General features: G+C 41.8%; 43 protein-coding genes, 1 tRNA gene and 2 pseudogenes. 15 read left to right on the top strand and 31 right to left on the bottom strand.

What is annotated here, in order from left to right; translation table 11 throughout:
• Positions 1 to 223 precede the first annotated feature (223 nt).
• Positions 224 to 1,429, top strand: a complete 1,206-nt coding sequence (gene mdtH, locus AC4IFO_RS19780; protein WP_353241840.1) for a multidrug efflux MFS transporter MdtH — start codon at positions 224 to 226, stop codon at positions 1,427 to 1,429.
• A 38-nt stretch (positions 1,430 to 1,467) separates the two neighbouring features.
• The gene (locus AC4IFO_RS19775; RefSeq protein ID WP_206084148.1) at positions 1,468 to 2,028 is read left to right on the top strand and encodes a lipoprotein; all 561 of its coding nucleotides are present in this window, start codon (positions 1,468 to 1,470) and stop codon (positions 2,026 to 2,028) included.
• A gap of 134 nt (positions 2,029 to 2,162) precedes the next feature.
• Here AC4IFO_RS19775 and AC4IFO_RS19770 read toward each other — a convergent pair whose 3' ends face one another.
• Together AC4IFO_RS19770 and ghrA are read right to left on the bottom strand one after the other, a co-directional pair.
• On the bottom strand, positions 2,163 to 2,714 hold the full coding sequence (locus AC4IFO_RS19770; RefSeq protein ID WP_490737014.1) for a TorD/DmsD family molecular chaperone: 552 nt from the start codon (positions 2,712 to 2,714) through the stop codon (positions 2,163 to 2,165).
• 143 nt (positions 2,715 to 2,857) lie between these two features.
• On the bottom strand, positions 2,858 to 3,799 hold the full coding sequence (ghrA, locus tag AC4IFO_RS19765; protein ID WP_490737012.1) for a glyoxylate/hydroxypyruvate reductase GhrA: 942 nt from the start codon (positions 3,797 to 3,799) through the stop codon (positions 2,858 to 2,860).
• 337 nt (positions 3,800 to 4,136) lie between these two features.
• Between ghrA and AC4IFO_RS19760 the strand changes: the two genes are divergently transcribed.
• Positions 4,137 to 4,224 (top strand) — tRNA-Ser (locus tag AC4IFO_RS19760).
• 9 nt (positions 4,225 to 4,233) lie between these two features.
• On the opposite strand, the gene AC4IFO_RS19755 is transcribed toward AC4IFO_RS19760, so the two are convergent.
• The 5 genes from AC4IFO_RS19755 to AC4IFO_RS19735 form a co-directional block, all read right to left on the bottom strand.
• Positions 4,234 to 5,751: an alanine/glycine:cation symporter family protein gene (locus tag AC4IFO_RS19755; RefSeq protein ID WP_490737010.1), complete on the bottom strand. Its 1,518-nt coding sequence runs from the start codon at positions 5,749 to 5,751 to the stop codon at positions 4,234 to 4,236.
• 86 nt (positions 5,752 to 5,837) lie between these two features.
• Entirely contained in the window at positions 5,838 to 7,322 is a 1,485-nt protein-coding gene (locus tag AC4IFO_RS19750) for an aldehyde dehydrogenase (RefSeq protein WP_490737008.1), read from the bottom strand.
• 10 nt (positions 7,323 to 7,332) lie between these two features.
• A complete protein-coding gene (gene dapA, locus AC4IFO_RS19745) occupies positions 7,333 to 8,199 on the bottom strand; it encodes a 4-hydroxy-tetrahydrodipicolinate synthase (protein WP_490737006.1) in 867 nt (288 codons plus the stop codon).
• 17 nt (positions 8,200 to 8,216) lie between these two features.
• Complete coding sequence (locus tag AC4IFO_RS19740; protein WP_490737004.1) at positions 8,217 to 9,464, bottom strand: NAD(P)/FAD-dependent oxidoreductase; 1,248 nt, start codon at positions 9,462 to 9,464, stop codon at positions 8,217 to 8,219.
• A 10-nt stretch (positions 9,465 to 9,474) separates the two neighbouring features.
• The gene (locus AC4IFO_RS19735; RefSeq protein WP_490737002.1) at positions 9,475 to 10,425 is read right to left on the bottom strand and encodes a 4-hydroxyproline epimerase; all 951 of its coding nucleotides are present in this window, start codon (positions 10,423 to 10,425) and stop codon (positions 9,475 to 9,477) included.
• A gap of 154 nt (positions 10,426 to 10,579) precedes the next feature.
• On the opposite strand from AC4IFO_RS19735, the gene AC4IFO_RS19730 reads away from it, so the two are divergent.
• The 6 genes from AC4IFO_RS19730 (at position 10,580) to dauA (ending at position 17,973) form a co-directional block, all read left to right on the top strand.
• Positions 10,580 to 11,383 (top strand): helix-turn-helix domain-containing protein, encoded by an 804-nt coding sequence (locus AC4IFO_RS19730; RefSeq protein WP_490737000.1) that lies wholly within the window; start codon positions 10,580 to 10,582, stop codon positions 11,381 to 11,383.
• 246 nt (positions 11,384 to 11,629) lie between these two features.
• The gene (locus AC4IFO_RS19725; RefSeq protein WP_490736998.1) at positions 11,630 to 12,253 is read left to right on the top strand and encodes a CDP-alcohol phosphatidyltransferase family protein; all 624 of its coding nucleotides are present in this window, start codon (positions 11,630 to 11,632) and stop codon (positions 12,251 to 12,253) included.
• A gap of 9 nt (positions 12,254 to 12,262) precedes the next feature.
• Positions 12,263 to 14,029, top strand: coding sequence for a bifunctional alpha/beta hydrolase/class I SAM-dependent methyltransferase (locus AC4IFO_RS19720; protein WP_490736996.1), 1,767 nt, complete (start codon positions 12,263 to 12,265; stop codon positions 14,027 to 14,029).
• Between the two features lie 203 nt (positions 14,030 to 14,232).
• Positions 14,233 to 15,573 carry a phosphatase PAP2/dual specificity phosphatase family protein gene (locus AC4IFO_RS19715; RefSeq protein WP_490736994.1) on the top strand — a complete coding sequence of 447 codons (1,341 nt, stop codon included), beginning with the start codon at positions 14,233 to 14,235 and terminating at the stop codon, positions 15,571 to 15,573.
• Positions 15,570 to 15,971: a hypothetical protein gene (locus tag AC4IFO_RS19710; protein ID WP_490736992.1), complete on the top strand. Its 402-nt coding sequence runs from the start codon at positions 15,570 to 15,572 to the stop codon at positions 15,969 to 15,971. The genes AC4IFO_RS19715 and AC4IFO_RS19710 overlap by 4 nt, the downstream gene beginning before the upstream one ends.
• A gap of 286 nt (positions 15,972 to 16,257) precedes the next feature.
• A complete protein-coding gene (gene dauA, locus AC4IFO_RS19705) occupies positions 16,258 to 17,973 on the top strand; it encodes a C4-dicarboxylic acid transporter DauA (RefSeq protein WP_490736990.1) in 1,716 nt (571 codons plus the stop codon).
• 79 nt (positions 17,974 to 18,052) lie between these two features.
• Here the strand turns inward: dauA and mnmL are convergent, their stop codons facing one another.
• Genes mnmL through hemA form a run of 6 tightly spaced genes read right to left on the bottom strand, consistent with a single transcriptional unit; the run spans position 18,053 to position 23,912 of the window.
• Positions 18,053 to 18,958, bottom strand: a complete 906-nt coding sequence (mnmL, locus tag AC4IFO_RS19700) for a tRNA modification radical SAM protein MnmL/YtqA (protein ID WP_490736988.1) — start codon at positions 18,956 to 18,958, stop codon at positions 18,053 to 18,055.
• Positions 18,959 to 18,969: 11 nt separating this feature from the next.
• On the bottom strand, positions 18,970 to 19,824 hold the full coding sequence (kdsA, locus tag AC4IFO_RS19695) for a 3-deoxy-8-phosphooctulonate synthase (RefSeq protein WP_219248439.1): 855 nt from the start codon (positions 19,822 to 19,824) through the stop codon (positions 18,970 to 18,972).
• A gap of 45 nt (positions 19,825 to 19,869) precedes the next feature.
• A complete protein-coding gene (sirB1, locus tag AC4IFO_RS19690) occupies positions 19,870 to 20,679 on the bottom strand; it encodes an invasion regulator SirB1 (protein WP_490736986.1) in 810 nt (269 codons plus the stop codon).
• 23 nt (positions 20,680 to 20,702) lie between these two features.
• Positions 20,703 to 21,536 carry a peptide chain release factor N(5)-glutamine methyltransferase gene (gene prmC, locus AC4IFO_RS19685; RefSeq protein ID WP_490736984.1) on the bottom strand — a complete coding sequence of 278 codons (834 nt, stop codon included), beginning with the start codon at positions 21,534 to 21,536 and terminating at the stop codon, positions 20,703 to 20,705.
• The gene (gene prfA / locus AC4IFO_RS19680; protein WP_219248445.1) at positions 21,536 to 22,618 is read right to left on the bottom strand and encodes a peptide chain release factor 1; all 1,083 of its coding nucleotides are present in this window, start codon (positions 22,616 to 22,618) and stop codon (positions 21,536 to 21,538) included. Before prfA ends, prmC begins: the two co-directional genes overlap by 1 nt.
• Positions 22,619 to 22,649: 31 nt before the next feature.
• A complete protein-coding gene (gene hemA, locus AC4IFO_RS19675; RefSeq protein ID WP_490736981.1) occupies positions 22,650 to 23,912 on the bottom strand; it encodes a glutamyl-tRNA reductase in 1,263 nt (420 codons plus the stop codon).
• Positions 23,913 to 24,410: 498 nt separating this feature from the next.
• On the opposite strand from hemA, the gene lolB reads away from it, so the two are divergent.
• From lolB to prs, 3 genes are all read left to right on the top strand, one after another.
• On the top strand, positions 24,411 to 25,067 hold the full coding sequence (gene lolB / locus AC4IFO_RS19670) for a lipoprotein insertase outer membrane protein LolB (protein ID WP_275076760.1): 657 nt from the start codon (positions 24,411 to 24,413) through the stop codon (positions 25,065 to 25,067).
• Positions 25,064 to 25,939, top strand: a complete 876-nt coding sequence (gene ispE, locus AC4IFO_RS19665) for a 4-(cytidine 5'-diphospho)-2-C-methyl-D-erythritol kinase (protein ID WP_490736979.1) — start codon at positions 25,064 to 25,066, stop codon at positions 25,937 to 25,939. The genes lolB and ispE overlap by 4 nt, the downstream gene beginning before the upstream one ends.
• Before the next feature lie 68 nt (positions 25,940 to 26,007).
• Entirely contained in the window at positions 26,008 to 26,955 is a 948-nt protein-coding gene (gene prs, locus AC4IFO_RS19660) for a ribose-phosphate diphosphokinase (protein WP_219248451.1), read from the top strand.
• Between the two features lie 304 nt (positions 26,956 to 27,259).
• Here prs and ychH read toward each other — a convergent pair whose 3' ends face one another.
• Positions 27,260 to 27,526: a stress-induced protein YchH gene (gene ychH, locus AC4IFO_RS19655; RefSeq protein WP_490736976.1), complete on the bottom strand. Its 267-nt coding sequence runs from the start codon at positions 27,524 to 27,526 to the stop codon at positions 27,260 to 27,262.
• A 299-nt stretch (positions 27,527 to 27,825) separates the two neighbouring features.
• Here ychH and pth point away from each other — a divergent pair, with 299 nt between their 5' ends.
• The 3 genes and pseudogenes from pth to AC4IFO_RS19640 form a co-directional block, all read left to right on the top strand.
• On the top strand, positions 27,826 to 28,416 hold the full coding sequence (gene pth, locus AC4IFO_RS19650) for an aminoacyl-tRNA hydrolase (protein ID WP_273827808.1): 591 nt from the start codon (positions 27,826 to 27,828) through the stop codon (positions 28,414 to 28,416).
• A 103-nt stretch (positions 28,417 to 28,519) separates the two neighbouring features.
• Positions 28,520 to 29,611 (top strand): redox-regulated ATPase YchF, encoded by a 1,092-nt coding sequence (gene ychF / locus AC4IFO_RS19645; RefSeq protein ID WP_219248458.1) that lies wholly within the window; start codon positions 28,520 to 28,522, stop codon positions 29,609 to 29,611.
• Between the two features lie 215 nt (positions 29,612 to 29,826).
• Positions 29,827 to 29,973 (top strand): annotated as a pseudogene (locus tag AC4IFO_RS19640) (Arm DNA-binding domain-containing protein); the annotation flags it as partial.
• Positions 29,974 to 30,167: 194 nt separating this feature from the next.
• Here the strand turns inward: AC4IFO_RS19640 and AC4IFO_RS19635 are convergent.
• The 17 genes and pseudogenes from AC4IFO_RS19635 to AC4IFO_RS19555 all read right to left on the bottom strand — a co-directional run.
• The gene (locus tag AC4IFO_RS19635) at positions 30,168 to 30,437 is read right to left on the bottom strand and encodes a PAAR domain-containing protein (protein WP_490736973.1); all 270 of its coding nucleotides are present in this window, start codon (positions 30,435 to 30,437) and stop codon (positions 30,168 to 30,170) included.
• 14 nt (positions 30,438 to 30,451) lie between these two features.
• A complete protein-coding gene (locus tag AC4IFO_RS19630; protein WP_490736971.1) occupies positions 30,452 to 30,751 on the bottom strand; it encodes a hypothetical protein in 300 nt (99 codons plus the stop codon).
• The gene (locus AC4IFO_RS19625; RefSeq protein WP_490736969.1) at positions 30,735 to 31,415 is read right to left on the bottom strand and encodes a hypothetical protein; all 681 of its coding nucleotides are present in this window, start codon (positions 31,413 to 31,415) and stop codon (positions 30,735 to 30,737) included. Before AC4IFO_RS19625 ends, AC4IFO_RS19630 begins: the two co-directional genes overlap by 17 nt.
• A gap of 144 nt (positions 31,416 to 31,559) precedes the next feature.
• On the bottom strand, positions 31,560 to 31,697 hold the full coding sequence (locus AC4IFO_RS19620; RefSeq protein WP_490736967.1) for a hypothetical protein: 138 nt from the start codon (positions 31,695 to 31,697) through the stop codon (positions 31,560 to 31,562).
• 16 nt (positions 31,698 to 31,713) lie between these two features.
• Positions 31,714 to 31,923 (bottom strand): hypothetical protein, encoded by a 210-nt coding sequence (locus AC4IFO_RS19615; RefSeq protein ID WP_490736965.1) that lies wholly within the window; start codon positions 31,921 to 31,923, stop codon positions 31,714 to 31,716.
• Between the two features lie 54 nt (positions 31,924 to 31,977).
• The gene (locus tag AC4IFO_RS19610; RefSeq protein WP_490736963.1) at positions 31,978 to 32,247 is read right to left on the bottom strand and encodes a PAAR domain-containing protein; all 270 of its coding nucleotides are present in this window, start codon (positions 32,245 to 32,247) and stop codon (positions 31,978 to 31,980) included.
• A complete protein-coding gene (locus AC4IFO_RS19605) occupies positions 32,240 to 33,166 on the bottom strand; it encodes a hypothetical protein (protein ID WP_490736961.1) in 927 nt (308 codons plus the stop codon). Before AC4IFO_RS19605 ends, AC4IFO_RS19610 begins: the two co-directional genes overlap by 8 nt.
• A gap of 73 nt (positions 33,167 to 33,239) precedes the next feature.
• Positions 33,240 to 33,510, bottom strand: a pseudogene (locus AC4IFO_RS19600) (PAAR domain-containing protein).
• Positions 33,511 to 33,854: 344 nt separating this feature from the next.
• Positions 33,855 to 34,490 (bottom strand): tetratricopeptide repeat protein, encoded by a 636-nt coding sequence (locus AC4IFO_RS19595; RefSeq protein ID WP_490736959.1) that lies wholly within the window; start codon positions 34,488 to 34,490, stop codon positions 33,855 to 33,857.
• A gap of 151 nt (positions 34,491 to 34,641) precedes the next feature.
• Entirely contained in the window at positions 34,642 to 35,124 is a 483-nt protein-coding gene (locus AC4IFO_RS19590) for a hypothetical protein (RefSeq protein ID WP_490736957.1), read from the bottom strand.
• A 384-nt stretch (positions 35,125 to 35,508) separates the two neighbouring features.
• Positions 35,509 to 36,693 carry a TPM domain-containing protein gene (locus tag AC4IFO_RS19585; protein WP_490736955.1) on the bottom strand — a complete coding sequence of 395 codons (1,185 nt, stop codon included), beginning with the start codon at positions 36,691 to 36,693 and terminating at the stop codon, positions 35,509 to 35,511.
• The gene (locus tag AC4IFO_RS19580; protein WP_136135427.1) at positions 36,690 to 37,286 is read right to left on the bottom strand and encodes a LemA family protein; all 597 of its coding nucleotides are present in this window, start codon (positions 37,284 to 37,286) and stop codon (positions 36,690 to 36,692) included. Before AC4IFO_RS19580 ends, AC4IFO_RS19585 begins: the two co-directional genes overlap by 4 nt.
• A gap of 117 nt (positions 37,287 to 37,403) precedes the next feature.
• Entirely contained in the window at positions 37,404 to 37,673 is a 270-nt protein-coding gene (locus AC4IFO_RS19575) for a PAAR domain-containing protein (RefSeq protein WP_490736952.1), read from the bottom strand.
• Positions 37,674 to 37,685: 12 nt separating this feature from the next.
• Positions 37,686 to 38,648: a hypothetical protein gene (locus AC4IFO_RS19570; protein ID WP_490736950.1), complete on the bottom strand. Its 963-nt coding sequence runs from the start codon at positions 38,646 to 38,648 to the stop codon at positions 37,686 to 37,688.
• 69 nt (positions 38,649 to 38,717) lie between these two features.
• Positions 38,718 to 40,367, bottom strand: coding sequence for a hypothetical protein (locus AC4IFO_RS19565; protein WP_490736948.1), 1,650 nt, complete (start codon positions 40,365 to 40,367; stop codon positions 38,718 to 38,720).
• The gene (locus AC4IFO_RS19560) at positions 40,364 to 41,305 is read right to left on the bottom strand and encodes a DUF4123 domain-containing protein (RefSeq protein ID WP_490736946.1); all 942 of its coding nucleotides are present in this window, start codon (positions 41,303 to 41,305) and stop codon (positions 40,364 to 40,366) included. The genes AC4IFO_RS19565 and AC4IFO_RS19560 overlap by 4 nt, the downstream gene beginning before the upstream one ends.
• A partial coding sequence (locus tag AC4IFO_RS19555) for a type VI secretion system Vgr family protein (RefSeq protein ID WP_490736944.1) occupies positions 41,298 to 42,266 on the bottom strand: 969 nt, incomplete at its 5' end. The genes AC4IFO_RS19555 and AC4IFO_RS19560, both read right to left, overlap by 8 nt.

Genomic DNA, 42,266 nt, shown 5'->3' with positions numbered 1-42,266 from the left:
TATCCCTATGAGCATACAAAAGTATGTGATTAGGGTAGCTAAGTGTCGCCAACAACGCTGCGGTGCAAAATATGACGGCTATTGCATCGATAAAAATAAATCATCGATCATAGAGCATACCCTCGATAAAAAAATATCATCTATTGACCGCTATTATACTGATATTATTGATAAGTAACATTATGGAACATTCCCCCCTTAGCTATTTTTTTAATGGTGTGTCATGGCGCAGGTGTCACGGGCAAGAAGCCTTGGTAAATATTTTCTTTTGCTCGACAACATGTTGGTTGTCCTCGGCTTTTTTGTCGTTTTTCCTTTGATTTCAATCCGATTTGTTGACCAACTTGGTTGGGCCGCCGTCGTGGTAGGTTTCGCATTGGGCCTACGGCAATTTGTTCAACAGGGTTTAGGCATTTTTGGTGGTGCCATTGCTGACCGATTTGGCGCTAAGCCTATGATTGTTATCGGGATGCTTTTGCGTGCAAGTGGTTTTGCTGTGATGGCTGTTGCTTACGACCCTTGGGTGCTATGGCTATCTTGCGTGCTTTCTGCCCTTGGTGGCACGCTATTTGACCCTCCCAGAACGGCGCTAGTTATCAAACTCACTCGCCCCTACGAACGTGGTCGTTTCTACTCACTTTTATTGATGCAAGACAGCGCTGGTGCTGTTATTGGTGCCCTAATTGGTAGCTGGCTGCTGCAATATGATTTCCACTATGTCTGCTGGGCTGGTGCCGCCGTGTTTATCATTGCCGCTATCTGCAATGCATGGCTACTCCCCGCTTATCGGATCTCAACCGTGAGAACGCCAATCAAAGAGGGTATGAACCGCGTCTTAAAGGACAAACGGTTTGTCACCTATGTTGTGACCTTAGCTGGTTATTTTATGCTTTCCGTACAAGTGATGTTGATGTTCCCAATTGTCGTCAATGAGTTAGCGGGAACACCAACGGCGGTGAAATGGATGTATGCCATCGAAGCGGCCATTTCCCTCACCTTGCTTTACCCCATTGCGCGCTGGAGTGAAAAACATTTTCGACTTGAACAGCGGTTGATGGCAGGCTTATTTTTAATGAGTTTAAGCATGTTCCCGATTGGGATGACAACCTCCCTGAATATGTTATTTGCGCTGATTTGCCTGTTCTATTTAGGCACCGTGACAGCTGACCCAGCAAGGGAAACGCTGAGCGCGTCACTTGCCGACCCTCGCGCACGTGGCAGTTATATGGGCTTTAGCCGTCTCGGCCTTGCCCTAGGCGGTGCCGTCGGCTATACCGGTGGGGGCTGGATGTACGATATTGGTCATCAATGGAACATGCCTCAATTACCGTGGTTTTTATTGGGGATCATCGGTTTTATTACGCTGTGGGCATTGCATAAGCAATTTAACCGTAAAAAAATTGAAACAGTCATGTTGAGTGGGCAGTAATGCGCTAAACTAGCGGTATTACTGTAAAAGGAGTCATTATGAAAAAGTTTTTATTGGCCACAATGATTGGTTTCATCACTCTAATAACGGGCTGTAGTCAATTATCAGAATTCAGTATTAGTGAGTCACAAATAAATAGTTACCTTGCTAATAAAGTAAAGTATGACCACAAAGTTGGCATTTCAGGACTTGCTGACGCCGATATCCAACTGGCGAATTTAAAATCTGAAATCGGCCGTAGTGAACCGGGAAAAATCGCCTTAAATGGGGATGCAACGGTTAAGTTAGACTCGTTAATCGGCAAAGCTGAAGCGCAAATTAGCTTAACCTTAACAGCTCGCCCTATTTTTGACGCAAAAACCGGGTCTATTTACTTAAAAGAGCTGAATATCAGCAACTATAAAGTCACTCCAGAGAATATGGACACCGCGATGTCAGCTGTGATCCCTTATCTGAATAGCTCTCTTGAGACTTTCTTCGAAACACAACCGGTGTATGTGCTTAATCCAGATAACGGCGCCGCAGAAGCAACCGCTAAAAAACTGGCGAAAGGGCTAGAAATTAAACCGGGCAAACTGGTCATTCCATTGGTGGATTAATTCTGACCATAAATTATTTCGATTGAGAAAAGCATTAAAGGCAACAGGGAAATCTGTTGCCTTTTTAATTCAATCAAAAATATTAATCAATACAGTTTAATATCGCGCTCAAATCCAACGTGATAACGTCAAAATTATTCGGCTTCTGAATCTAATTCATCGCGCAGTGCGATAACTGCATCGCGGGTGATTTGTGCTAACGTACGATAAAATGCTGTCGTAGCATGAGCTTCAACTTTCCCTAAAAATGCGCCATACCAGCTAAGAATGTAGCTATCAAATAGTTCTTCTTGTGCCGCGGTTTCATCTTCTGCAGCTTGGTCTTCTAACCAAGAAGCCGCCAGCAATAACGCACCAAACGTGCTCACTGGTGCATCCGTTAAGGTCATGCCTCTTACCGCTAAAAACTCGCGGATTTCGGCTTCAGTGACTTCTTCGTCATAATCATTGGCCAGCATGGATACTGTTGCGTTTTCACCGACAAACAAGGCTTGGTAGTCAGCACTGATCGCGTTGATATCCATCCCTTTCGCCATACGTGCCCATAATTCATCTTGTTCCAGTGGCCAAGACGCTTTTAGTTTATCCTGCGCTATCAATTCCATCAGGGGTTTGACGAGGTCATCATTTGCACTGCGTTGGAACAATGTCCCTAAAATACGGCAGACGATTGAGAATTCGTTCATATGGGTTTTCCTATTTAAAATTCAGTTGCGACTCGCTCTTAAGCTAAGTATACCGAAAAAATAGGAAACGTATTAGAGAAGAAAAACACAAGAAAATTGCAAGCTAACAAAAAGCGGGTAGCTTGCAATTCTTTTAGACGTAATTAATAACCACGCTCCATATCAACCACACCAACAGGGGCTTCCCCCGCTTCAATGCGTTTGATATTACTGACAATCATGTCCATGGCTTCTTTCGGTTGTGTAAATGCAGCCACATGCGGTGTAATTGCAATTCGCGGATGCGTCCAGAACGGATGCATTTGGGATAACGGCTCACTCGCGAACACATCTAACGCCGCACCCGCGATTTGCCCTGCATCCAGCGCAGAAAGTAAGTCTTGCTCAATTAAGTGCGCGCCGCGGGCTAAGTTAATCACATAAGCGCCTTGTTGCAATTGGCTGAACAGTTGTTGATTTAAAATCCCAGCCGTTTCTGGTGTGCTTGGTAATAGGTTAATGACTACGCGAGTCCCCGAAAGGAATGCTGACAGCTGATCATTGCCATAATAACTTTTTACGTCAGGGATGTGTTTCTCGGAGCGGCTCCATGTTCTAACATGAAAGCCAAAGCTGACTAAGCGCTTCGCAACGGCTTGCCCCAAAGCACCAGCCCCCATCACACCAATCACAAATTCTTCGTGTTGATATGCTGGCAATTGCTTCCATTGGCGCTGTGACTGCAACTGGCGGTATTCATCCATACGACGAAAGTACGCAAGTACTTTAGCACAGGCATATTCTTCCATTTGAATCGCCATCCCTGTGTCCTCTAAGCGCATGACAGGCACACCCGCCGGCAATGTTCCCGGCTTATCTTGCTCTTGCTTTAAGATAGCATCCACACCTGCACCTAATGCAAAAATACCTTTTAAATCATTGCGCCCTGCAAGGCATTCATAGGGTGGCAGCCACACCATGGCGTAATCTGCGCTTTGGTTATCCCCTTTTTCCCATTGGCGAATATTAGCTTGTGGTAATCTAACACGCATACCTTCAATCCATTGTTCTGAATTAAAGAATGGATGGTAAAATAAAATATTCATGGCAACTCCTCTTAGGTTTCTAACAGAGTGTGCGCAATGGCGTTTATTTTCAAGTCCATACCGCAACCAAGATCACATTCATTGAGGATTTTGTTAACTGGCTAACGATTTTTATGATTAATCCTTGCAGTTCTTATTAACATTAAAAAAATGATTTGCCTTAACAAGCAACTAATTAAGATTAGATATTAATCAAATTGATTTTTATTTAGCTAAACAGTAATAAAAGTAAGAAAAAGAATAAATAGGGAGTTGACGCAAGACGCTATTTTCCCTATAGTAGCGCCCCGTTGCACAGCAGGATTTATCTCTGATATGCAACGGATTTAGAAAAAACGGTGAGGTGTCCGAGAGGCTGAAGGAGCACGCCTGGAAAGTGTGTATACGGCAACGTATCGAGGGTTCGAATCCCTCCCTCACCGCCATTTTTTCTTCTAGTTTTCCTCTTCTTTTATCTGTAACTTTCCATTGTTTTGAGCATTCTTCTGCGTAATTCCAATACCTTGTTCATGATATTCACGGCTAATATCTTCCCATAACTCTGCATTTTCTACGCCAGCCACTTTCGGGTCGAATACGGGGTCTACACCTAATCTTTCCTGTCTTTCATAATCTCGCAGTGCTCTTAGAGCGGGTTTAGAAAGAAACACTATCGCGATTAAATTAAGGTAACTCATACTGCCAAACCCAATGTCGCCTAAGCTCCACATCAAACTTACTGATTGCACACTCCCCATAAAGACAATAATTAAGAACACAAATTTAAGTACCAGTTTTAGCACGGGGTACGCTAATTTGCGGTCAAGGTAAACAATGGTGGTTTCAGCAATATAGTAATAAGCCATTAGTGTGGTGAATGCGAATAAGAACACCGCTATGGATACAAACCCCGAACCTGCGGAGGTAAATACAGTAGAAACCGCCATTTGTGTCCATGCCGTTCCCGCTGCAACACCGGGGATATATTCCACCAGCGCGGTTGCAGAGCCATCAGGGAACACATTGTACATATTGGTGACGAGGATCATTAAGCCTGAGGCGGTACACACAACAACGGTATCAATGTAGATTGAGAATGCTTGAATAAGCCCTTGTTTGACAGGATGGCTCACTTCTGCGGCCGCCGAACTAAATGTTGCCTCACCCGCCCCCGCCACATTGGAAAATACTGCACGGCGAACACCCCACGATACCGCAGTTCCAACAATCCCCCCAAAGACTGCATCCATACCTAATGCACTTTGGAAGATTAAATTAAACATTGCAGGCACTTTTTCATAGTGGCTGCCCAAAATGATCACCATCATCACCAGATAAGCTATCGCCATCAAGGGAACAATTTTATCTGCCGCGCTCGCGATACGTTTTACGCCACCAAAGATAAGCCATGCCATTAATACCGTGACAATCGCCCCTGTTGCCATAGGTGGAAGATTAAATGAAGTTTGGAAAGAATCTGCAATCGTATTAGCCTGAATACCTGGCACTAAGACACCATAAGATAAGCAAATCACCGCAGCAACAATAATGGCAAACGGCTTAAGCTTTAGCCCTTTTTCAATATAATAAGGGGAACCGCCGCGATATTGCCCATCTGAACGTTGTTTATAGATTTGAGCAAGCGTAGATTCAATAAAGGCGCTCGCACCGCCTAATAACCCCATGACGACCATCCAAAAGATAGCACCCGGGCCGCCCGCGGCAATCGCTGTTGCAACACCCGCAATATTACCCACCCCAACACGCCCTGATAATGCTAAGCAAAAGGCTTGGAAGGATGAAATCCCCTCTTTTGACGCTTTATTTTCCTTTAATAAACAAACCATTTTGATGAGATAGCGAAATTGCACGCCGCGTGTCGCTAAAGTGAAATAGAGTCCTACGCCCAGTGATAAGAACACCAGTGCATTACCCCAGATGTAACCAACGATGGTATTAACGATGGCTTCCATTTTGTACTCCTTCGTTATTGTAATTGTTTATTGTGTGTTTGCAGGGTAAAAAAAACCTGAGCTTTGTAGGCTCAGGTCAACGTAATTTATTGATGAACAAACCAGATAACTTTGGTTTGGCTATACTGCTCAAAAGCCTCTAATCCATTGTCTTTCCCGCCAAAACCCGATTGACGAAAACCACCAAATGGCGTGGTAATATTGCCCTCACTAAAGCCATTAACAGACACCGTTCCCGCATTGATTTGGCGAGCAACGCGCATGGCTTGGTGAATATTTTGACTATAAAACGAAGCCGCTAAGCCATACTGTGTATCATTTGCGAGTGCGATGGCCTCTTCTTGCGTTTTAAATGACGTTACCGCTAAGATAGGGCCGAAGACTTCCTGTTGAAACAACGTCATATCTGGCGTTACATTATCGAAGATAGTAGGTTCGATATACCAACCGGAACCTATTTCATGGTGAATTTTGCCTCCAGTAACAATCTTTGCCCCCTCTTGCTGTGTGGTCGCTAAAAACGATGTCACTTTATCAAAATGCGCTTTTTCGACCATTGGCCCAATTGATACATCCGGCTGTCTCGGGTCTCCCACTTTCCATTCTTTTGCTGCAACCGCCAGTTTATCCAACAGTGCTTGTTTAATATTTTCATGCACAATTAAGCGAGAACCACAGCTACAGTTTTCACTCATATTCCAAAAGGCGGCAGCCATGATATGGGGAACAGCAGCATCTAGGTTGGCATCCTCAAAAACAACCTGTGGACTTTTACCCCCACATTCGAGGACAATTTCTTTTAAATTGCTTTCCGCTGAATATTTTAAAAATAAGCGCCCCACTTCGGTTGAACCCGTAAATGACACCACATCCACATCTGGATGGCGCCCCAGCGCTTCTCCCACTTTTTCACCCAATCCGCAAACTAAACTTAATGCCCCCCTCGGCACGCCTGCTTCATACGCCAGTTCAACCATTCGGTACGCGCTTAATGAGGTTAGCTCCGCAGGTTTAACAATCACTGAGTTGCCAATAGCAAGAGCAGGTGCAACTTTCCATGCAAACATTTGAGCAGGGAAATTCCATGGCAGAACAGCACCTACAACACCAATGGGTTCTCTTACAATCAACCCGAGTTCTTGCTGGCTTGTTGGCGCTATTTTGCCAAACAACTTATCAATTGCTTCGGCATACCAATAAAAGGTTTCAACCGTTGCGGGCATATCGGTATTGATGCATTCCGTAATGGGTTTTCCTGCATCAATGCAATCAAGTGCAGCGAGTTCTTCACTGTGTTCAGAAATTAAATCTGCCCACTTGAGCATTATCTCTTTGCGTTCTTGGGGGGAAAGTGCGCTCCACTCGCCACGTTTAAAAGCATCTCGCGCCACTTTCACAGCTGCATCAATATCTTGTGCCTCACCATCAGCGATATATCCGATAAGGCTATTATCGATTGGTGTGCGGTTTTCTAATTTAGCCTGAGAAACCTTCGCCCCATCAATTAAATTACCCGCCCACAGCTTCCCTTGTTTAGCGAGGTCAAAAACCTGCTGTTGGTTTAGTCTCATTATTATCCCCTTACCGTTTGATTAATTTGACGAATTCACCTTTAGCTTCAGCAGCCAAGTTGGTTAACGGCAAACGCACAGGGCCTGCGTTAAATGTGCCATTTAAACAACCTGCTTTCGCTTTTTGGTTATAATCACCGGACTCCATGGAATAGATTCCTGGGTATATTTTATTCATGATTTTTTTTGCTTCTTGCCAATCGCCCTTTTGCGTTGCTTTAAAAATAGCGACTTGCTCCGCAGGGAACACATTGCCCGCACCTGCTATCCAACTTTTTGAACCCCAAAAGAAGAAGTCAACGGGTTGGTCATCACAACCACAAATCACCTCAAAGTTATTAAACGGTGTCTGTAATAGGCGTAAGGCGCGGCTGAAATCTCCACTACTTTCTTTAATGGCAACGATATTGTCGATTTTCGCCAGCTTAACCACTGTGTCATATTCAATTTCGATACCAATTCGTGCAGGGAAGTTATACATAATGATCGGCAGCGTTGTAGCCTCTGCCACTTTTTTATAATGGCCGTACACCCCTTGTTGATCAGGCAAACTATACGGTGGTGGTGATAACATTAAACCTTCATATCCAAGGTCTTTTGCTTGTTTTGCGCGGGCGATCGCACCTTCCGTTGATAAATCATTAACCCCTGCAATCAACGTTACGCGCCCCTTCGCAATTTTGCTCACGGTTGATAAAACGTTTTTGCGCTCATCTTCATTTAACGCGTAGTATTCCCCTGTCGTGCCACAGACCACTAACCCCGTGACACCTCGCTCAATAAGTTTTTCAGTTAAATCAGCTAATGCACTAATATTTAATGAGTAATCATCATGAAAAGGGGTAATTAAAGGGACCAAAATGCCATGAAAATTCATTTGAATTCTCCTTAGAATTATAAAAATCGCTCAATAGAAAAAGGGGTGCAGTCGATAGCGGTCGGCTGCTCGTGAATAAAACTATTGACAAGATCAGCGGTAATAGCCGCCTGTGTGAGCCCTAGGTGTTGGTGACCAAAGGCAAAAATATATGGGCCTTTATTATCAATGACTGGCAATGAATCAGATGTTGACGGGCGAAACCCCATCCACGGTGACGATTGTGCGTCATTTAAAGGAGCCTTTAGCATGGGGGAAGCCAATGGCAAAAAGTGGCGAGCTCGCTGCATATTTGCAGGGCGCTTTAACCCAGCATATTCAACCGTACCAGCAAGGCGCAGTCCCCCTGCCATCGGTGTCATAATGAAACGCCTGTCCATACTGGATACAGGAATACTCAGTAGACTTTGTTCTTGGGGTAGCATTAAATGGTAGCCTCGCTCTGTTTCGAGGGGCACATTAATACGGCTGACCATTTTGACTAATGACTTAGAAAATGCACCGCCTGCGATAACCACTTTTTGCCCTGTAAATTTCCCTTGGGTTGTTGTGATAGAGGCTTCTTTATTTGATGTCGAGGATATCGCAGTAACTTCACAGTCAGTCAAGATATCTCCACTCAACTCAACAAATGAATGCGCAAGCTTCGAATGTAATTCTGCTAAATCAACCACATGCCCTGTATTGGGGAAAAATACCCCCCCAATTTGGCTCGTAGCAAGTGCAGGTTCACGCTCAAGTAACTCCGACTGATTGATAACTGAGTTGTGTACGTTAATTTTTTGCAAATACTCGCTATGCTGATGGAGCTTTTCAAGGGTTTCCTTTTTTTCAGCCACTAATAATGACCCCTGCATTTTAACGAGGTCATCAAGTTGCCATTTTTGAATGAATGCCTGCCATGAGCCAAAAGCCGCACTATTTAACGCCATTAATGTTTGGTGAATATGGGTAAACGGCTTATGACGCATATTACCTAATAGCTTTAACATCCAAGGCGTGAGAGGCAATAAGTAACGCCAATCCAGACGCAATGGGCCAAGTGGATCGAGCAACATTTTCGGAATCGATTTCAAAACAGAAGGGTCTGCAATGGGAAAAACTTGCTCTGTCGCAATGTGCCCTGCGTTACCAAACGATGCCCCTGAGCCAATATCATTTTTATCCACCAGCAGAACGTCGGTACCGTTAGCTTGTACTGTAAGCGCGATGCTAAGGCCAATAATTCCACCGCCGACAACAATCACTGAATATTGACGCTTCATCGCCATCCCCTTACGCAACCGAAATACCGAAACGAAATGGGTCTTGCTCATCAATAAGCAGCGTATTTTGCCCGCTAATATAGGCATTTCCGCGAATGGTTGGGACAATTCCGTTTTCATCCGCAGGCTGGAAGCTCCCTTGAAACTCACTGCCAATTACACTGGCTTGATGCCAAATTTCGCCTGCTGCGAGTTTTTTATCCGCCGCTAGACAAGCTAACTTGGCACTGGTACCTGTGCCGCACGGCGAGCGGTCATACGCGGCACCGGGGCATAACACAAAACTTTGGCTATTTGCTGTTGGGTGTGAACCAAATAATTCGATGTGATCAATTTCTTGCCCGTCTTTACCAAATATTTTTTGGTCAACAAGTGCTTGTTTAATTTTTAAGCTCACTTCTGTTAACGATTTAACCTCTTTAAAATCAATCGAAACGGGTGAGTTTTCCACAAGAAAAAACCAATTGCCGCCCCACGCGATATCGCCTGTGATAATGCCGACATCGGGTACATCAACTTGTACCCCTTTGCGATAACGATACGAATACACGTTCTGGATGCTCACGCTACCATCCCTGTGCAGTTCCGCCGTGACCTCTCCTACAGGGGTTTCAATCAAATGCTTTCCATAAGAGATTTTCCCGAGAAAATGTAAGGAGGCGACTAAGCCTATCGTTCCATGCCCGCACATCCCAAGGTAACCTTCGTTATTAAAAAAGATCACCCCTGCCGCTGCTTGTGGGTTTTGTGGTTTACACAACAGTGCACCGACCAATATGTCATTACCCCGCGGCTCTAAAATGATTGCTCTTCGCCATTCATCATGGTTATCACGCAATATTGCCAAGCGGGTGGCCATGCTTTCGTCACCTAACGGTGGAAACCCATCAATCACTAAGCGCGTTGGCTCCCCTGCGGTATGGGAATCTATTACTTCAATTTTAGAATATTTAGATTGCATTGATTAGCACCCTATTAACCATAATTTGTTAATAGATTGCTTGATTTTTGTTAATCAATCTTGATATCTTTCCATCGAACTTATGCGTTTTTCTGCACAATCTAAAAATATTCAAGAAAATTAGTAACAATAATTTAATATTTGGGAGCGCAGCATGATCAATCTAAATAAGTTATTATTAATCAGTCAGGAAAATATGCTTTTTCCCGTTGATAACATTGACGTTTTACTAAACCATCTCGGTTTAGTCATGCCGCTAATTAATACGCTTCCCAATGTCACTTTTTTTGTAAAAGACCATAATGCACGCTATTTACTTGCCAATGATAATCTGGCAACCCGCTGTAAAATGAAGGGAATTAATGATGTAATTGGTAAAAGTGCCGAAGAGTTATTCCACGCAGAACTAGGGCAAAGCTATAGTTCGCAAGATTACCTTGTGATGGAAAAGAAAATCAGTGTGATAAATAAGCTTGAGCTGCATCTTTATAAAGCGGGGTTACTTGGTTGGTGTTTAACGACAAAAGTACCGATATTTAACACGCGCAATCAAGTGATTGGTGTGGCTGGGATTTCTGTAGATTTACAAGATATTAAGTCTGTCAGTCCAAAACTGAATAACCAGCTTAGCCTAGTCGAGCGTTATATTAGTGACCATTTTGATACCGCAATTAAAATCACGGAACTTGCCGACATTTCAGGACTTTCACTTTCACAATTAAATCGTCAATTTAAAGCCATTTTTTTAATTACCCCTCAACAATATATCCAGAAAAAACGTCTCGAACATGCGATTGAGTTATTAGAAGATGATTTTTCAATTACTGATATTTCGATAAAGTGCGCTTATACCGATCACAGTGCTTTTTGCCGAAAATTTAAAGAAATGACCACTATGACGCCCAGCCAGTTTAAACGCATGCGCTCAACGATTGATAAGCAAAAAATAATCGCATGATCGGGTATCTTATTGCGCATTTACTATTTTTACTTAATATTAAACAAACTTGGTTTAAGGTTTGTTGATATATTGTTTTTCCCTGCCATTTCAATATATTAATCAATAAAACCTCCCTTTCATCTTCACTATATCCCTACGTGAAATATATTAACTTAAGATAGCTCTTATTGCGGCTGTTGATGAATAGCGTATTGATATGTCACAAAGAAAAGTGCTCTTGCATGGCATATAAAAGGAAAAAAAATGACCATTTATGATCTGAAACCAAAATTTCAAGATCTGCTTCGCCCGATAGTCCGTAAATTATTTAATGCTGGGGTCACTGCTAATCAGGTAACGTTGGCAGCATTATTGTTATCCGTGATTGTCGGGTTAGTTTTGTTTTTCTTCCCAAATCCACATCTGTTTATTTTATTGCCGTTTGTGTTGTTTATTCGCATGGCGCTCAATGCAATAGATGGCATGTTAGCGCGAGATCATCACCAAAAAAGCCACTTAGGTGCGATACTCAATGAGTTGGGCGATGTTGTTTCTGATGTTGCGCTATACCTACCTTTCGCCATTATTTTCCCTCACGCGATTTGGCTAATTTTACTTATTTTATTTCTCTCATTACTCACTGAATTTATTGGTGTTACCGCACAAGCAATAGGCGCTTCTAGGCGCTATGACGGCCCTATCGGGAAAAGCGACCGTGCCTTTATTTTTGGCGCCCTCGGTTTGTTCGTGAGCATTTTCCCGCAGCTACTGCTTGCAGGCTGGGTAAACTATCTCTTTGTTATTCTATCTTTGTTGCTGCTTTATACCTGCTATAACCGTATTCGCCGTGCATTGGATGAACTTCGCACGCCTTCGGACAATAATTAAGGAATAATTATGAACGCTCAGACAGATTATCTGACGCAACGCCCTGTTTTAGAATCGCAATTTACGACCAGCGATCACACGCCACTTTTTTATCGTCATTGGCCAACACAAGTGCCGACGGATAAAGCCATTATTCTATTCCATCGAGGCCATGAGCATTCAGGCCGTGTAGCACACCTCGTTGATGAATTAAACCTTCCTGATTACGCCATGTTTGCTTGGGATGCGCGGGGACATGGACGAAATGAAGGCCCAAGGGGCTATAGCCCTTCCCTTGGAACATCTATACATGATGTTGATGAATTTGTTCGATATGTATCCACCCAATATCAAATCCCCTTAGAAAATATTATTGTCATTGGGCAAAGCGTAGGCGCTGTTTTAGTCTCAGCATGGGTACACGACTATGCGCCAAAAATTCGTGGAATGGTTTTAGCCTCACCGGCTTTTAAAGTTAAACTGTATGTGCCTTTTGCCCGCACAGGGTTAGCTTTGATGCAAAAAGTGCGAGGTTTGTTCTATGTGAATTCTTATGTCAAAGCGAAGTTTCTAACTCATGATGAGCAGCGTATTGATTCATTTAACCGAGACCCGCTGATCACTCGTCCTATTGCCGTTAATATCTTACTCGAATTGTATAAAACGGCAGATAGAGTCGTTGCTGATGCCAGCGCAATTACCCTGCCAACTCAGTTGTTTATATCTGGCAGCGACCATGTTGTCCATCACCGTCCACAGCATCAGTTTTTTGAGCGCTTAAATACACCAATCAAAGAAAAGCACATCTTGCCGGGCTTTTATCACGATACGTTAGGTGAAAAAGAAAGGCATATTCCTATCGAAAAAATACGTGATTTTATTGGTAAATTATTTAATCTCCCTGTTTACCGACACGATTACCAGTATGAAGATACATGGAGCACTAGCGCAGAAAATTACCGCAAACTGGCGACGCCACTACCAAAATGGTGCCCAAAAAACCTTGCCTTCAAAATTATGAGTAAATCAATGAGCACCTTAGGCAAAGCTTCTGAAGGCGTTCGCATAGGCTACGATAAAGGCTTCGATTCAGGCTCAACCTTAGACTATGTTTATCGTGACAAAGCCGAAGGAAAAGGCCTATTCGGGCGCATAATTGACAGGCAATACCTCAATAGTATTGGCTGGCAAGGGATCCGCCAGCGTAAAGTTAATATTGAGAATACCTTACGCCAAGCTATTCGCGACTTAACCGATAACAATATGCCAGTACGAATTATGGATATTGCAGCGGGTCAAGGCCGCTATATCTTTGATGCAATTAACGATTATGGCAAAGTCGAATCTGTTCTCTTACGTGATTACAGCCCAATTAACGTAGAACAAGGCCGCTTACACATAAAAGAGCGTTTCCTTGAAGATAAAATCCGTTTTGTTGAAGGTAATGCCTTCGACGCTGATGATTTAGCGTCAGTAACACCTGCGCCAACGCTGGGTGTCGTGAGTGGGTTATACGAACTATTCCCAAGCAATAAATTAATTAAAGCTTCATTAGATGGGTTATCAAGAGCAATACCTTCAGGTGGACTCCTCATTTACACTTGCCAACCATGGCACCCTCAAGTGGAAATGATTGCCCGCGTTTTACCCAGCCACCAAGGCGGGCAAGCTTGGGTGATGCGTTGCCGCAGCCAAGGCGAAATGGATGCATTAGTCGACGAGGCAGGTTTCGAAAAACTAAATCAGTCTATTGATAACTGGGGAATATTCAGCGTATCAATAGCAAGGCGCCGTTAATTTCTTAACCTGCCATTGAGGTTGGTTGCCGTTAGTTCTGCCAACCTCAATCTTGCTAATATTGGCTATCTCTATTGCTTCTTTTTATCAAAGCCCCTATGTTGTCAGTTAAATAGATATTTTCTCCTATAAACAATTAATTGCAGTACTCACGATTTCCCCTTAAATGTCTTGTAAAGCACAAAGGAATATTGAAAAGGACAATGACAGCCCACCATCAATCCACTAAGCCATCATCTAAACGACAAATTTTGTTGTTTGGCCTATTGTGGCTGATATTTTTAGCACCATTTTTCTTTCTCACTTATGGGCAAGTCAATAATTACACAGCCACCTTAACCAATGTCCCCTCCTTTGTGTATGCATGGGAGAAACACATCCCATTTGTGCCTTGGACCATTATTCCCTATTGGAGTATTGACCTATTCTATGGGTTATCATTATTTATCTGTACAACACGACGTGAGCAAACAATTCATGGGCTACGATTAATTGCTGCTTCTGTTTGTGCCTGCGTTGGTTTCTTGTTATTTCCACTTAAATTTAGTTTTCCGCGCCCCACGACGGATGGCGCTTTTGGTTGGATGTTTGATAGCTTAGAACTGTTTGATCTGCCGTTTAACCAAGCCCCTTCATTACATATCATTTTGTTATGGCTCCTATGGTTACGTTTTCGAGTTCATACGCCAACACAATGGCGCTGGTTGCTCCACGGTTGGTCTGTATTAATCTTAGTTTCTGTCCTCACTACATGGCAGCATCATTTTATTGATGTTATTTCTGGCTTTGCGGTGGGTTTGCTTGTCAGTTATTTGTTACCTATTAATACACGCTGGCAATGGCACTACACTGGGTCGCCACGTAGTTTTAAAATGAGCAAAAATTACGGTCTTGGCTCAATAGTTTGTTTTACACTCGCTTTTTTAATTCAGGGCGCTGCTTGGGTGTTGCTGTGGCCCGCGATTGCTTTGTTATTTATTACCCTAGGTTATTTAGGCGCTGGTGCCAGTGTTTTTCAAAAAACACCTGATGGCAAGATTTCCCCGTCCGCTACAATTTTATTGTTGCCTTATCGCCTCATTGCTTGGGGGACCTATCATTACTTTGCTAAACATTGTCGGCAACCCAGTATAGTGAACCAACATATCGTTTTGGGAGGCCGCCCGCTTTATCCTTTGCAAACCCCAGCCGTTTTAGACATGACTTGCGAATGGCCTCGCAATTCTTTTAGCAAAGGGCTGAAATATTGTAGCCAGCCACAAATCGATTTGTTACCACTAAGCGCAGAAGATATTGAGCAATCTGTGCATACGATGGATACCTTGGCCCAGCATGGTGCTGTCTATATTCATTGCAAATTAGGCTATTCACGCAGTGCCACCGTTGCTGTTGCGTGGTTAGTTCACCATGGTGATGCTCAAACAATAGATAAAGCCGTTGAAATGGTAGAACACGCAAGGCCACAAGTTATTTTAAACCCAGCAACTAAAGAGCAATTAAATAACTGGTTTGCACGTTATCATTTAAATAGGACGCAAAAATGAACCAACTTACCGATAAAAACTGCGGCGAAGTCATTCTAGTATTGACTCGAAGCTGGCTCTATTTAGCGATTAGCTCTGTGCTGGGTTTAATTTTTCAACTTAGTCTTTTTTTAGGAATAAATAACGGGAAGTATTATTTATTTATCAGCATGATTTTATTTATCATTTGCCACTATTATATTTATCGTTTGTGGCTTGATAACCATTTTTTCAAAATAATTTATCAGCAAGGAACGACTGAACCCTTTGATTATGCGCTAAGTTTCTTTATGCCTAACAAGCCCAATAACCGTACGATGGAGCAGCGCTGGCAAGGTACAAAGACCTTATTTAACCGTGCTCTCTTGTCTGTTGTTATCCTTTGGGCATGGCTATTAGTGACTGTAATAGCAATATAATAACGCTCGTCTAGTATTAATTTTTCAATCTATAATTTAGTATTACTATAAATTTTAAATTTTGTTAATTTATTATTTACCAAATAGATTCCAGATCAGCTTTAATATGTATAAATATATATTGAATTTATTTACCCCGTAAATTAGATGGTTTTTACTTTTGTTACTGAAAACGTTATGATAATTGGCGTTTCATTGATACATAACAGATTTTTTGAGCTTAGCTAAGCGTATCCTTATAGATACATTTTCGTTTATTTTTCACCCTGTTATTTGGTAGGGTATAATGAGTACAAAAAATATTAATAGGTTGCGCCCTTTTAGCGCATTAATCGATTCATGTTGGAAAGAAAAATATACCGCAGCACGGTTTATAAAAGACCTAATTGCGGGTATTACTGTTGGGATTATCGCCATTCCATTAGCCATGGCCTTAGCGATTGCCAGTGGTGTTCCCCCTCAATATGGCCTCTATACCGCTGCGGTTGCGGGTATTATTATCGCTATTACGGGTGGTTCACGTTATAGCGTTTCAGGCCCTACCGCTGCGTTTGTGGTTATTTTATACCCTGTATCACAACAGTTCGGCCTCAGTGGCTTGTTAGTTGCCACGCTGATGTCGGGTGTTATTTTACTGGCAATGGGTTTTGCCCGCTTTGGTAAATTTATTGAATATATTCCCGTATCAGTGACTTTGGGCTTTACCTCAGGTATTGCCATCACTATTGCCACCATGCAAATCAAGGATTTTTTTGGCTTGCAGATGGAACATGTTCCTGAGAACTATGTTGATAAACTGATTGCCATTGGTAATACGTTCCCAACGTTTCAATACAGTGACACACTGATTGGTTTATCCACACTGCTTGTCTTAATCTTTTGGCCTAAGTTAAAGTTAAAATTCCCGGGTCACTTGCCTGCGCTTGTCGTTGGCACGCTAGTCATGTGGGTGCTTTCATTATTTGGGTTAGAAGTCGCCACAATTGGCTCTGAATTTAGTTATTTTCTGCCTGATGGCACTGAAGGAAGTGGTATCCCCCCTATTTTGCCGCAATTTATTTTGCCGTGGGAACTGCCCGGTAGTGCGCCAATTAGTTGGGCAATGATCACCGCACTGATGCCAGCAGCATTTTCGATGGCCGTATTGGGCGCGATAGAGTCGCTACTTTGTGCTGTTGTACTTGATAATATGACAGGTAAAAAGCACCATTCAAATAGTGAGCTCATTGGCCAAGGCGTTGGTAATATTGCAGCACCATTTTTTGGTGGGATCACTGCAACGGCAGCAATTGCCCGCTCTGCTGCCAACGTCCGTGCGGGAGCCACATCCCCTATTTCTGCGGTTATTCACTCAATTTTAGTGTTGCTGACCTTACTTGTACTGGCACCAATGCTCTCTTACTTACCTCTCGCGGCAATGTCAGCATTATTGTTGATTGTGGCATGGAATATGAGCGCAGCTGGGAAAGTGGTTTATCTCATCAAACGCGCACCTAAAGACGACATCATCGTTCTTCTGTTATGCATGTCTTTAACTGTTCTATTCGACATGGTCATTGCCATTACTGTGGGTATCGTGTTGGCATCACTGCTATTTATGCGCCGTATTGCGAATATGACACGTTCAACACAACTAGCTGAAACGGATGAAGAAAATAGCCGATTAGTCGTGCGTATTAATGGCCCACTCTTTTTCGCCGCTGCAGAACGTATTTTCGATGAGTTGCGCGTAAAAAGTGCAGGATATGAAACCATCATCATGCAATGGGATGCAGTACCCGTGCTGGATGCAGGGGGGTTAGAAGCCTTTGAAAAATTCATTGACGCAGTGCGTAAAGACACCCATGTGATGGTTTGTGATATTCCATTCCAACCGCTAAAAACCTTGGCTCGCGCCAAAGTTGCCCCCATTGATGGCGTATTGAGCTTCCATAACTCTATGGATAACGCACTCGAAGCGACTAAAACGATTGAACAGGCTAAAAAATTAGCAGCGGAATAATATAAAGTGACATTAAACCGCTATGTTATTTCTCATAGCGGTTTAATTTAATATCAAAAATCATCGACCACTTTTCTTTTTATGGCAGTGCAGACCCCTGCCCACCATGTTGTAAAAAGTATTGATATAAATTATTCATGCCAACCCAATGGTTTTCACACCACTGCGGTGCGAGTAAAGTCGGCTTTCTTGCACTGGCGCTAATGCGATGATAAACAATGTCTTTCGGTGTATGGCGTACCATTTCGCCAGCAATAGCAGTATATTCGTCTAACGATAATGTTGATAAACGCCCTGCTCGCCAACTTTTAGCCATCACACTGCCTTCAACTATGTGCAAAGGATGTAGTTTGATACCATCTGTGCCACATTCAAGCACCTTCTCTAAGGTTTGCATATTCATCTGATCATTCTCACCAGGTAGGCCGCAGATTAAATGCGTACACACCTTTAAGCCAAGTCGACGCGCCTTTTTTGTCGTTTGTTGGTAGGCATCAAACCCATGACCACGGTTAATCCGATGCAATGTTTTATCATGAGCACTTTGTAACCCAAGCTCGAGCCAAATTTCATAACCTTGTTGTTTATACTCACTTAATAGCGATAAAACGGACTCAGGCACACAATCGGGGCGTGTACCTACGCACAAGCCAATGATATCGGCTTGTTGCAATGCCTCTTCATACAACTGTTTGAGTAGATGCACTTCTGCATAGGTGCTGGTGTAGGCTTGAAAATAAGCAAGATAGCGTTTAGCGCGGGAAATACGGGTGATTTGGTCTGATATTTGTTCACTAATGCTTTGGCTAGATTGGCTCTCATCGGAAAAAGAGGCCACATTACAGAAGGTGCAGCCCCCTCGGCCAAGGGTGCCATCGCGGTTTGGGCAGCTAAAGCCCCCGTGCAAGGTAATTTTATAAATTTTCTCACCATATCGGCGCTGGAGGTCAGCGCCGAACATGGAAACGACTTCAGTGAGTTGCATTTACACCAAACTTAACGGCTAGTGTCTAACTCAGGGAACCCTTTCACCACATCATCAATAGCTTTCATTTGCTTGAGGAATGGTTCCAGTTTATCTAAAGGTAATGCTGATGGACCATCGCAACGTGCGTTATCTGGGTCTGGATGCGCTTCAAGGAATAAACCAGCGATACCCACTGCCATACCTGCTCTCGCCAATTCAGCAACTTGAGCACGGCGACCACCTGATGCTGCACCAAATGGGTCACGGCATTGCAATGCGTGGGTCACGTCAAAAATCACTGGGCAGCCTTTAGATGATTGCACCATGACATTAAACCCAAGCATATCAACAACTAAGTTGTCATAACCAAAGTTTGCACCACGGTCGCACAGAATAATTTTGTCATTACCGCCTTCAATAAACTTCTCAACGATATTACCCATCTGGCCCGGGCTAATAAACTGTGGTTTTTTGATGTTAATGACAGCATCCGTTTTTGCCATCGCAGCAACGAGATCAGTCTGGCGTGCTAAAAATGCTGGTAATTGAATGACATCAACCACTTCAGCAACTGGTGCGGCTTGTGAAGGCTCATGCACATCAGTGATAATTTTTACGCCAAAGGTTTGTTTCAGTTCTTGAAAAATTTTCATCCCTTCTTCAAGACCTGGACCACGGTAAGAGTGGATAGATGAGCGATTCGCTTTATCAAATGACGCCTTGAACACATAAGGAATGCCCAATTTTTGCGTTACAGTGACATAGTGCTCACACACTTTCATTGCCATATCGCGAGATTCAAGGACGTTCATTCCACCAAACAACACAAATGGCAAGTTGTTCGCGACATTGATATCACCAATATTGACTACTTTCTGTTGCATACTCTTACCTTTAAAGTTAAGACAGGCTGTCTGTCATTGCGTTAATTAATGTAATACGATTGGATGATTATCCAATGAATAAATTTGAATTTTAATCATTTCAGATACAGGATCTTCTGGGCAGTGCTCGATAAAATAATTAAGGTCACTTAACGCCACATGATTACAATCTAAATGCGCCAGTATTAACCCGCGATCACGAATCTCATAAGGGTCTTCAGGGTCTAGCGTCAGCAGTGTTTCACACACTCGCAACGCGACCTCCATTTTTTTCTCTTCCATCAGCGCCGCTTTTAGCGTGTCAAAAATCTTGCGAATAATAATACTATTTTCAGCTACATCGAGTTGATCTTGGAAAAACTCAGAGAAAGGATCAACAGTACCTTTTAGCCACATATTCAATGTATGAAGTGATAGCGACTCGCCATTCGCTGGGTTAATAAACCACGGTTTTCCATCCCGTTTTTCCGTAATAATTAATAATTGGGTTGGAAAAATGGCAGGCCGGATATCAATATCTAAATGCTGAGCGATATACAACAAAATAGCACCCAATGTGACGGGTGTACCTTGTTTAGACGCTAATACTTTATCAAGCCAAAGCATATCTGATAATGCATAGATGCCCTGTGCCGGGCCAAATGACCACTGCTGATAAAACAGTGTAACTAACTGTTCCACTTTAGTTTCATTATCAGCGTGTAAATCGATGACCGATTTTGCAGATACGACAAGGCTATCTAATTGAGCTTGGACTTTCATCAACGGGAAATCATGACGGATGCATTGAGAAACGGTCATAATCCCTTCACTTAAGGGGAGCTGATTAAATTCAATATTCGCTATGGTCTTCATTACATTCCCACTACTGTGCCCACTTAACCATTCCATTGACCGAGTGAAACTCTTTCTTGCCCACCGTAATCGAGACACGTCTCAATTTGGGTGTACCCATGTTTTGCAAATAAATCACGCACGGCCGAACCTTGTGTCCAGCCATGTTCAAGAAGTAACCAACCTTGATTTTTAAGATAGTTTTTTGATTTATCAATGATCAATGCCAAATCAGCTAGCCCTTCATTTTTTGCAATTAATGCAGTAGCTGGCTCAAAACGCACGTCACCTTCACTCAGGTGATTATCATTTTCGTCAATATAAGGCGGATTACTCATAATCATATCAAATTGTTGAAATGATAGGGAAGTAAACCAATCACTTTGCATAAATTGAACGTTGGCAATATTCAAACGTTGTTGGTTTCGTTGCGCTAACTTCACTGCTTCAGGATTGAAATCAATGCCAATAACGTGGCTGTTAGGCAACTCAGAGGCGACGGCTAAAGCAATCGCGCCCGTTCCTGTGCCTAAATCCAATAAATCACAAGGTTGATTTGTTAAACGTGTTAATGCTTGTTCGACCAAACATTCTGTGTCTGGCCTTGGAATTAATGTGGCAGGTGATACATAAAGTGGTAACGACCAAAACTCACGCTCGCCGATAATATAGGCAATTGGCTCACCTTTCTCTCGGCGTTGCAATAGCTGTTCAGCTTGCTGCAGTTCTAACGCGCTAAGTTCAGTCTCACTAAAAGCAAAAAGGTAGGTACGGCTGCGACCCGTGGCATGTTCAAGCAGGATTTCTGCATCCCGCTTTGCGCTATCGCTTGCAGACAGTCTGCTGACTGCCTGCTTTAGCCATTCGCTATACTGCATTATTCCTGCTCAGAAAGTGCAGAAAGTTGGTCTGCTTGGTATTCGTTGATGATAGGCTGGATTAATGCATCCAATTTTCCTTCCATCACTTCATCCAAACGGTATAACGTCAAGTTGATGCGATGATCCGTGACACGACCTTGCGGGAAGTTATAAGTACGGATGCGGTCTGAGCGATCCCCAGAACCCAGCAAGTTACGACGCTCTGACGCTTCAGCTGCATGGCGCTTGTCCATTTCGGCTTGGCGAATACGCGCACCTAATACCGACATCGCTTTCGCTTTGTTTTTATGTTGCGAGCGCTCGTCTTGGCACTCCACCACAATCCCTGTAGGAAGGTGAGTAATACGGATTGCCGAGTCGGTGGTGTTAACGTGCTGACCACCCGCCCCTGATGAGCGGAAAGTATCAATACGTAAATCCGCAGGGCTGATTTCAGGTAACTCAGCTTCTGGCAATTCAGGCAAAATCGCGATAGTACACGCAGAAGTGTGAATACGGCCTTGAGATTCAGTCTCAGGAACACGCTGCACACGGTGTCCACCAGACTCAAATTTTAAACGCCCGTAAACACTGTCACCGGAAATTTTTGCAATAACTTCTTTATAACCGCCATGCTCACCATCGCTGGTGCTCATTAGCTCAACACGCCAGCGGTTATTCTCTGCATAACGGCTGTACATACGGAATAAGTCGCCAGCAAAAATTGCGGCTTCATCACCACCTGCACCTGCACGAATTTCTACGAAACAGTTATATTCGTCATCAGGGTCTTTAGGAAGTAACAATAATTGTAGTTGTTGCTCAAGCTCTTCATTACGTGCTTTGGCTTCTTTAAGCTCTTCTTGAGCCATTTCTTTCATTTCAGGATCGTCTAACAGCATTTCTGCCGTTTCGATATCGTCCTGCACTGTACGCCATGCGCTAAAGCATTTCGCTACATCTGATAATTGCGCATATTCTTTTGATAAAGCTCGAAAACGGTCTTGATCGGCAATCACACCCGCATCTGCAAGGTGCGCTTCGATTTCTTCGTAGCGTTCTTGTAATGCTTCTAGTTTTGCGACAATAGAAGGCTTCATTCGTTATATAAGACCTATGATTAAAAAGTGGTTATTGATGGTCCAGCCCTAAGCTGTCCCTAAGTAGATTTAGACGCTCAACATCGCCATTTCCCGCTGCTTGTTGCAGCGATTTGGTCGGAGCGTGAATAAGGCGGTTGGTAAGTTGCTGCGATAACTGCATAATCACTTGCTCAGGGTCAGCGCCTTGTCGAACAGCTGCTAAAGCTTTTTCGGCCATATTAGCTCGGATTGCCTCAGCTTGCTCTCGGTAATCGCGAATTGTAGACACTGCGGCTTGTGAACGCAACCAATCCATAAAATGGCTGCTTTCTTGTTCAACAATAAACTCCGCTTCAACCGCTGCTGCTTTACGTTGCGCTAAATTTTGCGCAATGATGGACTCAAGGTCATCAACAGTATACAGGTACACATCGCGAAGTTTTTCAACATCTTGTTCGATATCCCGCGGTACAGCAATATCGATTAATAACATTGGCTTACTGCGGCGGACTTTCATTGCACGCTCAACCATGCCTTTACCAATAATTGGCAGCGGGCTGGCGGTCGAGCTGATCACGATGTCAGCTTCAGCTAAGCGGCTATCGATATCCGATAATGAAATCACCTGGGCGTTAACTTCATTGGCTAACAGTTCAGCACGCTCACGGGTTCGGTTGGCTATCATCATCTTTTGCACGCCGTGCTCACGCAAATGGCGAGCTACGAGCTCGATAGTTTCCCCTGCTCCGACTAACAAAATATTCAAATGTTTGAGTGATTCAAAGATTTGACGAGCCAGAGTACAAGCTGCAAACGCGACAGACACCGCATTCGCACCAATATCTGTTTCAGTTCGCACGCGTTTGGCGACAGAAAATGATTTTTGGAATAAACGCTCTAATTCACTGGATAACGAATGGCTATCTTGTGAAAGTGCAAACGCTTTTTTCACTTGGCCTAAAATTTGCGGCTCCCCTAATACCAAGGAGTCAAGGCCACTTGCCACTCGCATTAAGTGGCTAACGGCGTGGTCATCTTGGTGCCAATACAGGCTAGGCTGCAAATCCTTTGGGGTAATTCCGTGGAAATCACACAACCATTTAACCAGCTGCTCTTGCGCTTTGTCTTGCGACTCAAGGCTCAAATACAGTTCTGTTCTATTACACGTAGACAGCACAACGCCGCCATTCACTTGAGGCTGTTTAAGAAGATCCTCAAGTGCATGGTCGATTTTTTCAGGACCAAAAGTCACCCGCTCACGCAGGGCAACTGGTGCCGTTTTATGATTGATGCCTAAGGCTAATAAGGTCATTGCGCTTTACGACTTACTCACATTGCTTACATTGCTAATTATTTTGTCAGTAACGTTATGCTCATTATTAATAAAGAGAACATTACTGCTATTTATATACGACTATTGTAGATGATCCTCGCGACGCTTTCTACGCCTTGCAAGGTTCTATCATTCAGAAAGATGACCAATCCCAAAAAATAAACGAAAAAAAAGGTATTAACGATTATTTTTCATGATTGAAACCTATCGTTCCTTTAATTTTATTGTTAGCAAATTATTAATCACAACGCTAACGACTACAATAACATGCATAAAGAATGCAATTATTTCGCACAGAAAGCAAATGGTGATGCCCTATTGCTTTAATCAACTTTACGGGAAATAACCCTATTCTGATTGATTCAATCAGCAGATTAGCGCACAATTTTACCCATCAATACGCTACCTTATGTATAACCTAGCGTAATTCGCTTTAATTTATGATGTTATCTGTGCCCTAAAACGTTGAGATTGACTATGCAATTAACCCAAGTTTTGTCGTTCACTCACCCTGTAAAAGGCTTTTGGCGGCTTTTGCCTCTTTCCTGCCTTTTATTAACAGCTTGTGTCACTACATCACAAAATACCACCAAAGGCACAGGTTCAGCGTCTGACGCGCAATGGAAAGCCCACCAGCAAGAATTGAATCAACTGCGTGATTATCAAACACGTGGCTCCTTCGTTTATAATGGCGGTGAAACCAAGACTTACGCAAAATTCTTCTGGCAGCAATATACACCCGAAAAGTATCGTTTATTGCTGACAAACCCGCTGGGAAGCCGTGAATTAGAACTCACCGTTGAGCCTGATTTGGCGCGTTTAACCACCAAAGATGGGCAAACTCATATGAGTGATGTCCCTAGCGAGTTAATCTATCAACTGACTGGCATGGAAATCCCGCTAGATGACTTAACTGCGTGGTTAGTGGGTTCTCCGGGTAGGGCGACGGATTTCACCTTAGATGAAAACCACTTACTGAAAAACGTGACGTTTGAACAAAATGGGGAAAAATGGGTGTTAGATTATATTTCCTACGACACCAAAACCTCGCCAATGCTGCCAAATTACCTTGAACTACGCCAAGGCGACCGATTAATTAAATTGAAAATGGACAGCTGGACACTGAAAAAATGACCTTAACTTGGCCTTCCCCCGCTAAATTAAATTTATTCTTGTATATCACGGGCCAACGCCCAGATGGCTATCATGAGCTACAAACGCTGTTTCAATTTTTAGATTATGGCGATGAAATCACGATTACCACACGCCATGATGATCAACTGAATTTAGTAACTGAAATGGCTGGGGTTCCTCCCGAAAAGAACTTAATTTTGCGGGCTGCCACATTACTACAACGCTATTGCCGTGAAACGCTCAATTGGGCTCAGCCCCTTGGTGCGGATATCGCGATTGATAAAATCCTCCCGATGGGCGGTGGTATTGGCGGTGGTTCATCGAATGCGGCAACCACATTGATTGCCCTCAATGAACACTGGGGTACACAAGTGTCCGATGAGGTTTTGGCTGAGCTTGGCAAAACGCTCGGTGCAGATGTGCCTGTGTTTGTTCGAGGCCATGCTGCATTCGCTGAAGGAATCGGTGAAATATTAACCAAAGCTTCCCCTAAAGAGAAATGGTATCTGGTTGCTCACCCCGGAATTGAAATATCAACTCCGACTATCTTCACAGATCCGCAATTAAATCGAAATTCTCCAAAACGCTCCCTAGCCGCATTATTACTGGCTCCGTACGCAAATGATTGCGAACCGATCGCAAGAAAACGTTTTCGTGAGGTTGAACAGCTTGTTTCTTGGCTGTTAGAATATGCTCCGTCTCGCCTAACAGGAACAGGCGCGTGTGTTTTTTCTGAATTTGAAACACAAGCGGATGCCCTTAAGGTGTTAAATAAAGCCCCATCGTGGGTGCAAGGGTTCGTCGCTCAAGGCGCTAACGTATCCCCACTGCACAATTTCCGCGCTGGGATAACCCGTGTATTGCACCAATAAGTAATGAAACAACGCTCATTGCTATTGGTCAACAATATCTCTCTGGACGCAAGCCTGAGGTTTTTCTCGTGCCCGATATGAAGCTTTTTGCTGGTAACGCTACACCGGAACTAGCACAACGTGTTGCTAACCGCCTTTACACTAATCTTGGAGACGCGGCTGTTGGTCGTTTTAGCGACGGCGAAGTCAGTGTTCAAATTAATGAAAATGTTCGCGGTGGTGATATTTTTATCATCCAGTCAACTTGTGCACCAACTAATGACAACTTAATGGAACTGGTTGTTATGGTCGATGCCCTGCGCCGTGCATCTGCTGGTCGTATTACCGCTGTTATCCCTTACTTCGGTTATGCAAGACAGGATCGTCGCGTACGTTCTGCCCGTGTACCAATCACCGCTAAAGTTGTTGCCGATTTTCTGTCCAGTGTTGGCGTTGACCGTGTTCTCACTGTTGACCTTCACGCAGAGCAGATCCAGGGCTTCTTTGATGTTCCTGTTGATAATGTATTCGGTAGCCCAATTCTTCTGGAAGATATGCTCCAGAAAAACTTGGAAAACCCAATCGTTGTATCTCCAGACATCGGCGGCGTGGTACGTGCTAGAGCTATCGCAAAACTCCTGAATGACACCGACATGGCAATCATTGATAAACGTCGCCCTCGCGCAAACGTTTCTCAAGTTATGCACATTATCGGTGATGTTTCAGGTCGTGACTGCATCTTAGTTGACGATATGATTGATACCGGTGGTACTCTGTGTAAAGCGGCTGAAGCGCTGAAAGAACGTGGTGCAAAACGTGTGTTCGCATACGCAACTCACCCGATTTTCTCAGGCAATGCTGTAGACAACATCAAAAATTCAGTGATTGATGAAGTCATTGTTTGTGACACTATTCCACTGTCACCTGAAATCAAGGCGCTGCCTAACGTTCGCACCTTAACATTATCAGGCATGCTGGCTGAAGCTATTCGTCGCATTAGCAACGAAGAGTCAATCTCAGCAATGTTCGAGCACTAATTACCGTCGGGTTATTCATGCTCTTACAGTGATGGAATGAAATCACAGCCAAAAATTAAGCCCCTGCAGTCATCTGTAGGGGCTTTATGTTTTTAGCGCGTATAGACAATAGATACCTATTTCTATGGCTTTTTTTATTCACTCAACCTCTACGCCATAAAAATAACCAACTTCTTTGTTGTGAATGCTTAAAAAAACAGACACAAAACCTATACAGCTAGGCGACCTTGACGTTAAAAACATCGACTATCACCCAGCTAACTATCACCTAAAATTATCGCTGCCTTATTAATAAGCTAAATAATTATGGATAACGGTGATTATCTTTACGACCGTAATTCTTTAATACCCAGTAACGGTCTGCAACTTTCTCACGTCCCCCAACTCTCGCCCCTGCTAGCCACACCATCGCACCCACGAAAATTCCGAAGAGTGAGCCGTTAGTAACCAGTTCAGACAAGCCAAAATTGATCACATGGGCGAATAGGTTAACCCCAATGCTCCCAATCATCATGACCATCCCTAATCCCATGAGAACATTACCAATTAAATGAGCACTTTTCCGTTTCATATCTACCTCCAGTATCAGTGGACTGATAAGCAAGCATCTGTAAATTAATTCGGTGATTCTTTATATTTATGTAAGGATTATAGTGCATTAAGTAAAATTTTTTGCGATAGGCATCACAAGGTACAAAGTTGTCCATAATATCTACCCATAAAGTGCTTTTTATCAAAAATACAGAAAAAACGAATAGTTCATAACGTAACTATAATGAACGTGATGTTTTTATCGGATTTTTGTACATCCTCCCCATCACAAGGTAAACTAGGCGATTAATTCCATAAACTGACAGTGAAATAGTCGCCGTGAGCAAAATTAAATTAATTGTTGGCCTTGCAAATCCGGGGGCTGAATACGCACAAACCCGCCATAATGCAGGGGCATGGTATGTTGATTTGTTAGCTGAACGCCACAATCAACCCTTAAAAGAAGAACCGAAATTTTTCGGCTATACCGCACGCATTAATCTTGGTGGTAATGATATTCGCTTATTAGTACCGACCACCTTTATGAACCTCAGTGGGAAAGCCGTCGCAGCCATCGCAAATTTTTATCGTATTAACCTCGATGAAATTTTAGTCGCCCACGATGAGCTTGATATCCCACCGGGTGTGGCAAAAATGAAGCTTGGTGGTAGTAATGGCGGCCATAACGGGTTAAAAGACATTCAGAGCAAATTTGCCAATAACCCAAATTTTTACCGTTTGCGCATTGGTATTGGTCATCCGGGCGATAAAAACAAGGTTGTCGGTTTCGTTTTAGGTAAGCCACCGATGTCTGAGCAAAAACTGATTGATGATGCGATTGATGAAGCGGTAAGGTGCACAGACATTCTGTTATCTGATGGAATGGACAAAGCGATTAACCGTTTACATAGCTTTAAAGCGACTGCATAAGAGTTCATTTCATCAAAATCGACTTTTTGTGTATAATCAGCGCCAATTTCTAAACATTGGGTGCAGCACTCGCCTGCCCCTCGCTATTTAAGGTGAGAAACATATGGGTTTTAAATGCGGTATCGTTGGTCTGCCAAACGTGGGTAAATCCACATTATTTAATGCATTGACCAAAGCCGGCATCGAAGCAGCCAACTTCCCTTTCTGTACAATTGAACCAAACACGGGTGTTGTGCCAATGCCAGACCCACGTCTTGATCAATTAGCTGAAATCGTGAAGCCACAGCGTATTTTACCAACCACCATGGAATTCGTGGATATTGCAGGCTTGGTTAAAGGCGCATCAAAAGGTGAAGGTCTCGGTAACCAGTTTTTAACTAACATCCGTGAAACTGAAGCTATCGGCCACGTTGTACGTTGTTTTGAAGATGACAACATTATCCACGTTGCTGGCCAAGTTAACCCCGCTGAAGATATTGATGTTATCAATACTGAATTAGCCTTAGCTGACCTTGATACCTGTGAACGTGCTATCCACCGCGTACAAAAACGCGCTAAAGGTGGCGATAAAGATGCGAAAGCGGAATTAGAAGCGTTAGAAAAATGCCTGCCACATTTAGAGCAAGCAGGCATGCTGCGTACTTTGGATTTAACCACTGAAGATAAAGCCGCAATCCGCTATTTAAGCTTTTTAACGTTAAAACCAACCATGTATATCGCGAACGTCAATGAAGATGGCTTTGAAAATAACCCATTCTTAGACAAAGTGTATGAAATTGCGCAAGCCGAAGGCTCTGTGGTTGTCCCTGTATGCGCGGCTATCGAGTCCGACATCGCTGAGTTAGATGATGAAGAACGCGACGAATTTATGGCAGATTTAGGCATCGAAGAGCCAGGCTTAAACCGCGTTATTCGTGCTGGTTATGAGTTACTAAACCTGCAAACTTACTTCACCGCAGGTGTTAAAGAAGTTCGTGCATGGACAATCCCTGTCGGTGCAACCGCGCCACAAGCGGCTGGTAAAATCCATACTGACTTCGAAAAAGGTTTTATCCGTGCTCAAACCATCGCATTTGCGGATTTCATTCAGTACCGCGGTGAACAAGGTGCAAAAGAGGCAGGTAAAATGCGCGCAGAAGGAAAAGACTACATCGTTAAAGACGGTGATGTCCTGAACTTCTTGTTTAATGTGTAAGCCTACACTTAAGTCCTATACTGTTTCATAAAGCATCATTTCATAATAAAACAGCATAAAATTCATAATATTAACTGGGTTTTATGCTGTTTTATGTCTCATTAAGCTTCATAAAAGCTCGCGATTAAATGAGTACGTAACTGAGTACAACTTATTTATCTTCCCTTTTTAAGTGAGTATAATAATATCAACTTACATAACTAGTTGAACTTATTATGCTTACTGATACAAAATGCAGAACTGCAAAACCTAAAGAAAAACTTTATCGTATCAATGACTTCAACGGTTTGTACCTTGAAGTGAAACCTAATGGCAAAAAAGCATGGCGATTTCGTTTTCAAATAAATGGAAAATCAAGCATAGTACATAAGTTAAATATTAGTTTTAACTTAGCATAAGAGTGCTTAAGCAAGCTTCCGCAGTAGTACCAATTTAGAAATGTCACGTTTCAGTATTATAAAAAAGTAAACCTCTGCCGAGATAAAAACATTAAAAATACTGGTGACTATGTCAGATAAAAAATTAAATCTCTGAAGGTTATATTCGTTTCTATCAATTAACCAACCTTTACCGTTGAATTACCAATTAACACTCCACCACAGCTAACACTATCCCCCGTTCGAGCTGCGAGCTTACCATCAATAAATACACTACTTGAGCCACCAACGATGGCTCTTGAATGTCCACCGTGAGGCGCTAATGCGTCTCCTTGCCGAGTAACCGCCTTACCATCGACTTTTACCGTTGGTGAACCTGTAATCACTTGGGTTGGGCCATGTTTTCCATGGCCTGTATCGGAATCACCAATAAGAATAATTGTTGGCATATAATAGTACCCGACTATATGACTGGAATGAATTTTCCATTTACTAAGGAAAATATAGGTGCGTAGAATCCAGTTACCTTATCATTTTCATTATCGATATAACTGTATGATAACGGGGAATAATCAAAATCTTCTTTATAAACTAACCTCACCATTTTTCCATTATTCATAATTAAAGGTTCAAAATTATCCCAATTAAGCGGGATCATTGCGAAATCCTTTTGATTAAATGCTTCTGCTAATTCATGCGATTCAAATTGTTCATGGATTGTACCTCCAGTTGTTTCCGCCCAAACTTTAAGTGAGGGAGTCAATATTTGTTCTATTTTTGATAAATTTTTTTTGATTAAAAGCCGCCCATAATTCTGAATACGCTATTTGCAATAGTTTCCGTTGCTCCACGGTATCTTGATACCTGTCAGAGTTCACCCATTCCCATTCAGGTAACCCCGCCATACTTATCTTTTTATCAAATTGGAATACAGTCATATCGCGTGGGTATTTATTGGGTCGAATATTCTGGCGTATTTTATTCTGATACACTTTTTCTGTATTGGGGGCTTTAATCAATTTTTTCTCTACTTGTCTGTCCAGAGCATCACCTTGATACGCTTCTGGCTCACCTTTTTCATTAATTTTAACTAGTAGAGTTGTTAATGGAGTAATATCGCCATTATCCGTTATTTTATTGACCGTAATCTCACATTTTGCATTCGGATTAAATTGATTGAGTTTATCTTTTGGTACCTCTTTAGTTGAAAACCAATTTGGTGATGCCATCTCAATGCTAATAGTATTCTCACCATTACGCATCATTATCATCGAGTTTGTACTTGTCGTACCAAAGCCTAATCCGCCACTCACAAGACCTGAGCGGTTATTAGTTCCACTTACCCCATTGGTTTTAACATCACAAAATGCGTATTTCATATCGACAGAAGTACGAATAAGAAAGTCATTATCATCGGCATAACTCATAGACATATTTCCTAATATTAAGATTGTCGTCATACACAGTAAATTGCTTAGTTTCATCATAAACCTTTTTTAAACAGTGTTTTTTATAGCCGAGCCCGCTATGGATGTCGGTACGGCATTGACTGCTGAAGTAAGCGCGGCTAGTTACGGTCGTTGTCTTTCAGGTACTTTTCTAACTTGCCCTGTTAAATTAAAACGAATATCCGACTCTGTGAGTGCTAAAGGATCTGCAAATTGGTATGCAGCTCTAACCAAAATCGGTAGTTTCCACAGATAATGCACGACTCGACTTTCTGACTCATGACAGCTCCGTTGTCGCAGTTAACCAGCCTTGTTGCTGGGCATAGTCCATAAACTGGGTGGCGGTACGGGTATGGATATCCCCAGCTAGAGAAGGATGCAGGTGTAGCCAATCCACTAAACGTGAGTGAAGTTGGCCTTCTGGTGTGTCGAGGATAAGGGCTTCCTCAGCGTGGCTCTCCCACAGTTCACACGCGAGGTTTTCCACATGATAGAACAACTTATCAAAATAGTGATATTATTTATGATGCCGAATTGTAATTTAACCTGCTGCGACGAGCACGCAGCCCCCAGAACATCCACAAGCGACTTTGTGACCTTCTAGCGCAACAGGGATACCATTAATTTTCATTAAGCTATCGCCTTCAACGATAGTCCCTGTTTTTTTACATGAAGGGCAATAAACAGAGTCGCCCACACACGCTACACCTTGGATTTGCTTGGCGAGAGAAGAAGCTGTCAGCACCGTACCACCGGTATTCGTCGTGTCATTTTTTAAAATGAGTTTTCTGCCATTCACAAGGCTACGCATTGCGTTTTTTCTCTTGATCAAGCTTTGCTAAAATCTGTTCGACCTGTTGCTCAAAATCAGCAGGAAGGGGATTCTTACCAAAAGACAAAAAGGGTTTACGAGCTTGGTAATCGACAGACGAAACGGCATCTCGCCCCTCTTGCATATAAGCATTGAGAAACGTGATAAAACGATGGTTTTCACTGTCGGTGCTGGTCAGGAAACTGGAGTAATGTGAGACATTCGGACGATAGAGGATCGTTTTCAATTGCCCTGTTTTTTCATCAATGCCATACAGTTTAATCGCCAGCATTTTACCTGCATAGCCGAATTGTGCATCTTCATAGCGCGTTAAACGTACTTTCCCCATTCCATAGCTATACAATATTCCTCGTTGCCTATCAGCAATAAGGTAAACCGGAGGCGTGAAGAAAGAGAGATAAGCAAATAACCACAAAAAACCGGGGAAAAAAATTAGCCAGCCAATAACGAGGTATTTATCATATTGACTGTCAGTAAAAAACTCACCTGAATTATAAGCTTTGATATAATCCCACCAACTTATTTTTCCTTTGTCCCAAAAAGATTGATACTTTAGAATAGATTTACGTTCAACCTCACTTAATGCATTGATATTTTTATTATTTTCAAATAAATATTGAGACATGTCTTCTAGTGAAGCCTTTGCTCCAATATGCCCCCCCATAAAATTAAATAATGTATAACAAGCCATCACTAGTAATATGATAAAAAAGGGTATTGTATTAGTAAGCTGGCTATTCCGCTGTGGGGAGTTAATCACACAACGCTGTTTATTGACCGCATCTAAAAATACCAGTTTTTGAGGCTCCAACGGATCATCGTAGTGATGACTTTCTTCAATCAATGGCGTGGTTTTTAATTGTTCTGGGTGCTTTGTTGCCGTATATAAACTCGTCATTCGGTGCCTTCCTCATCAATACAGCCATAAAGTTTATCATCAGGATCACCGTTTCGGTAACGCAGTGGTGCATTTAACCTACTGCAACCAGCACACAACCACCAGAGCATCCACAAGCGACTTTGTGACCTTCTAATGCGACAGGGATACCCTTAATGTTCATTAAGTTATCACCTTCAACGATAGTCCCTGTTTTTTTTACATGAAGGGCAATAAACCGAGTCGCCCACACATGCTACACCTTGGATTTGCTTGGCGAGAGAAGAAGCCGTAAGCACCGTACCACCCGTATTCGTCGTATCATTTTTTAAAATAATTTTACGACCATTCACCGTGCTACGCATAATAACCCTCTATATTATCCAGTTTCATGAAATACAAAATATTAATAAATTGATTTCATTAATAAATATATTTTTCCTATCAATTCGCTAATATTATCAGCTGCAGCTAAAAACAAAGGCTCATTCCAGCCAGAATTTTTAACGATAACTACATAAAACTTATCATCTACCTGAAATGATGGTAACCAACCAACATCTAAGACATAATTTAGAGGGGATCTCGCCTACAGACTATCCTCTTTTAACAGCATACGCAGATATAAAAATCAATAAAAGTGGCAACGCAAATGATATCTTCATAACTGTCCTTTTAATGCACGCAACCATATGAATTAGGATACTGTTTAATTTTTTGATTTTAGAACATCATATTCGTTACAAGGATAAGTGTTAATATCTTTAGTTAAAGCCGTTTTTACATTGAAATTAATGGCACTTACAAAATAATCAGCCGCCTTCCCGTTATCAATATTAACACCATCCCCATCTTTATACATATTTCCTAAATGGGAATAAGCCGTAGCATCACCTAATTTGGTTGCGGCTAAATACCATTTTTTAGCCTTACTCGCATTTTTTGCGGTAGCATAGCCGTTTTGATGCATATACCCCAAGAACGTCATGGCTTGTGGAATGCCATTGTTAGCTGCTTTTTCGACTAACTCGAAGGTATAAAACCAATTTCTATCAACTCCCTCACCATTGAAATAAAGCAATCCCAAAACAAATTGAGATTTAGCGCATCCTTGAACAGCTGATTTTCTTACCCATTCAAAAGCCTCAGCCTGTTTTTTTTCTTCTAATTTATACCATCCACCCAAATCGAATTGCGCGTCTGGATCCCCTTTTAGTGCATCCTTACAAATGCTTAGGTTAGCCTTTCCTTCCCAGTTCGATTTGTGTTTTTCATATAAATCGTCACATAAATCCGCATTACAGCTAAAAGCAATAACCAGACCTAAAAAAAATATCTCTTTCATGTGATAAATTGAACCAAATAAATATCTGTAAATAATATGTATTAACGGAATCAAAAGTTTAAGGTTGCCCTTACCCTATAATTAGCGACATACATCATCATACTATGCAAAATTTTCATTGAAAAAAATTAAAAAAAACTTAGAAATGAAATTAACAAATACTAAAAATACCAAAAAAGTTACCTATTAACCAAATGGCAAGTAAAACAGCAACAATGCTGGCTACACCTGCAGCAGCATACAATAGAAGATAAATAGCGAGAACACTCCCATTTAGTGCTAAAGCTATCCTACCCGAGCTTTTGTTTTCATGGCGGATAAATGAAATAGCGGTAAAAATAATGCCAAATACACTGAGCGTTATACTTGCTTGTTTGGATAATTCAATTTTACCTAACAAAAGCTGTCGCTGCTCATTGGCAAGATCTACACTGGGGACTTGATACGTTTTTCCTTTAATTGCATCCATTGTCGCTTTGTTTATACTACTTACCTTTTCATGAACAATTTGATCTAACTTAGGTTTAGATTGGACGTATTCACGCTCATAGCTTTGATTAGCAAGTATTACAAAAATGCTAAAAGCTCCGATGATGATAGCAATTAAACTGAATCGATTATGAACCATAAACATATTTATTAATGTTCCCTATTAAAGTAATCCCAATATAAAATTTTAAAAATAATTATTTATTGCTAGTTTATAGCAGTCAGCTTTATGAGTAATATTTCAAAGGTAAAAATATTTTTCTAAGTACTTAACAAATTGTTTAGCAAGGTTAAGTATTTAATGGGATATTGTTCTTTATATCATTTAATAATAACAATATATTACAGCAATCACTCCTTAACAATGTATTTTTTATTTTAAATTACATAAACTTATTTTTCGTAAAACGAGTAATTTCTGTCGCTAATAAAATGCAAAGTTAGCTTCCCAAAGAGCGATTGGCTTTTATATAAGCACTCGCTTTATCTTAAAATTCTAGCTAAAACTTATTATAACCTTTTATCCCCTTTACCAATGCCCAGAAGCACCGCCACCACCGCTAGAACCACCTCCTCCACCACTTGATGAACTCGATGAACTCGATGAACTCGATGAACTCGATGAACTCGATGAACTCGATGAACTGAAATCGTGACTGGAAGTAAAATTAGAAGCGTGTTTATGGGATGTATTTACTGAATATGCAGGTTGATAAAAAGGTGAACCAAATCGACTGAACTCACAAATCGCTTTCCATTCTTTTCTCTGCTGTCGATAAATTGGAAATAAGATATTTATGCCAATAAACAACACGGTTAATGAAATAAGGTTAAAGAATAATGATAACACCACCATCAGTAATAAGATAAAAGGGTTAACAATACCACTAAGAATTATTTGTGTATAAAAAATGACAACGACTGAACAAAACACTACAGGGAAATACAGCGAAAATGATGTTGGAAAATAGAATGAGTAATTCAGATAATTTTTTAACCGTTTTAGCTGATTTGCACCTATCTTATATCCTCGTTTTTCTGAATTTTTCTTTTTTTTACCTGACTGCGCTATCACTTGATTAATTTTTCTTTTCAATTTTTTCGTTGAAAATACAAGCTGAAAACAATAAATTAGCCCTAATATTATCACATAAATTAAAATAAAATGTGTTTGCAATATTTTAAGAGGAATAAGATCTATCAGAGAATTCGTTGAGCTTATTGGCCTATCATTAGCCACATTAATGGCATTTATAATCCCTTGCTCAATACCCGTATAATAGTTTTCTGCTCTAAAATACGGCAACATATTTTTTCGAATAATTCGTCCAGCAAGAACATCGGTAAATGTCCCCTCATAGCCGTACCCGACTTCAAAGCGAACACTGCGGTCATTTATTGCCACAACAAGCAGTAATCCATTATCAAGCCCCTTTTTACCTATCCCCCATTGATTAAAAACACGACTTGCGAAAGTTTCGATATTTTCACTCCCAGTAGTCGGAACGATATAAACAACAAATTGCGAACCATCATTCCGATTATTTTCAAAATTAATCAATAAATTATTTAGCGTTTCGAATTGCTGCGCCGTTAATAAATTTGCACGGTCAATGACCCTATCTATTTTTAATGGGGGTGTATTATTCACTGATGCGCTCGCAATAGCACTAAATAAAAGCAAGGAGAATAAAAATAAAATATTACGTATCATGAGTTAAAATCCACCGTTGGTGTTCTTTTGATTTCATGCCCATTCTCAACGTTAAAATTAATTTTTTTATCATACCCCATAGATTCCGCAATTAAGTTATAGGGGAATTGTCTAATTTGAGTATTATAATGGCGTACCGCCTCTATATACCGCCCTCTCGCAACTGAAATACGATTTTCAGCTCCCTCCAACTGTACCATCAGGTCTTGATAGAGTGAGTTTGCTTTCAATTCAGGGTAATTTTCTGATATGACTAACAGACGTGATAGAGATTGCCCTAAATTATCTTGAGCTTTTTGATAGCTCGCAGAAATTTCAGGATCATCAAATACGCGACCATCCACATTAATTTTCCCGACAGACGCTCTCGCCTTTACAATCTCTTGTAACACATTGCTTTCATGACTTGAATATCCCTTAACTGTACTGACGAGATTAGGGATCAAATCAAATCGACGTTGATATTGGTTTAATAATTCTGACGCTGCCGCAGAGACTAACTCATCATTTTTTTGGATTGTATTGTAAGAATTAACTAACAGAGTAAAAATTACAACCATCACTAACACCAAACCGATCGCTAACTTGCGCATTAAACATCCTTATATTGACCAATTAATGTTAATATTGACTATCTGGTGTAACACTAATTTCTTTATTATCATGTATCCTAGCAAACTCAATCATTATCCGTCAGAACATCGTATTTTCTAACCAACCTTTACCGTTGAATTACCAATTAATACGCCACCACAGCTGACAGCATCACCCGTACGAGCTGCGGCCTTACCATCAATAAATACACTACTTGAACCACCAACGATGGTTCTTGGATGTCCGCCGTGAGGCGCTAAAGCATCTCCTTGCCGAGCAACTGCCTTGCCATCGACCTTTACTGTCGATGAACCGGTAATCACATGGGTTGGGCCATGTCTCCCATGGCCTGTATCGGAATCACCAATAAGGATAATGTTTGGCATAATAAAACCCGACTATATGACTGGAATGAATTTTCCATTTACTAAGGAAAATATTGGGGAATGTACTCCAATAATTTTTCTATTTGCATCGTTAAAATAGCTATATGAAATAGGTGAATAATCGAAATCTTCTTTATAAACCAACTTTACCATTTTCCCATCATTCATAACTAAGGGTTCAAAATTATCCCAAGTAATTGGGATCATTGCGAATGTCTTCTGATTAAAATCAGCCGCTATTTCACGTGATTCAAGTTGTTCGTCAATCGTCCCTCCTGTTGTTTCTACCCAAGTTTTTAGTGAAGGAGCCAATATGTGTTTTATTTTTGATAAATCCTTTTGGTTAAATGCAGTCCATAATTCTAAATATGCGTCTTGTAACAATTTGCGTTGTTCTGGGGTATCTTGGTATCTTTCAGAGTTCACCCATTCCCATTCGGGTACTCCCATTACATTTATTTTTTTATTAAATTGGAATACTGTCATATCATGAGGATATTCATTGGGCCGAATATTCTGGCGTATTCTATTCTGATGCACTTTTTCTGTATTGGGAGCTTTAATCAATTTTTTCTCTACTTGTCTGTCCAGAGCATCACCTTGATACGCTTCTGGCTCACCTTTTTCATTAATTTTAACTAGTAGCGTTGTTAATGGGATAATATCGCCATTATCTGTTATTTTATTGACCGTAATCTCACATTTTGCATTCGGATTAAATTGATTGAGTTTGTCTGCGGATATACCTTTAGTTGAAAACCAATTTGGTGATGCCATCTCAATGGTAATAGTATTCTCACCATTACGCACCATTATCATCGAGTTTGTGCTTGTCGTACCAAAACCTAATCCGCCACTTACAAGACCTGAGCGGTTATTAGTTCCACTTACCCCATTAGTTTTAACGTCACAAAATGCGTATTTCATATCGACAGAAGTGCGAATAAGAAAATCATTATCATCAGCATAACTCATTGGATTACTTCCTAATATTAATATTGTCGTCATACACAGTAAGTTACTTAGTTTCATCATAAACCTTTTTTAAACAGTGTTTTTTATAGCCGAGCCCGCTATCGATGCCGGTACGGTATTGACTGCTGAAGTAAGCGCGGCTAATTCCGGTCGTTGTCTTTCAGGTACTTTTCTAACTTGCCCCGCTAAATTAAAACGAATATCTGACTCGGTAAGTGCTAAAGGGTCTGCAAATTGGTAGATAGTCCAATCTGCGTCGAGTGGAGCCCCCTCATAAAAAGCACTATCATCTTTTTTGGTTCGAAGAGAAATATCTGCCGTAAATTGAAATTTCAGCACAATACCATCATGGCAAAGTACTAAGTCTATTCCATCATCATGGGCATCTAAAGCAAGCGCACCTTTTGTTTCGAATCGTAGATGAAATTCAAAACACGCCTCTAAAAAAAGGACATTAGCTTTGATATAAGCCCCCGCATCTGCTTTAAAGCCTACCTCAAACTTATTATTGCCATCAAATGCAAACTCTTGTTGCTTGTCGGGAGTTTGCGCCATCCCCACAAAACAGTGAACAGCAAAAGAGAAAGTAATATCAATATTAATACCCGCACTAAATTTATCTTTACCTTTTTTCCTTTCTTCTAAAGCTTCACGTAACTTACTGATACCACTGCTCAACGCTTTGCCACCATAAAGCGCAAGTACCTGCAAAACGTCAATTTTAAATGACCCGCCCCAAAAAGGCTTCCCTTCTAATGCACAAACTAATCGAGCTGAATCACGCTGAGTCACATTTTCCATAAAGAAGGTTAATCCAATCTCGATATCTGAAAAATCAAAAGAGAAAATAGGATATTTATCGGCGAATGGGGTCAACTTACCTTTTTGCTGATATAAAAATTTTGTTTCGATATCATTAATAATTTGACTGACTTTCAATATGCCCGACAAGTCATCAAGAAACGTTTTCGTTTCGCTTATTTGCTTAATGGGCGTTAAATTATAGGGATGCCCTGCTAACTCATAAAAAAAGCCGACATCAATACCTAGTGAGGTCGTTTTGACAAATGGGATAGGCGCTAATGTCCAGCCTTTATGGTACTTATTCAGCTTCTTCGGTAAAGTATTTTCCCCAGGCCCTCCCTTGAGTCGTTCTGATTTTAATTTACTAATTTGCTTATCTTTTCGCTCTTTATCATTCGCTTCTCGAGTTTGAAAGGAGTAACTAAAATTGACAGAGAACCCAAACTTCACCGAAGGAATAACATCAAAGAACCAATCTTGTTTCGTACCAAGACAATTAGTCGCTGTAATATTGTACCTTCTAGGCGACTTGAACGCGTCAATCGGTGCTAACATATTGACAAAGGTATTGAGTAAATTACTTGCGCTAAAAGTACCCGCATCACGACTTGCATTATAGGAAACCGAAACCGATTGAGAAGAGCCCAAATTAAGTGTTTGTACATAGTTCTTTGAAGCGAGTATTGCTTCATGCTGAGTATTATTATGTTTCTTATCATTGAGCAGGATTTCTAATGGAACCCCCTTTCCCTCATCAATCACTGTTTCCGGTGATATAACATCCTCACCTCGCCACTCTAAAATCACCTTATCCTTTGAGGTGTCTTTGACAAGTAAATCCAGATAACAAGGTTCCGGTATGTCACACGTTTGCGTTGCACACCCTACTTTAGGTGATATTAATTTATCACTCATTGTCCATTTTCCTTTGTTAAGTCTGGCAACATATTTAAGATACGACTAGCCAAACTATGTACCCGATAATTTCCGGAGCCCGTTTCATTAGCTAAAGACACACGCCATTCTTCTGGAATATCCTCAATTCGATAAATTTGGTATAATGCCAGCATATAGGCAATTAACTGATAGGAATGTTTATCATCAATTCTGTGGTGCTGACAAAATGACGACAAATCACTCGCTAATTGCCAATTTTGCCGCCAAGTAGTTTCACCATAACGCTCTTGTATTTTTTGTGCTCTCGGCGCTGGCCGCTCAAACGCTCTGACAACCCAATCCTCTAATGAAAAATGCATTTGTGATTGATGACTCATACTTTTGGCATGAATAAAAAAGTAAATTAACTGGTCTAGGAATTGGCGTTCAAAAACGAGATTTACCGCATCATATTGAATGGGAGTAAAACGCATCAACTTCCCCCCAAGCTTCGCATTATCTGGAAATCCGCGGCGTTCACGCTCAAAACGAGAGGCGGTTTCCTCTCCCCATAACAACGTCTTCAGTTGCGTGATAGGGCCCAAAAACACATGCAATCGCCAATTATCAAAGGTTCCAAGCACATCCCACACATTGCGAGGGTCATAAAAACGCCAAAAAACGGGCTTTTCTTGTCCGGGTATCATCACCGTCAAATATTTACGCAAGTGCTGTCGTAACTCACGCATTGTGGCGTGCGTGTAAACATAAATTCCCCAAGGCGTCTCCCGCGAGCTTAACCAACGTTGCACGTCTTCGGTGACTTCCACTAAATAGGGGGCTAATGACACAATCTCAGGTTGAATAGGCTCACTGTATAGGCAACTCGCTGGCGGCTCATGCTCTGCAAGCAAATTAAAAACATCTGGCTCACAAGCCGCATCGATAATCGCATAGCACGTTTCAGGTTTAACCATTTTCAGACTCCTCTTGCCCTTCTTTCATAGGGCAATGCGCCACAAAAGCCGCACCGCTACTTGCCGCCGCTTTGAGTACGGCAGGGTTAGTCGCTTGCAGGATATCTCCGGGACTTCCCCCCGTATTAAGATTAATCGCAGGCCCCTTAATATCAACGCCACCACTGTGTACGACAACAAAGCTTCCACCCACCTTTAACGTAATTTTACTGCTGCTTTGTAAGGTGATATCGCCCTGTGCATTCACGCTGACCACACCTTGTATTGCCTTAACCAAATCCCCCTCAACCGAAAGGTGTTGGTCACCCTCAACTTTGCCTTGATAGTTACCGGTTGTTTTGTGCGCTTGGTTACCATCAACCGTCACGGTCCGATTATTAGCGACAACCAGTTCATCGTTATGACCAATACTGGTTGTCCGGTCGTAATTAATTCGCTCCCCCCGAGAGTTCAGCACATTAATGGCCAAATTCTTTTGCGCATGCACATAGATTTCTTCTTGGCCTGCTTCGTCTTCAAAACGCAACTCATTAAAGCCATCCCCTTTATGGGTTTTCGTTCGAAATGTGGTACGCGTTTTATGCTTAGGCAAATCAATTGGGGGGCGGTTTCGACCATTATAGGTACAGCCCGTAATAATCGGTCTATCAATATCATTATTGAGATAGGAAATAATTACTTCCTGCCCAATTCTTGGGATGGACATAAACCCAAAGCCATCGCCGTTCCAACCGTGGGCCACACGCACCCAGCAAGACGCACTGTGGTCTGGCTTACCACGCCTATCCCAATGAAAATAGACGGTGACAGCACCTTGCGCATTGGTATAAATTTCTTCACCCGGAGGCCCGACAACAGTAGCCAACTCATCCCCATCCGCTGTGGGTTTAAAACGGTAAGGGGGACGCCACTCTTGCGTACTGGGAATAAAGGAAAGCTGGTTACTCATCTGAGTCCCTTC

It is taken from the genome of Providencia sp. UF-224 (genome assembly GCF_058245955.1).
Note: the sequence above shows the minus strand (reverse complement) of the source record. Positions and strands in the feature narration are given on the sequence as shown.

What these genes read in the sequence shown, in the direction of transcription:
- AC4IFO_RS19580 (WP_136135427.1), bottom strand. Translation starts at nt 37,286, where the DNA reads ATGCGCAAGTTAGCGATCGGTTTGGTGTTAGTGATGGTTGTAATTTTT.
- AC4IFO_RS19755 (WP_490737010.1), bottom strand. Translation starts at nt 5,751, where the DNA reads ATGGAAGCCATCGTTAATACCATCGTTGGTTACATCTGGGGTAATGCA.
- dapA (WP_490737006.1), bottom strand. Translation starts at nt 8,199, where the DNA reads ATGAATTTTCATGGCATTTTGGTCCCTTTAATTACCCCTTTTCATGAT.
- AC4IFO_RS19610 (WP_490736963.1), bottom strand. Translation starts at nt 32,247, where the DNA reads ATGCGTAGCCTTGTGAATGGCAGAAAACTCATTTTAAAAAATGACACG.
- AC4IFO_RS19775 (WP_206084148.1), top strand. Translation starts at nt 1,468, where the DNA reads ATGAAAAAGTTTTTATTGGCCACAATGATTGGTTTCATCACTCTAATA.
- AC4IFO_RS19595 (WP_490736959.1), bottom strand. Translation starts at nt 34,490, where the DNA reads ATGAAAGAGATATTTTTTTTAGGTCTGGTTATTGCTTTTAGCTGTAAT.
- AC4IFO_RS19575 (WP_490736952.1), bottom strand. Translation starts at nt 37,673, where the DNA reads ATGCCAAACATTATCCTTATTGGTGATTCCGATACAGGCCATGGGAGA.
- AC4IFO_RS19590 (WP_490736957.1), bottom strand. Translation starts at nt 35,124, where the DNA reads ATGTTTATGGTTCATAATCGATTCAGTTTAATTGCTATCATCATCGGA.
- AC4IFO_RS19730 (WP_490737000.1), top strand. Translation starts at nt 10,580, where the DNA reads ATGATCAATCTAAATAAGTTATTATTAATCAGTCAGGAAAATATGCTT.
- ychF (WP_219248458.1), top strand. Translation starts at nt 28,520, where the DNA reads ATGGGTTTTAAATGCGGTATCGTTGGTCTGCCAAACGTGGGTAAATCC.
- AC4IFO_RS19750 (WP_490737008.1), bottom strand. Translation starts at nt 7,322, where the DNA reads ATGAGACTAAACCAACAGCAGGTTTTTGACCTCGCTAAACAAGGGAAG.
- AC4IFO_RS19560 (WP_490736946.1), bottom strand. Translation starts at nt 41,305, where the DNA reads ATGGTTAAACCTGAAACGTGCTATGCGATTATCGATGCGGCTTGTGAG.
- AC4IFO_RS19740 (WP_490737004.1), bottom strand. Translation starts at nt 9,464, where the DNA reads ATGAAGCGTCAATATTCAGTGATTGTTGTCGGCGGTGGAATTATTGGC.
- dauA (WP_490736990.1), top strand. Translation starts at nt 16,258, where the DNA reads ATGAGTACAAAAAATATTAATAGGTTGCGCCCTTTTAGCGCATTAATC.
- AC4IFO_RS19725 (WP_490736998.1), top strand. Translation starts at nt 11,630, where the DNA reads ATGACCATTTATGATCTGAAACCAAAATTTCAAGATCTGCTTCGCCCG.
- ychH (WP_490736976.1), bottom strand. Translation starts at nt 27,526, where the DNA reads ATGAAACGGAAAAGTGCTCATTTAATTGGTAATGTTCTCATGGGATTA.
- AC4IFO_RS19585 (WP_490736955.1), bottom strand. Translation starts at nt 36,693, where the DNA reads ATGATACGTAATATTTTATTTTTATTCTCCTTGCTTTTATTTAGTGCT.
- AC4IFO_RS19625 (WP_490736969.1), bottom strand. Translation starts at nt 31,415, where the DNA reads ATGAGTTATGCCGATGATAATGACTTTCTTATTCGTACTTCTGTCGAT.
- prfA (WP_219248445.1), bottom strand. Translation starts at nt 22,618, where the DNA reads ATGAAGCCTTCTATTGTCGCAAAACTAGAAGCATTACAAGAACGCTAC.
- AC4IFO_RS19570 (WP_490736950.1), bottom strand. Translation starts at nt 38,648, where the DNA reads ATGAGTTATGCTGATGATAATGATTTTCTTATTCGCACTTCTGTCGAT.
- AC4IFO_RS19710 (WP_490736992.1), top strand. Translation starts at nt 15,570, where the DNA reads ATGAACCAACTTACCGATAAAAACTGCGGCGAAGTCATTCTAGTATTG.
- hemA (WP_490736981.1), bottom strand. Translation starts at nt 23,912, where the DNA reads ATGACCTTATTAGCCTTAGGCATCAATCATAAAACGGCACCAGTTGCC.
- AC4IFO_RS19715 (WP_490736994.1), top strand. Translation starts at nt 14,233, where the DNA reads ATGACAGCCCACCATCAATCCACTAAGCCATCATCTAAACGACAAATT.
- AC4IFO_RS19605 (WP_490736961.1), bottom strand. Translation starts at nt 33,166, where the DNA reads ATGACGAGTTTATATACGGCAACAAAGCACCCAGAACAATTAAAAACC.
- lolB (WP_275076760.1), top strand. Translation starts at nt 24,411, where the DNA reads ATGCAATTAACCCAAGTTTTGTCGTTCACTCACCCTGTAAAAGGCTTT.
- prmC (WP_490736984.1), bottom strand. Translation starts at nt 21,536, where the DNA reads ATGCAGTATAGCGAATGGCTAAAGCAGGCAGTCAGCAGACTGTCTGCA.
- AC4IFO_RS19635 (WP_490736973.1), bottom strand. Translation starts at nt 30,437, where the DNA reads ATGCCAACAATTATTCTTATTGGTGATTCCGATACAGGCCATGGAAAA.
- AC4IFO_RS19720 (WP_490736996.1), top strand. Translation starts at nt 12,263, where the DNA reads ATGAACGCTCAGACAGATTATCTGACGCAACGCCCTGTTTTAGAATCG.
- AC4IFO_RS19565 (WP_490736948.1), bottom strand. Translation starts at nt 40,367, where the DNA reads ATGAGTGATAAATTAATATCACCTAAAGTAGGGTGTGCAACGCAAACG.
- sirB1 (WP_490736986.1), bottom strand. Translation starts at nt 20,679, where the DNA reads ATGAAGACCATAGCGAATATTGAATTTAATCAGCTCCCCTTAAGTGAA.
- kdsA (WP_219248439.1), bottom strand. Translation starts at nt 19,824, where the DNA reads ATGCAACAGAAAGTAGTCAATATTGGTGATATCAATGTCGCGAACAAC.
- ispE (WP_490736979.1), top strand. Translation starts at nt 25,064, where the DNA reads ATGACCTTAACTTGGCCTTCCCCCGCTAAATTAAATTTATTCTTGTAT.
- mnmL (WP_490736988.1), bottom strand. Translation starts at nt 18,958, where the DNA reads ATGCAACTCACTGAAGTCGTTTCCATGTTCGGCGCTGACCTCCAGCGC.
- AC4IFO_RS19735 (WP_490737002.1), bottom strand. Translation starts at nt 10,425, where the DNA reads ATGCAATCTAAATATTCTAAAATTGAAGTAATAGATTCCCATACCGCA.
- mdtH (WP_353241840.1), top strand. Translation starts at nt 224, where the DNA reads ATGGCGCAGGTGTCACGGGCAAGAAGCCTTGGTAAATATTTTCTTTTG.
- AC4IFO_RS19770 (WP_490737014.1), bottom strand. Translation starts at nt 2,714, where the DNA reads ATGAACGAATTCTCAATCGTCTGCCGTATTTTAGGGACATTGTTCCAA.
- ghrA (WP_490737012.1), bottom strand. Translation starts at nt 3,799, where the DNA reads ATGAATATTTTATTTTACCATCCATTCTTTAATTCAGAACAATGGATT.